The organism is Paraburkholderia unamae (assembly GCF_003268775.1).
Taxonomy (GTDB): domain Bacteria; phylum Pseudomonadota; class Gammaproteobacteria; order Burkholderiales; family Burkholderiaceae; genus Paraburkholderia; species Paraburkholderia unamae.
The window spans coordinates 1-46,470 of sequence record NZ_QLSU01000053.1 but is presented as its reverse complement, the minus strand read 5'-3'; the positions used below and the strand labels follow the sequence as shown (position 1 = coordinate 46,470).

Annotated in this window: 42 protein-coding genes and 1 pseudogene; 25 read left to right on the top strand and 18 right to left on the bottom strand. The window is 64.2% G+C overall.

All coding sequences use genetic code 11. The features are described from left to right. The first annotated feature begins 37 nt into the window (after positions 1-37). The 3 genes from C7401_RS43160 to C7401_RS43150 all read left to right on the top strand — a co-directional run bounded on the left by C7401_RS43160 (position 38) and on the right by C7401_RS43150 (position 3,805). Positions 38-970: an electron transfer flavoprotein subunit alpha/FixB family protein gene (locus tag C7401_RS43160; protein WP_112178175.1), complete on the top strand. Its 933-nt coding sequence runs from the start codon at positions 38-40 to the stop codon at positions 968-970. 62 nt (positions 971-1,032) lie between these two features. After that, entirely contained in the window at positions 1,033-1,815 is a 783-nt protein-coding gene (locus C7401_RS43155) for a class II aldolase/adducin family protein (protein WP_112178174.1), read from the top strand. 364 nt (positions 1,816-2,179) lie between these two features. Continuing rightward, positions 2,180-3,805: an APC family permease gene (locus C7401_RS43150; protein WP_112178173.1), complete on the top strand. Its 1,626-nt coding sequence runs from the start codon at positions 2,180-2,182 to the stop codon at positions 3,803-3,805. A gap of 44 nt (positions 3,806-3,849) precedes the next feature. Here C7401_RS43150 and C7401_RS43145 read toward each other — a convergent pair whose 3' ends face one another. Further along, positions 3,850-4,755, bottom strand: a complete 906-nt coding sequence (locus tag C7401_RS43145) for a LysR family transcriptional regulator (protein ID WP_112178172.1) — start codon at positions 4,753-4,755, stop codon at positions 3,850-3,852. Between the two features lie 138 nt (positions 4,756-4,893). Between C7401_RS43145 and C7401_RS43140 the strand changes: the two genes are divergently transcribed. The 3 genes from C7401_RS43140 to C7401_RS43130 are packed head-to-tail and all read left to right on the top strand — an operon-like array spanning position 4,894 to position 6,685. Continuing rightward, positions 4,894-5,112 (top strand): tautomerase family protein, encoded by a 219-nt coding sequence (locus C7401_RS43140; RefSeq protein WP_112178171.1) that lies wholly within the window; start codon positions 4,894-4,896, stop codon positions 5,110-5,112. A 2-nt stretch (positions 5,113-5,114) separates the two neighbouring features. Further along, positions 5,115-5,921, top strand: coding sequence for a 2-keto-4-pentenoate hydratase (locus tag C7401_RS43135; RefSeq protein WP_112178170.1), 807 nt, complete (start codon positions 5,115-5,117; stop codon positions 5,919-5,921). Continuing rightward, positions 5,918-6,685 carry a 2-keto-4-pentenoate hydratase gene (locus C7401_RS43130; protein WP_112178169.1) on the top strand — a complete coding sequence of 256 codons (768 nt, stop codon included), beginning with the start codon at positions 5,918-5,920 and terminating at the stop codon, positions 6,683-6,685. The genes C7401_RS43135 and C7401_RS43130 overlap by 4 nt, the downstream gene beginning before the upstream one ends. A 43-nt stretch (positions 6,686-6,728) precedes the next feature. Here C7401_RS43130 and C7401_RS43125 read toward each other — a convergent pair whose 3' ends face one another. From C7401_RS43125 to C7401_RS43090, 8 genes are all read right to left on the bottom strand, one after another. Further along, entirely contained in the window at positions 6,729-7,298 is a 570-nt protein-coding gene (locus tag C7401_RS43125) for a DsbA family protein (protein WP_112178168.1), read from the bottom strand. Between the two features lie 124 nt (positions 7,299-7,422). Further along, positions 7,423-8,505 (bottom strand): hypothetical protein, encoded by a 1,083-nt coding sequence (locus C7401_RS43120; protein ID WP_146758101.1) that lies wholly within the window; start codon positions 8,503-8,505, stop codon positions 7,423-7,425. Between the two features lie 160 nt (positions 8,506-8,665). Continuing rightward, on the bottom strand, positions 8,666-9,592 hold the full coding sequence (locus C7401_RS43115; RefSeq protein WP_112178166.1) for a catechol 2,3-dioxygenase: 927 nt from the start codon (positions 9,590-9,592) through the stop codon (positions 8,666-8,668). Between the two features lie 165 nt (positions 9,593-9,757). Further along, the gene (locus C7401_RS43110) at positions 9,758-10,813 is read right to left on the bottom strand and encodes a glycosyltransferase family 4 protein (RefSeq protein WP_112178165.1); all 1,056 of its coding nucleotides are present in this window, start codon (positions 10,811-10,813) and stop codon (positions 9,758-9,760) included. 93 nt (positions 10,814-10,906) lie between these two features. Then, complete coding sequence (locus tag C7401_RS43105; RefSeq protein ID WP_112178164.1) at positions 10,907-11,779, bottom strand: glycosyltransferase family 9 protein; 873 nt, start codon at positions 11,777-11,779, stop codon at positions 10,907-10,909. 61 nt (positions 11,780-11,840) lie between these two features. Further along, the gene (locus tag C7401_RS43100) at positions 11,841-12,845 is read right to left on the bottom strand and encodes a glycosyltransferase family 9 protein (protein ID WP_258397474.1); all 1,005 of its coding nucleotides are present in this window, start codon (positions 12,843-12,845) and stop codon (positions 11,841-11,843) included. An 81-nt stretch (positions 12,846-12,926) separates the two neighbouring features. Next, on the bottom strand, positions 12,927-13,121 hold the full coding sequence (locus tag C7401_RS43095; protein WP_112178163.1) for a hypothetical protein: 195 nt from the start codon (positions 13,119-13,121) through the stop codon (positions 12,927-12,929). An 84-nt stretch (positions 13,122-13,205) separates the two neighbouring features. Further along, positions 13,206-13,985, bottom strand: coding sequence for a response regulator (locus tag C7401_RS43090; protein ID WP_181565836.1), 780 nt, complete (start codon positions 13,983-13,985; stop codon positions 13,206-13,208). Between the two features lie 283 nt (positions 13,986-14,268). On the opposite strand from C7401_RS43090, the gene C7401_RS43085 reads away from it, so the two are divergent. From C7401_RS43085 to C7401_RS43030, 12 genes and pseudogenes are all read left to right on the top strand, one after another. After that, positions 14,269-15,723 (top strand): ATP-binding protein, encoded by a 1,455-nt coding sequence (locus C7401_RS43085; protein ID WP_112178161.1) that lies wholly within the window; start codon positions 14,269-14,271, stop codon positions 15,721-15,723. Further along, positions 15,716-16,435, top strand: coding sequence for a response regulator (locus C7401_RS43080; protein ID WP_112178160.1), 720 nt, complete (start codon positions 15,716-15,718; stop codon positions 16,433-16,435). The genes C7401_RS43085 and C7401_RS43080 overlap by 8 nt, the downstream gene beginning before the upstream one ends. A 669-nt stretch (positions 16,436-17,104) precedes the next feature. Beyond that, positions 17,105-17,209: pseudogene (locus tag C7401_RS43075) on the top strand (benzoate 1,2-dioxygenase small subunit); the annotation flags it as partial. 403 nt (positions 17,210-17,612) lie between these two features. Further along, the gene (locus C7401_RS43070) at positions 17,613-19,184 is read left to right on the top strand and encodes a methyl-accepting chemotaxis protein (protein ID WP_112178159.1); all 1,572 of its coding nucleotides are present in this window, start codon (positions 17,613-17,615) and stop codon (positions 19,182-19,184) included. Between the two features lie 102 nt (positions 19,185-19,286). Continuing rightward, the gene (locus C7401_RS43065) at positions 19,287-20,195 is read left to right on the top strand and encodes a helix-turn-helix domain-containing protein (RefSeq protein ID WP_181565835.1); all 909 of its coding nucleotides are present in this window, start codon (positions 19,287-19,289) and stop codon (positions 20,193-20,195) included. Positions 20,196-20,370: 175 nt separating this feature from the next. Beyond that, on the top strand, positions 20,371-21,834 hold the full coding sequence (locus C7401_RS43060) for a benzaldehyde dehydrogenase (RefSeq protein WP_112178157.1): 1,464 nt from the start codon (positions 20,371-20,373) through the stop codon (positions 21,832-21,834). 85 nt (positions 21,835-21,919) lie between these two features. Continuing rightward, entirely contained in the window at positions 21,920-23,650 is a 1,731-nt protein-coding gene (locus tag C7401_RS43055) for a GMC family oxidoreductase (RefSeq protein ID WP_112178156.1), read from the top strand. 91 nt (positions 23,651-23,741) lie between these two features. Continuing rightward, on the top strand, positions 23,742-24,818 hold the full coding sequence (locus C7401_RS43050; protein WP_112178155.1) for a porin: 1,077 nt from the start codon (positions 23,742-23,744) through the stop codon (positions 24,816-24,818). Between the two features lie 15 nt (positions 24,819-24,833). Next, positions 24,834-26,612, top strand: a complete 1,779-nt coding sequence (locus tag C7401_RS43045) for a carboxylesterase/lipase family protein (protein ID WP_112178154.1) — start codon at positions 24,834-24,836, stop codon at positions 26,610-26,612. A 308-nt stretch (positions 26,613-26,920) separates the two neighbouring features. Continuing rightward, entirely contained in the window at positions 26,921-27,409 is a 489-nt protein-coding gene (locus C7401_RS43040; RefSeq protein ID WP_112178153.1) for a hypothetical protein, read from the top strand. Positions 27,410-27,675: 266 nt separating this feature from the next. After that, a complete protein-coding gene (locus tag C7401_RS43035; protein ID WP_181565834.1) occupies positions 27,676-29,418 on the top strand; it encodes an O-linked N-acetylglucosamine transferase, SPINDLY family protein in 1,743 nt (580 codons plus the stop codon). Positions 29,419-29,606: 188 nt separating this feature from the next. Continuing rightward, positions 29,607-30,626 (top strand): DNA-binding protein, encoded by a 1,020-nt coding sequence (locus C7401_RS43030; RefSeq protein ID WP_112178151.1) that lies wholly within the window; start codon positions 29,607-29,609, stop codon positions 30,624-30,626. Between the two features lie 60 nt (positions 30,627-30,686). Here C7401_RS43030 and C7401_RS43025 read toward each other — a convergent pair whose 3' ends face one another. Further along, complete coding sequence (locus tag C7401_RS43025) at positions 30,687-31,160, bottom strand: Lrp/AsnC family transcriptional regulator (protein WP_112178150.1); 474 nt, start codon at positions 31,158-31,160, stop codon at positions 30,687-30,689. A gap of 143 nt (positions 31,161-31,303) precedes the next feature. On the opposite strand from C7401_RS43025, the gene C7401_RS43020 reads away from it, so the two are divergent. The 5 genes from C7401_RS43020 to C7401_RS43000 all read left to right on the top strand — a co-directional run bounded on the left by C7401_RS43020 (position 31,304) and on the right by C7401_RS43000 (position 38,648). After that, positions 31,304-34,837 (top strand): indolepyruvate ferredoxin oxidoreductase family protein, encoded by a 3,534-nt coding sequence (locus C7401_RS43020; protein WP_258397473.1) that lies wholly within the window; start codon positions 31,304-31,306, stop codon positions 34,835-34,837. 39 nt (positions 34,838-34,876) lie between these two features. Next, positions 34,877-35,644 (top strand): SDR family NAD(P)-dependent oxidoreductase, encoded by a 768-nt coding sequence (locus C7401_RS43015; RefSeq protein ID WP_112178149.1) that lies wholly within the window; start codon positions 34,877-34,879, stop codon positions 35,642-35,644. 60 nt (positions 35,645-35,704) lie between these two features. Further along, positions 35,705-36,610, top strand: a complete 906-nt coding sequence (locus tag C7401_RS43010) for a LysR family transcriptional regulator (protein WP_112178148.1) — start codon at positions 35,705-35,707, stop codon at positions 36,608-36,610. A gap of 145 nt (positions 36,611-36,755) precedes the next feature. After that, positions 36,756-36,989 (top strand): hypothetical protein, encoded by a 234-nt coding sequence (locus tag C7401_RS43005; RefSeq protein WP_112178147.1) that lies wholly within the window; start codon positions 36,756-36,758, stop codon positions 36,987-36,989. 72 nt (positions 36,990-37,061) lie between these two features. Continuing rightward, a complete protein-coding gene (locus C7401_RS43000; RefSeq protein ID WP_112178146.1) occupies positions 37,062-38,648 on the top strand; it encodes a Na+/H+ antiporter in 1,587 nt (528 codons plus the stop codon). 10 nt (positions 38,649-38,658) lie between these two features. On the opposite strand, the gene hmpA is transcribed toward C7401_RS43000, so the two are convergent. The 8 genes from hmpA to C7401_RS42960 form a co-directional block, all read right to left on the bottom strand. Next, positions 38,659-39,870, bottom strand: a complete 1,212-nt coding sequence (gene hmpA / locus C7401_RS42995) for an NO-inducible flavohemoprotein (RefSeq protein WP_112178145.1) — start codon at positions 39,868-39,870, stop codon at positions 38,659-38,661. A gap of 127 nt (positions 39,871-39,997) precedes the next feature. Next, positions 39,998-40,225 (bottom strand): YXWGXW repeat-containing protein, encoded by a 228-nt coding sequence (locus C7401_RS42990; protein ID WP_181565833.1) that lies wholly within the window; start codon positions 40,223-40,225, stop codon positions 39,998-40,000. A 111-nt stretch (positions 40,226-40,336) separates the two neighbouring features. Continuing rightward, positions 40,337-41,485 (bottom strand): DUF1501 domain-containing protein, encoded by a 1,149-nt coding sequence (locus tag C7401_RS42985; RefSeq protein WP_112178144.1) that lies wholly within the window; start codon positions 41,483-41,485, stop codon positions 40,337-40,339. A gap of 5 nt (positions 41,486-41,490) precedes the next feature. After that, positions 41,491-42,939, bottom strand: coding sequence for a DUF1800 domain-containing protein (locus C7401_RS42980; RefSeq protein ID WP_112178143.1), 1,449 nt, complete (start codon positions 42,937-42,939; stop codon positions 41,491-41,493). 89 nt (positions 42,940-43,028) lie between these two features. Then, the gene (locus C7401_RS42975) at positions 43,029-43,529 is read right to left on the bottom strand and encodes a periplasmic heavy metal sensor (protein ID WP_112178142.1); all 501 of its coding nucleotides are present in this window, start codon (positions 43,527-43,529) and stop codon (positions 43,029-43,031) included. Then, positions 43,526-43,978 (bottom strand): hypothetical protein, encoded by a 453-nt coding sequence (locus C7401_RS42970; RefSeq protein ID WP_112178141.1) that lies wholly within the window; start codon positions 43,976-43,978, stop codon positions 43,526-43,528. The genes C7401_RS42975 and C7401_RS42970 overlap by 4 nt, the downstream gene beginning before the upstream one ends. Then, on the bottom strand, positions 43,975-44,634 hold the full coding sequence (locus tag C7401_RS42965; protein ID WP_112178140.1) for an RNA polymerase sigma factor: 660 nt from the start codon (positions 44,632-44,634) through the stop codon (positions 43,975-43,977). The genes C7401_RS42970 and C7401_RS42965 overlap by 4 nt, the downstream gene beginning before the upstream one ends. A 19-nt stretch (positions 44,635-44,653) precedes the next feature. Continuing rightward, complete coding sequence (locus tag C7401_RS42960; RefSeq protein ID WP_112178139.1) at positions 44,654-44,953, bottom strand: YXWGXW repeat-containing protein; 300 nt, start codon at positions 44,951-44,953, stop codon at positions 44,654-44,656. 368 nt (positions 44,954-45,321) lie between these two features. Between C7401_RS42960 and phaP the strand changes: the two genes are divergently transcribed. Together phaP and C7401_RS42950 are read left to right on the top strand one after the other, a co-directional pair. Further along, a complete protein-coding gene (gene phaP / locus C7401_RS42955) occupies positions 45,322-45,888 on the top strand; it encodes a TIGR01841 family phasin (RefSeq protein ID WP_181565832.1) in 567 nt (188 codons plus the stop codon). A gap of 139 nt (positions 45,889-46,027) precedes the next feature. Next, positions 46,028-46,470 (top strand): thiolase family protein (locus tag C7401_RS42950; protein WP_309252029.1); only part of this gene is annotated, 443 nt, incomplete at its 3' end.

Genomic DNA, 46,470 nt, shown 5'->3' with positions numbered 1-46,470 from the left:
AACCGAAGCCAAGGTGCTGTAAGGGAGCGATTTGAAAATGACGATTCTGGTTATTGCCGAACACGACAACGCGAGCGTCAAGGCCGCGACGCTGACCACTGTGGCTGCCGCGCAGAAGATGGGTGGCGATGTTCACGTGCTGGTTGCTGGCCACAACGCCCAAACCGCAGCCGATGCCGCAGCGAAGATCGCAGGCGTTGCGAAGGTGCTGCTGGCGGATGCACCGCAACTCGAACAAGGCCTCGCTGAAAACGTCGAAGCGACGGTCCTGAGCATCGCAAAGAATTATTCGCACATCCTCGCGCCCGCAACGGCCGCGGGCAAGAACGTCACGCCGCGCATTGCCGCGAAACTCGACGTTGCACAGATCAGCGACATCACCGCCGTCGAATCGCCCGATACCTTCGAGCGTCCGATATACGCGGGCAATGCGATCGCCACGGTTCAATCGGCCGATCCGATTAAAGTCATCACGGTCCGCACGACCGCATTCGACGCAGCCTCAGCCGAAGGTGGCAACGCCGCAATCGAAAAGCTCGAAGCCGCAGCGGACAGCGGCCTTTCGCAGTTCGTGAGCCGGGAAGTCACGAAACTCGATCGCCCGGAACTCACGAGCGCGTCGATCATCGTCTCAGGCGGTCGCGGCCTTGGCAGCGGCGAGAACTATACGAAGGTGCTGGAGCCGCTGGCGGACAAGCTCAACGCAGCACTGGGCGCATCGCGCGCGGCCGTGGACGCGGGCTATGTGCCGAACGACTATCAGGTCGGTCAGACCGGCAAGATCGTCGCGCCGCAACTGTACGTGGCGGTCGGCATCTCCGGCGCGATCCAGCATCTGGCGGGCATGAAGGACTCGAAGGTCATCGTCGCGATCAACAAGGACGAAGAAGCGCCGATTTTCAGCGTGGCCGATTACGGTCTCGTAGGCGATCTTTTCGATGCCGTCCCTGAATTCTCGGCCGCCGTTTAACGCGCCTGCGCGCGAAGCCACCATTTGTCTCGACTTACCCATAAATTCGGAGAAAGCCGGAAATGATTTCGACCACCGACCCGCACATCAACCGTAAGCCACGCAATATTTCGCAGACCGAATGGGATGCCCGCGTTCAGGTTGCCGCCGCATACCGCCTTGCCGCCCGGTTTGGCCTGACCGACCTGATTTACACGCACATTTCGGCACGCGTTCCGGGGACGAACGACCAGTTCCTCATCAACCCGCATGGCTGGTTTTTCGATGAAATCACGGCGTCGTCGCTGGTGAAGATCGACGTCAACGGCAAGCCCATCGGCGACGACCGCTTCGAAGTCAATGCAGCGGGCTTCACGATCCATAGCGCACTGCACACGGCGCGTCACGACGTGGAATGCGTGGTGCACCTTCATACGACGCCCGGCATGGCGGTCGCGGCGATGGAGCGCGGCCTGCTACCGCTGAACCAGATCAGCATGCAGTTCTACAATCGCGTCGCCTATCACGAGTACGAAGGGATCTCTCTCGAACTCGACGAACGCGAGCGCATCGTGCAGTCGATCGGCAAGAAGGACTATCTGATTCTGCGCAACCACGGACTGCTGACGACGGGCCGCTCGGTTGCGGAGGCATTCACGCGCATGTTCTACCTGAACAAGGCGTGCGAAATCCAGGTTGCAACGCTTTCGGCCGGGCAGAAGGTGCGCATTCCGTCGCCGGAAGTCTGCGAACACGCCGCCAGGCAGCACGACGACTACGCGTACCTCGACACGGTCCACCTCGACCGGGAATGGACCGCGCTACTGCGTCTGCTGGAACGCGACGGCGCGGATTACCGTACCTGAGCGGCGCAGCGCCGTTCGATCCCCCGCGACGGCAGTGAGCCGGGGCGCGGTAACAACAGAAAAATCCCACAGGCACACAAAGCGCCGGTGAGCGCTGGCCACGCCTTCATTGCCGGCAAGCAAGAAGGCGATTTCATGGAGGAGCGACAACCATCTATGCATGCCTTCGCGATGCAGGCCGCAGCGAGCGATTCGCTGTCCCGTCCTGCCCGACCGCTGGTAGCGGCGGCCTTCCACGATCTCTCTCGCCAACCCGCAAAGCGCCTGGCCTGAAGCGGCCGCGGGCAATGGCCGTGGATTCGTATTTCGTAGATTCACTATGCTCGATGTTCGAGCGGATCAAGTTTATGGAGGATACCTGAACATGTCGGATTCCAGACATTTCAAGAAGAGTCTTTCGGCGTTCGACCTGGCGTTGATCGGCTTTGGGACCGTATTCGGTTCCGGATGGTTGTTTGCTTCCAGCAACGTGGCGTCGATCGCCGGACCCGCGGGGATATTCTCGTGGCTCATCGCGGGCATTGCGGTCCTTGCGCTAGGCATCGTTTATTGCGAGCTGGGCGCGGCGATTCCAAGCCCCGGGGGCGCAATCAGCTACCTCGATCTGTCCCACGGACCGATGGTGACGTACCTCATGGGTCTCATGACGGTGATCTATATGTCGAGCATTGTCGGCCTCGAGGTGGTGGCGGCGCGGCAATACGCGGCGGCGTGGTGGCCCGCTCTCAACGTCGCGGGCACGAGCAACGCCAGCACGCTGGGGTGGTTCGTGCAGCTAGGGTTGATCGTGTTCTTCTTCGGTCTGAACTTCTCCAGCGTACGTACCTTCGCGCTCGCCAACAACATCATTACCACGATCAAGTTCGTGGTGCCCGCGATCATCGTCGTGACGTTGCTGATGCACTTCAAACCGGCGAACTTCCATGTTGCCGGTTTTGCGCCGCATGGCTTCTCCGGAATCGAAGCAGCGGTTTCGACCGGCGGGGTGATCTTCGCTTTCCTCGGACTCACGCCCATTGTTGCCGTGGCGAGCGAGGTGCGCGACCCGCAGCGCTCGATTCCCATTGCGCTCGTTTCTTCGATCATCGCCGCTGGCGTGGTCTATATCCTGTTGCAGGTGGCGTTTCTCGGTGCGGTTCCCACGGCGATGCTCAGTGGCGGCTGGGAATCGGTCGGCAAGAAGCTGGCGCTGCCGTTCCATGACATCGCCATTCAGCTTGGCATTGCGTGGCTTGCCGTTATCGTCGCGATCGATGCGGTGGTGTCGCCTTCAGGATGCGGAAACATCTTCTTCAGTGCAACGCCTCGCGCCCTGTACGCGTGGTCGAATTCCGGCACCTTCTTCAAGGCCTTCGCGAAGGTCGATCCGAAGTCGGGCATCCCGCGCCGTGCGACCTGGCTCACGCTAGCGCTTTCGGTGTTCTGGACGCTTCCGTTCCCTTCCTGGGAAGCCATGATCTCGGTGGTGTCGGCCTCGCTCGTCGTCAGTTATGCGGTCGCACCGGTATCCGTTGCCGCCCTGCGCAAAAGCCACCCGGAAATGGAACGCCCCTTCCGGGTGAAAGCGCTCGGCGTCGTCGGTCCTCTCGCGTTCGTGGTGGCGACGTTCATCGTGTACTGGACCGGCTGGCAGAATCTTTGCTGGCTACTAGGCGTTCAGATTGCGCTTTATGCGGGCTACCTCATCGTGATGAGGAAGAAAACGGTCGGCGTCATGACGTTCGCGCAACAGATCCGAAGCTCGCTATGGGTTGCCGGTTACTACCTGCTCACGCTGATTGCGTCGTACCTCGGCCCGTTTGGCGGCATCGGCCTCGTGCCGCATCCGTACGACTTCTTGATGGTCTGCGCAGTGGCGCTCGCGGTGTATCACTGGGGTGCGCGCACCGGCGCGCCGCGCGAGGTCAAGGCTCATGCGGAGCCATCCCGGTACGGCAAGCGTTCCGAGGAAAATGCGTATGCCGAAGACCTCGGTGAATGCGGCGTGTGACTCGCAGCGTCAGGCCTTGAAGCATGGCGGCCGCGCGCCGGGGATCAGCGCGCGCGGCGCATCGACTGCCTGCGAAATTCGCGCACCACATCGAGAAAGGCGAGCAGGATCGGCGTTGTATCGCCCTTGCGGTAGAGGCAGTTCAGTTCGATATGGCGCAGGCTGCGCGACTTGAGCGGCCGGTAGACGAGCCCCGGCAGCTTGAGGTTGCCCGCTGACGCCGTCGTGATGCAAATGCCGAAGCGGCTTGCCGCCAGCCCGAGCGCCGTGATGACGTCCTCCACTTCCTGTTCCACCACGAGCGCGACATTCTCGTCGGCAAAGGCGTGGGCCACTTCCTGCGCGAGCCCGTGGAGTGCCGCGTTGGGGTAGAGAATCATCGGCTCGCCTTCGAGGTCGCGCAGGCGCACGGCCTCCTTATGACACAGAGGATGATCCTCGTGCAAGGCGACGAGGAAGGGCTCCTCCTGCACGGTCTCCACGACGATATCTTCCTCCTCGGGCACGAGCCGGTTGAAGCCGACGGTGATGCGCCGTTCCCGCAGTGCTTCGATCTGCGCGGCTTTCGAGAGATTGTGCAGACCGATCTTCACGCCGGGGCGCGCGGCGTGAAAGGTGGCGAGCAGTTGCGGGATCGCATGGAGCACGCCGGAGGTGAAGATGCCCACGTCGAGGCGGCCGAGCATGCCTTGCCCCGCGAGCTGCGTTTGCTCGGTGGCGCGCCGGGTAAGCGCAAGAATGTTGGGGACCTCCGCCAGCAAGGTGCGGCCCGCCTCGGTCAGCTCCGCACCTTTAGGAGTCCGCGTGAAAAGCGCGGTGCCCATTTCCTCTTCCAGCGTTTTGATATGCCGCGTGAGCGGGGGTTGCGCCATGTGCAGGCGCTGCGCCGCACGGCCGAAGTTCTGTTCCTCCGCAACAGCGAGGAAATAGCGCATCTGTTTCAGGTCCATGGACGTAGACGCTCCTTCATACTGAATCGGTATGGCATCGCCAAAAATGAGTATTGGACGGTATGCAGCGGGTTTGGGCAACATGGTACTCAACGTGGCGCCGTTTGTGTGCGCTTGTCAACCCGTAAAGGACCATTCATGCCTATCGTCCATATTTCACTCGTAGAGGGCCGCAGTGACGAAGCCGTCAAGGCCTGCGTCAAGGCGGTCGCGCGCACGGTGCACGAGACGCTCGGCGCACCGCTCGAAAGCATTCGCGTCTACGCGACCCAGGTGCCCGGCGCGCACTGGGCAGTCGGAGAGCGCACCAAGGATGAAGGCGCGCCGGGCGCCCCGGCCTCGCCGCAGGAGCGCTGAACATGAACGCCGAACAGATCAGGGAGGCGGCGCTCGCGCTGCGCGCCGCGGCGAGCACGGGCGAATTCCTCGCGCCCTTGCGGGAAACGTACCCCGGTATGAGCACTGACGACGCCTACGCGATCCAGCGCGAGAACACGCTGGCCCGCGTTGCGCAAGGACGCCGCATCACAGGCTGCAAGATCGGCTTGACCTCGGTAGCGGTGCAGCGCCAACTGGGCGTCGATCAGCCCGATTTTGGCGTGCTGTTCGATGACATGGGCTACGGCGACGGCGAGCCGATTCCGGCGCGCGTGCTCACCCAGCCCAAGGTCGAAGCGGAAATCGCTTTCGTGCTGGGCCGCGATCTCGACGCGCCGCATGCGGGACTGGCCGACGTGATCGCTTCGATCGACTACGCGCTGCCGGCGCTCGAGATCGTGGGCAGCCGCATCGCGAACTGGAATATCGGCATTGTCGATACCGTCGCCGACAACGCATCGTCGTCGGCATTCGTGCTTGGCGCTCAGCCTGTCAAGCTGGATGCCTTCGACTTGCGCCTGTGCGGCATGGTGCTCGAGCGCCGTGGCGAGCCCGTTTCGGTGGGGGCGGGCGCGGCCTGTCTTGGCCATCCGCTCAATGCCGTGGTATGGCTCGCGCGTACGATGGCGCTGCGCGGCACGCCGTTGCGCGCGGGCAGCGTGGTGCTTTCGGGCGCGCTCGGGCCGATGGCGGCAGTCACGCCGGGCGACGTTTTCGAAGCGCGCATCAACGGGCTCGGTTCCGTGCGCGCCGTGTTTGAACCCACATCGACCGGGGCCGCACAATGAGCCTGAATCAACAGATCGCCGCGCAACTCGACGACGCGGCGCGCCATGCGCATGAAGTCGAGCAGTTCGATCCCAACGGCGCGCTTTCGCTCGACGACGCCTATGCGATCCAGCGTGCGTCCATCGCGCGCCGCCTGGCGCGTGGCGAGCGGCGCGTGGGCGTGAAAATGGGCTTCACGAGCCGCGCGAAGATGGTGCAGATGGGGCTCTCGGACGTCATCTGGGGCCGCCTGACGTCGGCCATGCAGGTCGAGGAAAACACAGCGATTTCACACGCGAATTACGTGCATCCGCGCGTCGAGCCCGAAATCGCCTTCATCCTCAAGCGCGGCCTGAACGGCGACGAAACGGGCCCCGCCGCGCTCGCCGCCGTGGAGGCCATCGCCCCCGCGCTGGAGATCATCGATTCGCGCTATCGCGACTTCCGCTTCAGCCTGCCCGAAGTGATTGCCGACAACGCCTCGTCGAGCGGCTTCGTGATCGGCGCATGGTGCGATCCGCGTACCGACTTCTCCAACCTCGGGCTCGTGCTGAGTATCGACGGCCGCCCGGTGCAGGTGGGTTCCACGGCGGCGCTGCTCGGTCATCCGTTGCGCTCGCTGGTGGCCGCCGCGCGGCTTGCCGCAGCCGCAGGCGAGCCGTTGCAAGCGGGCGATGTCGTGATGGCCGGTGGTGCGACGTCGGCGGAATGGCTGCGGCCGGGGCAGTATGTCAGCGTGGAAATGGAGCGCCTCGGGCGCGCCGGCTTCTACGTGAAGGACTGAATGCCGGCCGATTGGCATCGCCAATGAATGCCACGCGCTGCTGTTAGCGCAGCAGCGCCGCCCATGCGGACACTTCGTCGCCGCTGCCCACCTTCGGATCGACCAGGCCGTCGATCATGAAGGTGGGCGAGACGTGAATGCCATTCTGGCGCGCGTATTTCGCGTGCCATTTGATTTCGCGGTCGAGTTCGGGATTCGCGAACGCCGCGCGCAGTTCAACGCCGCTGTAGCGCTCCACGCGCGCAATGATGTCGTTGGGCGTGGCGTCCATGTTGGGGCCGCCGCAGTGGCGAGTAAATTCAAATTCCTCGCGGTGCGCAGCCACCGCTGCCATTACGGCTTTCGCGGCCTCCCTGCCGGCGGGCAAGGTCGATGCGGCCAGAATGCAGCGCACGACCACACCGGAATACATATGCCACGGCTGCGATTGCAGCCGGATCTTCACGGTGATGCGATCGCTACCCGCTTCCTCCAGCAAGGCGTCGATCTTGCCGAACGCCCGCACCGAGAACGGGCAGGTCGGTTCGAGAAACATCTCGAACACGCGGGGGCCGTGGCCCCACGTGAGCGGGTCGGCTTTCCAGGCGGGGGCGGGGGTTATGCTTTCGGTCATGTCTTCAGGTCCTCGATCCGGTATGGCGATGGCTTCAAGGCGCGGCGCGCGGGAGGCCGAGCGCCGCACGAACGATTCGCACCATTCTATCGTCGTGAGCTTCTTGAGTGCGCCGGGTGCAGGTTCACGCGGTATCGCAATGCGGTGCCGCTATCGGGTTGCCGCGCGAGGCGAGTGGCCAGAACTGGAAATACTGCGCGAACAGCACCATGGCCGGGAACGTGACCGAGAGCATGCTCGAAGCCAGCCAGAGTTCCAATGCATAGGCCGGTGCGCCAGGCAGCAGATGGAAGGTGCGCTCGGCGACGAGTCCATAAAGCACGAATGCGGCTTGACCGGTCGCGACCGCCACGGCGGTGAGCAAGACGCCGCGCAACGGTTGGGGAACTTGCAACGCCGGTAGGCCTTCGAGCATGACCAGCACGACGAAGATCCCGAAGATCGTGCACACGCAAATACGCGTCATGAACATGACGACGTCCATCGCGAGCAAGTCCACGAATCCATGCCAGAGCAGCGCCGCGCATGCCGCAACGCCGATCGACACGGCGATCCCCGCAGCGGGTTGCCCGCCCATGAGAGGAAAACGCCGCGCGAGCGCCGCGACGGGCCAGAAGTCGAACAGCACGCCAATCAACATGAACACCAGTGCGTCGAGCGCGGCAGCCAGCGGATACCACGCGGCGAATGCACCATGCGGATCGAGCGCACTACGATAGAACGGCGCTTGAGAGGCGAACGAAAAGCTGAACAGCGTGCGGAACAGGAGGTAAGTAACGGCGTATGCAGCCGCGAGAAGGGCTAGACCCAGCAGACCCTCGTTTCTAACGAAGCATCGCAAAGGCCAGGCACCCCACACGGCGACCAGGCAGAACGTGACCGGAACCGAAAGGATCAGAAACATGATGGCGAAAGGGGTGGGCGCGCCGCCTCCCAGTGTGTGAAGCACCGTAAAGGCGACGCAAGCGCCGATCGCGATCGTCATGGCCAGTTGCAGCAAGCCGCGCGCGGGTTGAGGGAGCAGGGCGCTTGCGCGAGGGTAGCCGTTCTTCCAGAGCAGACCGGAAACGACCTGCGTGGGCACCATGGCGACGAGCACGAGCGAGGCCCAGCCGGAGAGCGTGGCCGGAGACATCGTGACCGTGGCGCACAGCGAAAGCGTAATCACGAGCGCGGCGGCCAGCAAGCCGCGCGGCACTGAATTCATGATGGGTTGCATATAGACATTCTCATTGCGCTCTCCTCGATTTATTGAAAAGGAATGCGAAATAAATGGATCGGGGAGAAAATGAATGAAGCGGGCGCTCGGCACGAGAACGCCCGGAGCGTACCCCGAAACCGCCGCCAGGCGGCCGGGGCGCATCGAATCAGGTCACCACGGTCAGGAAGCGTTCGTTGAGTTCGCGCGTGTGATAGAAGATTGCGGAACCAATCTGGTCCCATGTCCACGTATAGGGCTTCATGTCCGGATAGAAGCTGTAGCCGCCGCAGAACGTTTCGAGCCGGTTGCCCGAAGGATCGAAGAAGTAGATGGTCGTCCCACGGGTAATGCCGTGCCGCAGCGGACCGATATCGATCGTCACGCGCCGTTTCGCCAGCAGGTCCGCTGCGTAGAGCAGCTTTTCCCACGTCTCGATGAGGAACGCGGCGTGATGCGAGGTGTCGTTGCGCTCGTCGCGCACGAAGGCAATGTCGTGTGCCTTGTTCGAGCAGGTCAGCCATACGGCCATGTCGGTCTTGCCGTCTTCGGCGAGTATGCGCTCGGTCAGCGTGAAGCCGAGCACGTCCACGAAGAGATTGCGGCTGCCGTCCAGGTCGCCGCCATGAATTTGCCAGTGATCGAGGCGGATGGGCGAAATGCCCTTGCGATCCTCAATGAGAATGTCCGGATTCACGTAGCCCAGACCGTCGCCCACCTCGGTCTTTTCGGCATAGAGTTCGAAAAGATGCCCGGTCGGCGCCTCGAAGCGCACGCGCTCGCCGGTTTCCAGCAGCTCGCCCGCGCCCCATCGTTCCGTGGCGACGCCATAGGCGCGCAGGTCGCTTTCGAGCTTGTCGAGCGTGCGCTTGTCGAGCACCTTGAGGCCGTAGAAGTCGGTGCCCGGCCGCTCGGCCCGGCGCAATATGATGCTGTGATGGTCGCGCTCATCCCACGCTTTCAGGTAGACGCGGCCTGCCTTGTCGCGGCCGGTTTCGACGAGGCCGACGGTGTTCGTATAGAAGTCAACGGACGCTTCGAGATCCAGAACGCGGATCTGTGTGTGACCGGGGCGCAGCACGCCAGTGAGTGCCATGGTATCTCCTCCAGGGGCAATGTTGGTTATTTGGATTCCCGTGGTGAAGCATACGCAGCCGGTGTGGTGCGAGTCCAATACTGTCGATGCGCCTGGCCATACCAAAACGGTATCGCCTGCGTGAACGGCGGCGGACTCGACATTCAACCGCCTCGCACCATTCCTTTATCCGCCGTGAACCAGGTTTGCAAGCGCAAGCAGCGAGTCGATGTGAGCGGCCACGCTGGCGTCGTAAAGCACGGCTTTCTCGCGGTTCGTCGTCGCGGCGCACCGGCTGGCCACTGCGCGCCTGATCGCCGCGCGCAGCGACAGCACGCCGCGGCGCTCGAATACGTATTTCGCGTGCCTGGCAATCACGTCGGCGCAACCCATCGTCGAAGGAATGATCACCGGCGTACCGCACATGACCGACTCGATACCCACCAGCCCGAACGGCTCATAGGCCGAGGCGAGGATGGTGAAGTCGGCTGCGCGGTAGCAGTCCTCGATCTCGCGCTGGAAGCCGATATAACGCACACGCGGCGAGACAGCGCCCACCGGGCGGCCGACGACTGCGACGACGACGGGTTCATCGAGGTCCCGCAAGGCCGCTTCAACGAGAGCAAGACCCTTGCGCACATGACTGCTCGAGGGAAAGAGCAGCACGCATTCGTGGTCCTGGAAGCCCAGTCGCTTGCGCAGCGCCGCCCGCGCAGGCGCATCGACCGGCGTGAAGCGGGCCGTGTCGACGGGTGGGCGCAGGATGCGCACCTTGGCCTCGTGAATGCCATATAGCTCGATCAGTTCGTCGCGCATCAAGGGCGAGTGCGCGAGGATGATCGCGGCGTTGGCGTATTGGCGTTCTTCCAGCGCAATCTGCCAACGATCGAAAAGCGTCGGCTTGCGGCCGCTCGCGCGGAGAAACCCGCGATGGGTTCCTCCGCACACGGCGATATCCGAACTGTCCACGCGATTGCAGCCGACCATGACGTCTACGGCGGCTGCACGCCTCGCATGACGCAGCCGCCATGAGAACCACGCGTCGCGCAGCTTGCCCGGCAGAAACGACACGTTGATGCGATGCGGGTCGATCATCGCGTGCTCCGGCAGCGTCGGGTCGAGGCGCCGCGCGAAATACGCCGGGCGAAAGCCGCGCTCGGCTATGCCGCGTGCGAGGTCTCGCGCGTAACGCTCCATGCCGCCGCTATGTTGCATCACGTTGCAGGAAACACCGATTTTCATGGCGATTCGCTTCTTCGAAGTTGGCCGCTTCGACACGGCCGTGGTTTCGTGACTGCTGCGCTCCCGCTGCGAAGCCGGGCGCGCACGCCCCGCTCAGGAGCGCGATTGCAGCGCCTGAAAGTGCGCCATCACACGGCTTACGCTGAGCAGTTGCTTCCAGAGCCGCTCCTTGAGATTGCCGAACGGTATGACGTTGGGCGGCAAAACGATGTCGCCGGGCCCCCAGCCGGGGCGCCACGTACGCGCGAGGCCGCGCCGCATGAAAAGGGTGAGCGTCGGCACGCCGATCGACGAAGCGAGATGGCCCGGTCCCGAGTCGTTGCCGATGAACCACGCCGATTCGGCGATCCACGCCGCCACGTCTTCGAGCCGCGCCAGGGAATGGACTTCGTGGCCACGCAGCGTCGCTTGCCGCCAGGCGGCAATCTCGCCGGGCGCGACGAGGAAGGTTGGATGCAGGTGTGCGCGCTTGAGTTCGTCGGCGAGCGCGAGAAATTTTTCGCGGCTCCACATTTTTTCCGGGTGGCTGCCGGTCGGATGGATCACGACGCGATTCGCGCACCGTCCGCGCTGCACGCTCGCCGGTACGACGAGGCCGTTCGAATGTGTCACGTGGCGCAGATCGAATACGTTCGCGGCAATATCCGCGATACGGTCGATCATGTGTCTCGATCCGCCATATTCGGGCAGGTCAGCCAGGCACACCGTATTGCCGCTGCGGCTCAGCATCGGGCCGAAGTCGGTCGGACGCAGTTCTATCACCGTGTCGAAGGCGCCCGCGTATGCGCTCGGATAGCCGACCGTCAAGCCGGGAAACCAGGCCTCCAGTTGCTCGGCCACCCAGCCGAACACGACTGGGCGGTAGCCGTTGCGAACGAGGTTGTTGACGAGCACGAGCCCGATGAGGCTGTCGCCAATCGGCGGCGGAAGCGCCACCGCAACGCTGCCCTGGATCTGAATTTTCATGTTGATGTGAAGGGTTGGGCGGCAACCGTTCGCCGCCGGCTTGGGCGTTGAGATTGGCGCGTTACTCCGTTTGCGGCGCGAAGCGCGCCCGCAAGACGCGAAATGCGCGCTGCACGCGCTTCGTCGAGATGCTTTCTCGCCACCACTTTTCCTTGAGACCGGCGCTCGCCAGCCACCACGGCGGCAACACGATCTCGCCGCGCTGGAATCCGGGGCGCCAACGTTGCGCAACGCGTCGGCGGCGAAATACGGTTAGCGTCGGTATGCCGAGCGCCGAGGCCAGATGCCCCACGCCCGAATCGTTGCCGATGAACCAGCCCGATTCGTAGAGCCATGCCGCGAGATCGGACGTAGTCCGAAACGAATGCAATGGCGGCATCTCGCCTGCCAGCGGCAGCCAGTGCGGGCGCTCGCTTTCGGCCACCACGAACTCGGGCGCGAAGCCTTCCCCGCGCAAGCTTCGCGACAGGCCAATGAAGCGGCGCGCGAGCCAGCGCTTGTCGGGCGTGCTCGCCTCCGGGTGAAGCGCCACGCGTTGGGCGTGCCGCCGGTACTGCAACGCTTGCGGCGCGTGTATGCCGTTTGAAATCTCGACGGAGGGCAGCGCGAAATGAGCCGCCGCGAACGCGGCGAAGCGGTGCGCCATGCACCGGTCGCCGGTTTCGTATTCGATGTCGTGCAGATCGATGAAGCCGCGGTGCCATGCCCGCAGATGCTTCAGCGGCCGGTCGCGGTGCATTTGCACCACGACGCCGAACTTCGCCAGCCGCTGGCGTGCGTCTTCCTCGCCGAGCGCGGGATGGATCGACAGATGCGGGAACCAGCGCGCAAGCGACCACGCATGATTACCGAATATTTCCACCTGCCAGCCCGCGCGCACGAGGTTGTGCGCGACGACAAGCAGATTCAGTGAGTCTCCGAGCGCGGGCGACAGGACAAACGCCGCGCTGCGTGGCTGCGCGGGCACATCGGCGCGGCCAGTTGCGGTATTGTCACGCCGGGCGGGCGCCGCGCAGTCGGTCTGAAACATCGGTTGCGAGCCTGACCAGGTGGATGGAATGGACACGAATGTTGCCACTGTGCGGCGGTTTCCTGGTTACGCGATCTTTCTTCATATTTCCGCCAGCGAGCCGCTTTCAGCGCGAAATCAGGCTTGCGCGGACGACTGCGGCACGACGATCGCACCGTGCGGACCGCCGCCGCCACCGCCGCCGGGTCCTCCCGGACCACCAGGGCCGCCTGGGCCGCCCCATTGACCGGGACCGCAATACGGCCACCAGCAGCAACCGCCGAGCGCCGAAATCAATGCAAGCAGGCCAAAGAGGGAAACGGTTTTCTTCATGTCGTATCTATTCGTGAAAATGGGTAGGACTACGATAAAAAGTAGCTTGTGCAATATTCATTCGCACCTGCGGCACGATGCGCGTTAATGGCTCGCCATTGAAGCTTGCTCGCAAGTGCCCTCGCCAACGCGAGTTCTTGTCATGCGATCGCGGTCCAGATACGAAAGGGCGTCGTCGGGGGAAAAGACATAGCCATCCCGATAGCGGGTCTGAATATACTGGCGGCCGCAAGGCGACAGACCAAGCAGCCTGCGCAGACGAAAAACGATCACGTCGATGCTGCGCGCGTGAATTTTCGATTTGCGATCGAGCAGGCTCACAATGCGCTCGCGCGACAGCGGGCGCAGCCGGTTCGCGGCGAACACCGTGAGCACGGCGAGGTCGAGTGGCGGCGCGTGCAGCTTGAGCCCGTCCTTGAACAACAGATTGTCCATGGCGTCGAGTTCGAATCCGTCGAAGGCATACCTCGGCGCCCGGTGCGGTGACGCGGGAAAATCCATCTTGCAGCGCAGCGCGTGATACAGGCGCGCGAGCAGTTCACGGTGATCGAACGGCTCGACCATATAGTCGTTGGCGCCGAATTCGAAGGCGAGCACCTTGTCGGCCACGTCAGCGGACTGGCTCACGATGATCACGGGCGTGAGCCACCCTCGTTCGCGCAGGGTGCGCAGGGTCGCGATGCCGTCCATCGTGGGCGCCTCGTGCCGCAGAATGATGAGCGACGGCGTTTCCCGCTCGAGGCGTTGGTCCAGCCGTTCGGCGCCATGCAGCACCGACACTGCGATCTGCTGACGTTGCAGATAGGTCCGCAGTTCGTCGCGGCGCGCCTGGTCGGGTTCGACTAGCAGCACGTGAATGTTCATCGATCTGTCCCTTGCCATGTCATGCACGTCGTCCCATCCGATCCCCGCGTAACGGCGGCCTGGATGGGAATGGATTGCAGCGGATCATACGGAACAACGGTGCAGGAAAAAGAAGGGAAATCTGGAGAAAGTGTGAATTTGGGCGGACGGCGCACACGTAACGGTCCGCTTCGGGTGAAAATAGTGCCTTATAGCTACGCTTGCATTTTCATTACTCTTGTCGTTTCTTTTGGCCGCTTTTCGTTCTTTCATTCGCGTTCTATCGCTACCGGCCCGGCCCGTCATGAAAGCCAGCGTCACTTCCAAACTCTTTCTCGCGATCCTTTCGGCTTGTTTGCTCGCCACCGTGGCCATGGGCGTGGCGATCCGCACGAGTTTCGAATTTGCTTTCGTGGATTTTCTGGACGAGCAAAGCGCGACGGAACTGGCGGCGCTTCAGCGGGAACTGGAAGCCTCGTACGCCCAGCATGGCAATTGGGATTTCGTTCTCGACGAGACGCAGGGGCCACCGCCCTTCGACGAAGGGCCGCCGCCAGGCGGGCCGCCGGGTGACGGCCACCCGCCCGATGCGCCCGCTGGCATGCACGAGGAGGGCGGCAAGGGTGCGCCGTTCGCGCCGGGGTTCGCCGATGGCTCGCGGCCGCATCGTCCGCCCTTTACGCTTTACGACGCGCACATGAACCAGGTCACGCACGCGGGGCCGCCCCCGCCGCCCGACGCCGTGCGCCATCCGCTGCGCGTGAATGGGCAAACGGTCGGCTGGGTCTCGGTGTCGGGACCGGAAGCGCTCATCAATCAGGCCGAGCAGCGCTTCAAGAACCGTCAAATGCAGGCGACGTGGATCATCGTGGGCTTTACCGCACTGCTTTCCGCCGCGATCTCGATCGTTCTCGCCCGCATCCTGCTCACGCCCGTCAAGCGCATCGTCACGGCCACACATCGGCTCGCGGGAGGCGACTACGCCACGCGTGTGCCGGCCAAAGGCAGCGACGAATTGCAGAGGCTCGCGAACGATTTCAACCGCCTCGCGGCGTCGCTCGAAAAAGCCGAGAGCAACCGGCGCGATTTCATCGCCGATATCTCTCACGAACTGCGCACGCCGCTCTCGGTGCTGCGTGGCGAACTGGAGGCGATCGAGGACGGCGTGCGCCGGCCCGATGCGGCAACCATCGCTTCTTTGCAGTCCGAAGTTGCCATGCTGAGCCAGTTGATCGACGACCTCTACGAACTGTCGCTTGCGGACATTGGCCAGCTTTCCTTCGAGAAAGTGCCGCTCGACCTCGTGCCGATCGTGGAAGCCGCATGCGACGCATTTCGCGAGCGTCTCGCCGCCAAGGAGATCACGCTGGAGTTCGACCCGGCCGGTCCTCACGCAACGCTTGCGGGCGACCCCTATCGCCTCACGCAGCTCTGGAAGAATCTGCTGGAAAACGCGCTGCGTTATACCAATGCCGGGGGCCGCGTACGCCTCACCGTCTCGTCGAACGGCGACGATATCCACGTCGACGTTCAGGACTCGTTTCCGCCCGTTCCCGCGCCGTTGCTGCCGCATCTGTTCGACCGGTTTTTCCGTGTCGATCCTTCGCGCAGCCGCCAAAGCGGCGGCGCGGGACTCGGTCTCGCGTTGTGCAAGCACATCGTGGAGCAGCACGGCGGCACCATCGAGGCGTCGCGCTCAGAGTTCGGCGGACTGCGGATCCTGGTTCAACTCCCTCGACTACACACGCATCATGATTGATTCGACCACACGGCCGTCCATACTGGTCGTCGAAGACGAGCCCAAGCTCGCGGCGCTGCTCGCCGATTACCTCGCGAAGGAGGATTTCGTCACGGCGATCCTTTCGGACGGACGCGAGGTCGTGCCCTACGTGCGCGCGCATCAGCCGTCGATGGTGCTGCTGGACCTGATGCTGCCCGGACGCAGCGGCCTCGACGTGTGCCGCGAACTGCGCGCGTTCTCGGCCATTCCCGTGATGATCATCACGGCGCGCGTGGACGAGATTGACCGCTTGCTGGGGCTCGAACTGGGCGCCGACGATTATGTGTGCAAGCCGTTCAGCCCGCGCGAAGTCGTGGCGCGCGTCAAGGCGATCCTGCGGCGCGGCGAACTGCTTGCGCGAGCGCATCATGAAGCCCAGGGTGCGGCGGCGTCTCCGTTTTCGATCGACGTGCCGCATCACGCCGCGCGCCTCGATGGCAAGGACCTGCACCTCACCCCCATCGAATTCCGTTTGCTCGCGCTATTGCACGCGGGCGCGGGCCGCATTTACGCGCGCGACTATCTCCTGCGCGCGCTTTACGACGATCACCGCGTGGTTGCCGACCGCACGATCGACTCGCACGTCAAGAACCTGCGGCGCAAGATCCAGACGATCCGGCCCGAGCAGGACATGGTTCGCTCCATCTACGGTGTGGGTTACCGCCTGGAGATCGCGCCCGCAGGCGAATGACAGTGTGGGCGGCGGAATCCATAGAGGAATGAAACTGTGACCGGATGAGCACGCACATGCTCAGAGGCGCTTTAGCGCTTGTTGACGAAGACGAACTTGAGCGCAGACTCCTCGACGAACCGGCGGCGTTGGTTGGAACGGTGGTGGAGTCGCGGTGCGCCGGCGATATCAAAACGTTGTAGAGGAACGCGGTCGCTGAATCAAAGGGCGAACGCTGGTTCGTGCGCGCGATCCTGGATTGCGTTGTGACGATTGCGATCGCAGTGATGGAATCCTTTGCTAAGGAGTCCAATTATTATCGTGGTGAACCAAATTTTGCTTAGAGCGAAAACGTAAAATGGACTGGTTCCTGAAAGTGCGTTGGCTTGATGCTGCAACTCGCCAGGAACTGCAACGATCACCTCAACTTGTGTATGTGCCGCCGCGTCTGATCGCTTTCGATGACCGCAGAGCCGTGAGGGGAACGCCTGCTCCGATGACAGTACGGCAAGCAGAGACATCTCCATATTGGCAAGGTATGAAATCCGACCTAAATGGTATTGGACGTTGCGCGGGCACGGCGTGTATAAAGCCACGACAGGAGACTAAGTAGCGCAGCATGTCCGTTCTTTCACGGGAGCGACGTCATATTGAGTGTTATAAAAATATAAGGAGACCCTGGTCATGAACTTCGTCACGCTGCGCCAGGCGGGCGACGGCTTCCCGATCGCACACAAGAAGAGCGTATTGACGAACGACTCCATCCGGCAGGTGCTCGACGTCTATCACGTTTGACAACGAGTGCACGCAACACTATGCGAGCGAATGAGGCGCAATCCCTCGGCCACCACAAGTGCCTCCCTGAACGCTTCGCCTTCGCTCAAAAATTAGGGTTCGAAATGCCTTGTGGATGTGAGTCCTCCTGGTGCTCCCGGTACGAGATCAGCATAAATACGCATTTTAATGCATGTTAAAAATGCTATAAAGTGCATTTACCTACATTGCGGCAGCCAGTCACTCACTGCGCCAGCCTCGATGCCGAAGTCGGAACTCATCTAGCTTCTGACGCCAGACGGCAAGAAAAATCGGTCGGCGATGGACGTGGTACCACCGGGGGTATCGGGCGCCTGCTTGATCCAGAGTGTGGCGGTCCATTGTGGACGACGACAAAAACGGGGTGGAGAGGAGACGTCGGAGCATGCAAGAACAAACCAGTCACGATGTGCCGGGCAGCGGCGACGATCCGTTCGATGAACGCGCTTTCCTCATCACGCGTAACGATGCGGAGGCGAAAATCTGCTATGCGAATCCCGCTTTCGCGGAAATCAGCGGATACACGATGGAGGAGTTGCAGGGCGCGCCGAGCAATCTGCTCTATCACCCGGACATGCCGGAGCAGGTTTCGGTCGATCTCTGGAAGACGCTGAAGGCCAACGGCGCCTGGAACGGTGTCATGAAGCACCGCCGTAAGGACGGTAGGTCCTTCTGGGCGGATGTGACCGTGACACCCACGGTCATCGAGGGACGCCACACCGGCTACACGACCGTCAGGTCGAAGCCAGGCGCGCAGAAGGTCGCGCTTGCGGAGAAAGCATACCGGGCACTCAAACGCGGCTCATCGGGCTTTGCCGTGCGCAATGGGCGTATCGTGCGAACCGGCCTGCGTGGCTGCATGCGGTGGATAAGACCGGATTCGGTCGACGCTTACCTCTGGCAATGCTTCGGTATCCTGATCGTCGTGGCGGGGGCGCTGGCGGCGGATCGGTACATGGCATCCGGCGGGGAAAGCGGCGCCGTGGTGAGTGCAATTGGCCTCGCTGGCGTGCTGCTGCTTTTGCGCAATGGCTTGAGCATGCGCAGGCGCGCCGTTGTCGAGGTGCGTGCGCTCGTGGGCATCTGTCAACGGCTTGCCGCAGGCGACCTCGCGTGCGAACTTCCCGATCGGGAGACGCGAGACGAAATCGGCGAGCTGGTTACGACCTTGCGTGCCATGCATCGCAGTCTCATCAGCATGGTGCTCGAAGCGCAGAGCATTACGGAAACCGTGAGCGGAAAATCGGGCGAAATCGTCACGGCGAACCTTGAGCTCTCAGCGAGAACGGACGACCAGGCTTCGGCGCTGGAAGAGACCTCGGCGGCGATGGCGGAGCTGATGGGCGCCGTGCAATCGAACGCGGACAACGCGAGGCAGGCGGCGCAACTCGCTGGCGAGGCGTCCAATGCCGCCGCACAAGGTGCGAAGTCCATCGTCAGCGTGCAGTCGACCATGGGAAGCATCATCGAGGGCGCGGGCCGCGTTTCGGGAATCTCGGCCGTGATCGAAGGCATCGCTTTCCAGACCAATATTCTCGCGTTGAACGCCGCCGTGGAAGCCGCCCGCGCCGGGGCCGAAGGCAGGGGCTTCGCCGTGGTTGCCGCCGAGGTGCGCAATCTCGCGCAGCGCAGCGCGGCGGCGGCAAAGGAAATCAAGGAACTGGTCAATCACTCGGTCGATCAGAGCCGCCGGGGCGCCGACGTCGTGCTGGAAGCGCGGCAAACCATCGAGCGCATCGTGGCGTCTTCGGAAAGCGTTTCGGCGCTCGTTGGAAGGATTTCGGTGGCGTCGGAGGAGCAGGGCCGCGGCATTGTGGAAGTGGGCGGCGCCATTTCGCAGATCGACCGGACGACACAGCAAAACGCGTCGATGGTGGAGGACGCGGCCGCCATTGCCGGCGTATTGAGTCAGCAAAGCATGCGGCTCGGCACGACGATGAGCGCTTTTCATTTCTAGCCTCGCGCGCGGCACTTTCCATCATTTTCAAAAGGCGTGACCGCGATGAACGCTAACCGGGTCGTCCCCTGCGCCAATCCCGCAACGCAGCCGCGATATAGCATGGCGTTCGCGCAATGGCGGGAGGTGCTCGAAAAGGTCTATGGGCTGAATTGCGAGCGTCATCCGGGGCCTTCGTGCGAGGTCGAGATCGACAGGCGGGAGATCGGCGAGGTGTGTGTCGCCGAGGTTCGCATGAGCGCGCAGACGCTGGCTCCGCGCCGCAAGATGGAGCAGACGGAGGATCAGCTTTATCTCAAGCTCGTGGTCAACGGGACCGCGAGGTTTGAGCAGAACGGGGAACAGCGCCGCTTTGCGGCGGGCAGCCTCGTCATTGTCGATCCGGCTGCGCCGTTTCTGGAATACGTCGAAGAGGAAACGCGGCTGGTCGTCGTGACCTGTCCCAAGCCGGCGCTTCGGGAGCGCGGCTACCCGAGCCATTTCAATCACTGGCTCGCTCCGGACGTCCAGTCACCGGACGTTCAGACGGTTCACGACATGGTGCGCGTGATTGCGTCGCGAGGCGGTGGCCTGGCGGAGCAAACGCGCACGCTTTTGGGCGCGCAGCTACTGGACCTGATGGACGTGCTGCTGCACGCCGATTCCCGCCCCGCGAGCCGGACGGGCGAGGCGGCGCGATACCGGGTCAAGCGCTTCATCGCACAGCATATCGGCGACGAAACGCTCGATGCGACGACCATCGCTCACGCGGCGGGGCTTTCGATCAGCTACCTCAATCGCATTTTTCGCGAGGAGGGTACGTCGCCCATGCGCTACCTGTGGAACCAGCGGCTGGAAAGGGCGTATCAGTTCCTCACGTCGGCAAAGGCGGACGGTTTGCGCATCGAGGAGATCGCCTGGCGCTGCGGCTTCGCGAGCGCCGCGCACTTTAGCCGTCTATTCAAGCAGCGCTACGGCGCTACGCCCAAGGAATTGCGCGAAGGCGGCAAGGCGGCTGCGGCTGCGCAGTAAGCCGGGAGAAAGGCACGACGCTGCGCGCAGGCTGCGCGAATCCGGTGGCGCCATGGACAAGGAGTTGGCGCGTGCTGGACAACTTCTGCGGCTCCGAATCACTCATCATTATCACGCTGGCGCCCGTTCGAATCATGCGGGGCAGCGGCGCTAACGATGACATTCGGAGACACACATGACGGGTACAGGCAGCGAAGGGCAGTGGACCGGGAAAATCTTCCTCGGTGAATGGGTCAAGGGAACGGGCGCCACCGCACCGGTGATGGAACCCGCAACGGACAATCAGATCGGCACAATCGCCCTCGCGTCGCGAGAAGATGTCGACACCGCCATTGAGCGCGCTGTCGTCGCGCAACGCGCGTGGGCCGAAACGACGTTCGACAAGCGCGCAGCGGTCCTGCACGAAGCGGCCCGATTGATCAAGGCCCGCGCGGAGCGCTTCAATTACTGGAACGTGCGCGAGTGCGGCTCGATCGTTCCCAAGGCCCAGTGGGAGCTCGATGCGAGCTACGAGCAGTTGCTCATGGCGGCCGCACTGCCGATGCACCCCACCGGCACGCTGTTTCCCTCTTCCATGCCCGGGCGGACCAACACCTGGCGCCGGTTGCCGATCGGCGTGGTCGGCGTCATCGCGCCGTGGAATTTCCCGCTGCTGCTCGCCTTGCGCTCCGTTGCGCCGGCCATTGCGCTCGGCAATGCCGTCGTCCTCAAGCCCGATCAGCAAAGCGCCGTAACGGGCGGCGCTTTGATTGCGGAATTGTTCGAGGACGCCGGCTTGCCGCGCGGTGTGCTGCAAGTGCTGCCAGGCGGCGCGCAAACGGGCGATGCCGTGGTGCGCCACCCGGCCGTCGGCATGATTTCCTTTACGGGCTCGACTGCGGTTGGCCGGCAGATTGGCGAAACCTGCGGGCGCATGTTGAAGAAGACCTCGCTCGAACTGGGCGGCAATAATCCGATCATCGTATTGCCCGACGCCGATCTCGACAAAGCCGCTTCGTGCGCGGCATGGGGCGCGTTCCTGCACCAGGGGCAAATCTGCATGCAGGCGGGTCGTCATCTGGTTCACCGCAGTGTGGCCGAGAGCTACGTCGCGAAGCTCGCCGCGCGCGCGAGAAAGCTGGCAGTGGGCAATCCCGCCACGGAGCCCGTGCATATCGGTCCGCTCATCAATGCCCGCCAGGCGGAGCGCGTCGAGCGCATCGTGCGCGACAGCGTGGAGATGGGCGCGGTGATTGCCGCCGGCGGCCAGCGCCGTGGCCGGTTCTTCGAGCCCACCGTGCTGGCTGACGTCACGCCGCACATGCCTGCTTTCAAGGACGAAATCTTCGGCCCCGTCGCGCCGGTCACGCTGTTCGATTCCGTCGACGAGGCGATCGAACTGGTTCACGCGAGCGAATACGGTCTTGCCGCTGCGGTTCATTCCGGGTCGATGTCGGCGGCGATGAGCGTGGCCAGACGCTTGAAGAGCGGCATGATCCACATAAACGATCAAACCGTGAACAGCGAGTTCCAGGTGCCGTTTGGGGGCATGGGCGCCTCTGGAAATGGCGGCCGCTTCGGCGGGCCGGCCAATGTCGAGGAATTCACGCAGACGCAATGGATCAGCGCCATGGACGCTCCGATCGAATATCCGTTCTGACCGGATAACACGCTGAAAACAAGCAGAGCTAAATAATGAAAGCCCGCTCCCGGGACGGCGGCGGGCAGTATCACAGGAGACGACCATGGCTTCCCAGAAGCATCCTTATACCGCTGCCGGAGAGCAGCTTTCCCTCGCGGAAGATGCGCTGATGCGCGGGAAAATGTCCCGCCGCGACTTCATGCGCTTTGCCGCGGCTGCGGGCATGTCGGCGGTCTCGGCGGTGAGTTTCGCCAACGAAGCCGAAAAAGCGGTGAGCACCCAACAGCGCAACGTCAAGAATCTGAAGGCCCGCTACGACTATGTCGTCGTGGGGGCGGGCTCGTCGGGTTGTGTCGTGGCTTCGCGCCTTTCGGAGAATCCGCATGTGAGCGTTCTCTTGGTGGAAGAGGGCGGCTGGAACGAAGAAAAAAGCGTGCTGGACCCGAGTTTGTGGCCCACCAACATCGGCACGCCTCGCAGTTTCGTCTACGAGTACGCCGACGCGGCCCACTGCAATGGGCGCACGATACCGCTGCCGATGGGGCGCGGAATTGGCGGTGGCAGCGCGATCAACGTGATGGTCTGGGCGCGCGGCCACAAGGCGAACTATGACGAGTGGGCCGGGATCACGGGCGACGCCGCGTGGAATTACGATTCGGTTTTGTCGATTTATCGCCGTATCGAAGACTGGCAAGGCGCACCTTCGCCGTGGCGCGGCAAGGGCGGCGAAGTCTTCGTCGAGCGGTTGCGCGACCCGAATCCGGTGGCGCCAGCGCTCGTCGCGGCGGCGGCAAAGGCCGGCATTCCCGCTTCGGACGACCTGAACGGAAAGACGATGGAAGAGGCCGGCGGGTGCGGGATTGCCCAGGCGCTCATCAAGGATGGGCGTCGTCATACCATCGCCGCGGCCTACCTGCATCCTGCCTTGCAGCGCCCGAACCTCACGGTGCTCACGGGCGCGACGGTCGTGAAACTGGAACTGGCCGGCGACGAGGCGAAAGCGATCCGGCTCGTGTATGAAGGCCGGGAAAAACGTATTGAAAGCGGCAAGGAAATCGTTCTTTCCGCCGGCACGGTGGGCACGCCGAAAATCCTGATGCTCTCCGGCATTGGCAATGCCAGCGATCTCGCGGCGCTTGACATCAAGGCCACCGTGAATTCGCCGAATGTCGGCCGGAATTTGCGCGACCACATTCTGCTCGGTGGCTGCGTTTGGGAATACAAGAAGGTGACGCCGCCAAAAAACAATCTGGCGGAGTGTACGTTCTTCACCAAAAGCGACGACCGCCTGAAGGCGCCCGACCTCCAGCCGTTTCAGATCGAAGTGCCGTTCGTCACCGACACGAACGCAAAGCGCTTCGACGTGCCAAAGAATGCGTGGACGCTCTCGCCGGGTCTCGTGCAGCCCAAAAGCCGCGGGCAGGTCACGCTCGTATCGAACGATTACCGCAAGATGGCGAAGGTCGATCCGAATTATCTGGCTGAGCCGGAAGACCTGGCCGCACTGGTCCGTTGTGTCGATTTGTGCCGTGAAATCGGCAACTCGGCCGAAATGTCGGAATACGTGAAGCGCGAAGTCATGCCCGGCGCGCTCACCGGCGCCGCGATGCAGGACTTCGTGCGCAACGCCACGGGCACCTACTTCCATCTTGTCGGTAGTTGCGCGATGGGCAGCGATCAAGCCAGCGTTGTCGACTCGAAGCTGCGGGTGAGAGGCGTGCGCGGGCTGCGCATTGCGGACGCTTCGGTCATGCCCAACCTCACAACGGGCAACACGATGGCGCCGAGCGTGATCATTGGCGAACGCCTTGTCCAGATCGTCAATGCCGGTTAGCCAGGGATGAGTGGATCGTAGGTGCAGGAAGGGATGAAGCTATCCCTTCGAAAAATAAAATTAGTATAACTATATGGTTGGAGACAAAAAAATGGGCGAAGTCAGGAAGGTCGTGAGCATGAGTCTTCTTGCGACCGGGTTTCTTCTTGCGAACGAAGTACACGCGCAAAGCAGCGTCACGCTTTATGGCATTGCCGATACGGCTTTGCTGTATACGAGCAAGTCGCTGAATCCGCAAACCGGAGCCAATGCGGGCTCGCAGTATTCGCTGCTCAATAGCGGAAGCTATCCGAGTTTGTTCGGTCTTTCCGGAACCGAAGATCTGGGCGGAGGATTCCAGACGAAATTCAAACTGGAAAGCGGGATCGACCTCACCAACGGCGGCTTTGGCAATTCCAACGGCAATCTGTTCGGGCGGCAGGCCTGGGTGTCGCTGGCGAGCCCTTATGGGGAACTGAAGGCCGGGGTGCAGTTCTCGCCGCTCTTCAACGCAGGCTACGCCACTGACGCGCGCGGCTATTCGATGTTCGGCAGCGGGCTGGTCACGTATATCGACAATGTGCTCGGCACCAGCATTTTCAATTCGAACGCGATCTCGTACACGAGCCCGAACTTGTGGGGCCTTCAGGGCAGCGTGATGCTCGCGATGGGCGGTCAGGCGGGCGACTTCCAGGCGGGGCGCCAGTACGGCGCCAGCCTGATTTACCAGAATGGCTCGCTGACCGCCGCCGCCGCCTTCTATGACGGCAATGCAGGGGGGACCGTGTCGACCGTTCCTCCCACCAACGTGGCCTTTATTGGGCGCTTGTTGGGGATTTCCTACCACTTCGGCTCACTCACGACCTCGGCCTCCGTGGTCAATTACAAGGTAGCCGGATCGTTCAATAATTACGTCGTGAGTGGCGGCATGCAGTATTTCGTCTTGCCGCAGCTTATTGTTGACGGCGGCGTTTACTGGACGAGCGATCGCAACGAGACGACGAACCATTCCATTCTCGCCGCTGTCGGCGCGCAGTATCTCCTGTCGAAGCGCAGCGCCGTGTATACGCAAGTGGGCTTCGTGAACAATCACGGCAAGATGAATACGGGGCTTGCCGTGAATAACGCGCTTTACGGCGTTACCGGGAATACGGTCGGCGTGACGATCGGCCTTCGCCACATGTTCTGAAAAGGGGCGAAGTCCATGGTATTCGAACAAGAATCTCGCCGCCGGATCGATGCGGGCGAAGTCGTCGGTGTGCGCGAACGGCCGGGCATTCATGCCTGGCGCGGCATCCCCTACGCGCAGCCGCCGGTCGGCCCGCTACGCTGGAAGGCCCCGCGCCCGCCGCTGCCCTGGCAAGGGACCTTCGCGGCGGGCTCGCATGGCGCCATGCCGCCGCAATACGCCGATCTGCTGGCTGGCATCAAGGAGACCCAATCGCGTGGCCAGATCGTTGGCGACGAAGACTGCCTGACGCTGAACGTGTTCGCGCCGGCCATGGCGGGCGACGAAGCGCGCGAGCGGCGCCTGCCGGTGATGGTCTGGATTTATGGTGGAGGCATGGCGGTCGGTAGTTCCGCGCCATACGATATCGCGCGGAACTATGCCATTCACGATAATGCGGTTGTCGTGACGTTCAACTATCGGCTGGGCGTGCTGGGCTGGTTTCGTCATCCCGCCTTGTTCGACGAATCATCGAGCGGGGAAGACAGATCGGGGAACTTCGGCACGCTGGATGTGATTGCCGCGCTTCGCTGGGTACAGAGCAATATCGCCGTGTTTGGCGGCGATCCGGATTGCGTGACGATATTCGGAGAATCGGCCGGCGGGTTGCAGGTTTTGAACATGCTTGCGTCGCCGCTCGCCGCCGGTCTTTTTCATCGCGCCATTGCGCAGTCGCCCGCCATGCTGGACGCTACGCCCGAGGCGGCTACGCACTGGACCGACGACCCCGAGCCGGGCGATGCCAATAGCGCATGGGAGGTGACGGCGCGCCTCTTGATCGCCGCAGGTCAAGCAAAGGACCGCGCGGGCGCGAAGAAGCGCGTCGAGGAGATGGGCGACGAGGGGCTGCGAGCGTTTCTCCTGGAGCGCACAACTCGTCAGTTGCTGGAGGTTTGCACGCCGGGGAGCGCGGGCATTTACCTCGGGCCGCGGCCAATACGCGACGGCCAGGTGCTCCCCAAGGCGAAGGTCGTCGACATGCTGCGCACGGGCTGCTGGAATCGCGTGCCGCTCATCGTTGGCGCGAATCGCGACGAATACAAGACCTTCATGGCCACGGCGCCTGAACATGCCAGGATGTTCTGTGGCGTGCCCGTGCTGCGCAAGCGTTCGGCCTACCTCAAGGAAGCGCACTACATGTCGCGTGCCTGGAGGATTCAAGGGGTGGACGAGGTCGCGGATGCCGTCCTGGCGGGTGGGCACGCCGATGTCTGGACGTATCGCTTCGATTGGGATGAGTATCCGAGAATTCCGGTGATACGGCCCGATCTGATGCTCGGCGCGAATCACGGGCTGGAGATCGCGTTTGCGATGCGTGATTCGGTTGGAGAGTTCGATTTGTTCCGCAGTGCAACGAAGGGCAATCGCGCGGGACGGGAGCGTGTGGCCGAGGCGATGGGCGACTTCTGGGCACGGTTCTCAGCGATTGGCGAACCCGGTCGAGCCGGCGACAGTGGCCCGGTATGGTCGCGACGCGACGCAGGATGCGAGGCGCAGTCAATGGTGTTTGATAGTCCATCGGATGGCGGCATGCGGATGGAGTCAACGCATGACAGTTTCGATAGACTCAAGTCCGACCTCTTTCGCGATTCCGACATCAGGAGTGGGCGATTTCGTTGCCAGATTTATGGTCGTCTATTCATGTGGAGTCCCATATTCAAGGGGCGCGGAGGGCGTGAAGAGTATAGGCGGTGGTGTACCGAGTTCGGCTGCACAGAGTCCGCGGAGCGTTTTCGGCCGGCGCGCGAGATCTGAATATCAGGAAGAGGTGTGTGCGCGTGCTGCCTGGGCGCCCGGTCAAGGTGAGGACATGGGCACCGACTTGGAGCAACCCGCCACAGCGACAACAAGTCTTCGACGCGATGATCGCCGCATCACGAGGAGATTCGCCTGAACTGCGCGGGCAGATCAGCCAGCTCTTTCATGACGGTACGCCACCAGTGGCAATGCCACGCGCGGGTTGAGTAGGTCAGCGCGGGGATCGATATCGGAAAATCCATCGGTTACGACGAGCACGGGTAGTGTGACGACTGACCGGTAGCGCGGATACGAAGTCCGTCACGTTGATCGATAGTGCTGCGACCGTGCAACTCGGTAACGGTAACGTGGTGACGATCGGCGGCGTTGGCTCCGGCGAATCGCTAACGTACGTCGACGCGTTGGGTAATCAAACATCGGTAACATTGTTGGATTCAGACTTGACGCACGCAGCGGGCAATCTCCACCCGGTGGCGGTGGTGCCGTACGGAACGATTGTCAACATGAACAATGCCATCTTTAACGTCGCGTCGGCCGCAATGCTTACAATGACGGGTACGTCTAACCGTGCGATTCTGGTTGGGGGGGCCAACAGATCCTCATTCGACGGAAACGCTGTTACCATTTCCAACGTTACCGCAGCGGCGGACGGTAGTTTGATGGCGCAGAGCTCCTTGAATCAGATGGTTTCCGCCATGGCCGCCTACGCGGGGGCTTCGGGTGCAGGCGTTTCAACGGCGCCTCTGGCACAGACCGCTACACAGCCGACGTTGTTTGCCTCGTCATACCACTGATGCGTGCATTATCGTGAACTACGGATAGAGACATAGGTCACGATAGAGAATGAACGCGAAGTATGCTGCGCGCTTTCGCGAGTTTCAGGTTTGCAAAGGTGTTTCATGCATATGAGCCTGATGGCAGGAACGGGGGAAATTTGCCAGCACAACAAGCTGGCGCCCGATCCCCGGTTCCAGGAACCGCGCAGCATCCGGCACGACACGACAGCCATGGAATTCAGCTACCGTCGATGTGCTGTCGTTGTCAAAGCAAAGCAATCGATATGCTGACGGAAGAAAGCAATTCTCTGGCTCTTGAATCGGCGCTTCGCAGTGCGTTGGAGGCGAATCCATTTGACGCACAGGCGCATCATGAACTCGGAAATTTTCTGCGCAGCCGTGGCCGCATGGTTGAAGCCGAGTCCTCATTACGTCAGGCGTTCAAACTCGCGCCACGATCGGAAGACGCCCTCGTAAGCCTCATCAACGTGATTACAGCCGATGGCCGCCTTGATGAAGCGGTCAGCGTGCTTCAGCGCGCGTTAGCCGAACACGGTGACGACTATCGGGCGTACATGCTGCTTGGCGGCTTGCTCGGTTTCCTCGAACGCATTGACGAAGCACAGGTCGCGTTCGGTCGAGCTTTGCGCATCAAGCCGGAGTCCGTTGAAGCGCACCTGGGACTAAGCGATGTCCTGCTGGCAGTGGGCGCAGTGGAAGAAGGCGTTCAAATGCTGCGGCTGGCGAAGACGTTGGCGCCGTATGACGCAGCAGTCCATCAAAGTCTGATTGTCGCACTGTGTCTTTGCGCGGAAGACCCTGGCATCATTCTGAAAGAGTGTCTGGCGTTTGCGTCCCTCCACGAAGCGCCGTTGATCACGCATGCCGTGCCTCATCGCAATGAGCGCTCGCCAGGACGGCGATTGAGGCTGGGCTATGTATCGCCCGACTTCAGAGGGCACGCACTTGCGCAGTTCCTCATGCCCGTTCTTGTCCATCGCGATCGCGCGGCATTCGAAGTCGTATGCTACTCCGTGGTCACGACGCCTGACGAAACCACGCGGCAAATGATGAAGCTCGTCGACGTGTGGCGCGATGTCCGCCATCTGCCAGACGCTCAACTGGCCGACCTGATCCGCGCAGATGAAATCGACATCCTCATCGACTTGAACCTTCATTTGAAGGGTAGTCGTCTCCTCGCATTCGCTTGTCGCCCGGCGCCGATCCAGATACAGTGGCTCGGATATATGGGAACGACGGGATTGCAATCGATCCAGTATCGATTGACGGACCCCTTTCTCGACTTACCCGACGCGACCTGCACGCTCGATCGCTACAGCGAGACGCTTGTCCGTCTCCCGCAGACATTTGCCTGCTTCGATCCTCGTCTGGGCCTGGGAAAGACGATTCCGACCATTGGGCCTTTGCCGGCTAGAAAGAACGGCAACATTACCTTTGGATGCCTGGCAACGCCCCGCAAGCTAACCGATCACACGCTAACGCTATGGGCGCGTGTGCTTGCCGCCATTCCCTCGGCGCGACTCATTCAGTTCGCCCCCACGGGCTGGCGTGAGCCGTTGAAACGTCGTATCGCTTTGCATGGCATTGACGTTTCGCGTATCGAGTTCGTCGAGCGTCAGGCAAGATCCGTCTATCTTTCTACATACAATCGTATCGATATCGGACTCGAAACCTATCCCTACCATGGCTATACGACAAGTCTCGATGCGGCATGGATGGGCGTGCCGACACCCACGCGCGTGGGGGGCGGGACTTGTTCCAGGGCGGGACGCAGTATTCTCGAGAATCTCGGGCTGGGCGAGCTGATTGCGCAGGACGACATGCAGTATGTGCAGATCGTTACGCGGCTGGCGGGTGATCTCGAACGTCTTGCGAATCTGCGTGCAAACCTGCGTCGCACGGTCGAAAGGTCGCCTCTTGTCGATGGCGTGCGGTTTACGCGGCATCTGGAGAATGCCTTGCGCGAGCTGTGGCGGAAGTGGTGTGCGTCGCAAGTCGCGTGCTGAATGGCATCGGTCAGCGAGCAATCAACTGGCTGCCGGTATCGAGGGATAGGGGCGCTCACTTCGCGTTACGTATCCTGCTGGAAGCACTGAACCGAGTGCGCCAGCGTGCTTGGGGAGGGCGGGTGAAAGCGGTAGGATTCCAACGCTTTACGTTGTAATATCGACGGATTCCATACCCGCATGCCTCCATGACCGACGTCGCCCCCGACGAAGTGCGCCTGAACGCCGAGATCGAGCGCCTCAAGGCCGAATTTCCCAAGACGCGCGAGCTTTACCGCGAAGTGTGCGCGCTGATGTTCTTCCGCTTCGGCATCACCCCCACAGCCAACCGGCTCTATCAACTCGTGCGGCGCGGCAGCATGAGCACCCCCACCGCCGTGCTTTCGGAGTTCTGGGCCGACCTGCGCGAGAAAAGCCGCGTGCGCATCGAGCACGCCGATCTGCCCGAGGAACTGCAAGGCGCGGCGGGCGAACTCGTGGCCGCGCTCTGGACGCGCGCGGCCGCGGCGGCCCAGGCCTCGCTCGAAGCGCTGCGCCTCGAAGTGGAGGAGGTGCGCCGCGCGGCCGAGGCGGCGGTGGCCGCCACGCGCGGCGATCTCGAACGCACCGAGGCCGCGCTCGAACAGCGCACGGCCGCGCTGCTCACGGCGCAGGTGCGCATACAGGAACTGGAGCAGGCGCAGGCCGCGGCCGTCGCCACGCGCGGCGCGCTTGAAGGCGAACTGGAACGCGCCCGCGAGGCGAGCCGCGAACGCGATGCCGCGCTGACCCAGGCGCGCGCCGACTTCGCCGCCGAACTCGACAAGCTGCGAGCAGGCGCCGAACTCGCGCAAACGCGTCTGGAAGCGGCGGAAAAACGCGCACTGCTGGAGATCGAACGGGAGCGCACGGCCAACGTGCGCTTGCAGCGCGACGCCGAGGCGGCCGCACAGCGCGCGACGCGCACCGAGGAAAGCGCGCGCGCCGAGATCCAGTCCCTGCAAAAGCAGTTGGGCGACCTGCGCCATCAGGCGGGCCTGGCCGAAGGCCGGCTCGACGCATTGCGCGCGAGCCATGATGCGCAGGCGCGCGAACTGGAAGCGGCGCGGGAAAAGGGCGCGGGCACGGCCGCACCGGGGGCGCGGCGAACCCCACGGCGTGCAGGGCGTCCTGGCGCCGATGCCGCCAAGCCATTGCGCGCGGCGCGCAAAACCGCGCAGAAGGCTTGATGGCTTGATGGCGGCGCGTCAATTCATTCGATATCCTGAGTAACTCGCGCGCATCACTCGTCACTCATCGCGCACGCGTACCGGCAGCCGGGTTTTATATTCCACGCGGCGCAGCGCGACTGAGGTGTGAATGTCGCGCACGCCTTCAATCTTCGTGAGCCGCGTCATCACGAATCGCTCGATGCCCGCGATATCGCTCGCCACCACGCGCAACATGTAGTCGAACGCGCCCGTCATCAAATAGCACTCCATGACCTCTTCGCAGTTCGAGATCGCGCGCTCGAACGCGGCGAGGCGCGTCTCGTTCTTCTTCTCGATCGCCACCGACACATAGGCATTGACGGGAAAGCCCGCCTTCTCCTGGTCGAGCAGCGTCACGTACTGCGTGATGACCCCCCGTTCCTCCAGCATGCGGATGCGCCGGTAGAACGGCGAGAGCGAAAGCCCGAGCGATTCCGCGAGGTCGGCGGACTTCACATGCGCGTCGCTTTGCAGGGCGCGCAGGATGGCGACATCCACGCGGTCGAATTTCATTGGCAAACCTTACCGGAAAAGGGAGGAATTGGGGCGAATGTGGCTAATCTGAGGCGGTAGCGTGGCTTAGTTTGGCACGAATCGCCCCTATTGGCTATCTAGAATCCGCTAGTACCCACAAGTCGAATAGCGGAGACAACACCATGAACATGCGAGCCGTCGAGGCCGGGCGCCAGATCGACACGGACTATCGACTCGAAGACCGCTACTTGCGCGAAGACGGCGCGGTCTTTCTCACCGGCACCCAGGCGCTCGTGCGCATCCTTATCGAACAGGCGCGCGCGGACCGCCTCGCGGGCCTGCACACGGCGGGCCTCGTGTCCGGCTATCGCGGCTCGCCGCTCGGCGGCTTCGACCAGGAACTGTGGCGCCAGAAAGCGCTGCTCGCGGGCTTCGACGTGCGCTTCGAGCCCGGCCTGAACGAAGACTTGGGGGCGACCATGCTGTGGGGCGCGCAGCAACTCGACGCCTTTCCCGGCAAGCGCGTGGAAGGCGTGTTTTCGATGTGGTACGGCAAGGGGCCGGGCGTGGACCGCACCGGCGACGTGTTCCGCAACGCCAACATGCTCGGCACGGCGCGCCACGGCGGCGTGCTGGCCGTGGCGGGCGACGACCACGCGGCGCAGTCGTCGATGTTTCCACATCAGACCGACCACGTGTTCGAAGGCGCGATGATGCCGATCCTCTTTCCGGCCTCGGTGGAGGAGTACATCGAGTTCGGTCTCGCGGGTTACGCGCTCTCGCGTTTCAGCGGCCTCTGGGTGGGCTTCAAGGCGATCACGGAAACGGTGGAGAGCGGCCGCTCCATGCGCGTGGCGCGCGGCGCGCCGCTGCGTTTGCCGGAAGACATCGAGATTCCCGCGCAGCGACGCTTCAACTATGACCCGCAACTGCGCTGGCCCGCCGAGCGCGCGGAACTGGAGCGCCGCGTGCTCGACGAGCGCCTGCCCGCCGCGCTCGCCTTCATGCGGGCGAATCCGCTCGACCGTGCGCTGCTGCGGCCCGCGCAAGCGCGCGTGGGCATCGTGACGGTCGGCAAGGCGCATGGCGACGTGCTCGCCGCATTCGACGCGCTGGGGCTCACGCCGGAGCGCCTCGCGCAACTCGGCATCGGCATTTACAAGGTCGGCATGATCTGGCCGCTCGAAACCGAAGGCGTCAAGACGTTCGCGCGCGGCATGCAGGCGCTGTTCGTGGTGGAGGAAAAGCGCTCGTTCGTCGAGCGGCAGATCAAGGAGGCGCTGTTCAACCTGCGCGCCGACGAGCGGCCCACCGTGCACGGCAAGACGCTGGGCGAGCGCGAGCCGCTTTTGCCCGCCGCGATGGAGTTCGCCCCCGAGCAACTGGAGCGCGCGCTGCAACGCTTCTTCGAACATACGGCCGTTGAACTGCCGCCGGTGGTTGCGACCGCAACGAGTACGCGTGGGGCCACGCCGCGCGTGATCGCGCTCGCTTCGGCGCCGCAGGGCGAACCGCTCACGCGCAAGCCGTTCTTCTGCGCGGGCTGCCCGCACAATACGTCCACGCGCCTGCCGGACGGCTCGCACGCGGCAGCGGGCATCGGCTGCCACATCATGGCGCTCGGCGAGGCGGGCAATACGGCGACGTTCTGCCAGATGGGCGGCGAGGGCGTGCAGTGGGTCGGCATGTCGACGTTCACGGACATGCCGCATCTGTTCGTGAATCTCGGCGACGGCACCTACCAGCACTCGGGCAGCCTCGCGATTCGCCAGGCCGTGGCCGCGCGCGCGAACATCACCTACAAGATCCTCTTCAACGACGCGGTGGCGATGACCGGCGGCCAGCCCGCCGAGGGCGGCTTGACCGTGCATCGCGTGGTCGCGCAGGTGCAGGCGGAAGGCGTGAACGAAGTCGTAGTGGTGAGCGACCGCACTGAGCAATACGTGAATGCGCACGCGTTGCCGCGCGGCGTGACGCTGCTGCACCGCGACGCGCTCGACGCCGTGCAGCGCCGCCTGCGCGAGCAGAAGGGCGTTTCGGTGATCGTCTACGACCAGACCTGCGCCGCCGAAAAGCGTCGCCGCCGCAAGCGCGGCAAGCTGATCGATCCGGCCACGCGCGTGGTCATCAATCCGGCCGTGTGCGAAGGCTGCGGCGACTGTTCCGTGCAGTCGAACTGCATCGCCATCGAACCGCTGGAAACGGAGCTGGGGCGCAAGCGCGCCGTCAATCAATCGAGCTGCAACAAGGACACGTCGTGCGTGAAGGGCTTCTGCCCGAGCTTCGTGACCGTGGAGGGCATGGAGCTGAAGCGCCCCGACGCCGCGCGCATCCAGCGCATCGAAGCCGAACTGCGCGCCACGCTCGCGCCGCCCGAGAAGGTGGCGCAGGCGTTGGAGCAGCATCTGCGCATGGTCGTGACGGGCGTGGGCGGTACGGGCGTGGTGACGATCGGCGCGATTCTCGCGATGGCGGCGCACCTCGAAGGACGCGGAGCCTCGACGCTCGACTTCACAGGGCTTGCGCAGAAGAACGGCGCGGTCATCAGCCACGTGCAGATCGCGCAGAGCCGCGGGCTCGTCACGACCTCGCGCATCGGCGCGCAGGCGGCCAACGTCCTGCTCGGCTGCGACGCCGTGGTGGCCGCTTCGTCGGGCGCGCTCTCGCGCATCGCGTCGAGCGGCGCGCGCGCGATTGTCAACGAGCGCATCACCGCGACCGCCGACTTCGTGCGCAACGGCGACCTGCCCGTCAGCAAGGCTGTGCATCAGGCCGCGATCGAAAGCGCGATGGGCGCCGGGCGCGCGACCTTCTGGGACTGCACGGCGGCGGCCGAAGCCATTTTTGGCGACGCTATCGCCTCGAACATGATGATGGTGGGCTATGCGTACCAGTTGGGCCTCGTGCCGCTTGCCGAAGCCTCGATTCTTCGCGCGATCGAACTCAACGGCGCGGCCGTGAAGATGAACGAGCGCGCGTTCCTGTGGGGCCGGTTGATCGCGCAGGACACGCGTGCGCTGGAGCGCGTTGAGGGTGCGGCCGCCGACGAAAACGCGCCAGGCACATTCGATTTCACGCGTTTCGTGGCGGCGCGCGAGCGCGATCTCACGCAGTACCAGAACGCGGCCTATGCGGCGCGCTATCGCGCGCTCGTCGACGCCGTGGCGCAGGCCGAGCGCGGCGTGGCGGGCGCTCACGGCGCGCTCGCCGAAGCGGTGGCGCGCCATTACTTCAAGGTGCTCGCCTACAAGGACGAATACGAAGTCGCGCGCCTGCATACGGACGGCAGCTTTGGCGCGTATCTGCGCGGCCTCTTCGACGGCGCGGCGGACAAGAAGACCTTTCACATGGCGCCGCCGCTCCTCACGCGCCGCGACCCGCAAACCGGCCGCCGCAACAAGATCGCGCTGCGCGGCGCGTGGGCCGAACCGCTGCTGCGCGTGCTCAAGCACGGCAAGGCGCTGCGCGGCACGCCGCTCGATCCGTTCGGCCGCCAGCGCGACCGCGTGATCGAGCGCGCCATGATCCGCGAATTCGAGGACGACGTGCGCCTCGTGCTCGGCAAGCTCACGCCGCAAACGCTCGCGGCCGCCGTCGGCCTGCTCGGCGTGCCAGGCGCGGTGCGCGGCTTCGGCATCGTGAAGGAACGCAACTACGAAAACTCGCGCGGCACGCGTGCGCGGTATCGCGCGGAACTGGCGGGCAACGCCGCCTGAATCGACAGATAATTCGGATAACTGATGGAGGAGAAAGACATGATCGTGCAGGACAAAACCTTTTTCGTGACGGGCGGTGGGTCGGGACTGGGCGCCGCGGTGGGGCGTCATCTGCTCGCGCGCGGCGCGAACGTCGTATTCGCCGATATCGACATGGCCCGTGCGCGCGACGAAGCCGCCGCTGGCGGCGAACGCGCGCTTGCCGTGCAGGTGGACGTGACCCAGGCCGGGAGCGTCGAAGCGGCGCTCGCGCAGGTTGTCGAGCGCTTTGGCGCGCTGCACGGCGTGGTCAATTGCGCGGGCATCGCGCCGGCGCAGCGCATTGTGGGCAAAGAGGGCGCGCACCCGCTCGACCTGTTCGCGAAGGTCGTGTCGGTCAACCTGATCGGCACCTTCAACGTGATGCGCCTCGCGGCCGTGGCGATGGCGAACAACCCGCCCGACGAGGGCGGCGAGCGCGGTGTGATCGTCAATACGGCGTCGGTCGCCGCCTACGACGGCCAGATCGGGCAGTCGGCCTATGCGGCCTCGAAGGGCGGGGTCGTCTCGCTCACGCTGCCGGCCGCGCGCGAACTCGCGCGCAATGCGATTCGCGTGGTGACGATCGCACCGGGTATTTTCGAAACGCCGATGTTGCTCGCCATGCCCGCCGAGGTGCAGCAAGCGCTGGGCGCGGGCGTGCCGTTCCCGCCGCGCCTTGGGCAGCCGGCGGAGTTCGCGGCGCTCGTCGAACATATCGTCGGCAATCGCTATCTGAATGGCGAGGTGATCCGCCTGGATGGCGCATTGCGCATGGCGCCGCGTTGAGGGGATGTTGATCAGGTATCGTAGAATCGGAAACACGGACTCACGATATTCGAAACGCACATGGCCAAGGACGTGACATTGCGGCAGTTCCGCTACTTCGTGGCGGCGGCGCAGAACGGGCAGTTTTCGATGGCGGCGACGGCCGAGCATGTCTCGCAGTCGGCGATCACCAATGCGGTGCTCGCACTCGAAGAGGCGCTCGGCACACGGCTGTTCGTGCGCCTGCCCCAGGGCGTGGAGTTGACGCCCGACGGACAGGACTTCCTGAATCACGCGCGCCATGTGCTGGAGTCGGTGCGCGACGCGTTGCACAAGGCGCCGTTTCGCGCGCACAGCCTGCGCGGCACGGTGCGTCTGGCGGCCTCGTATACGCTGCTCGGGTATTTTCTGCCTGAACTGCTTGCGCGGTTTCGGGCGACTTACCCCGAGATCGAGATCGATTTGCACGACCTCGACCGGCCGGCCATCGAGGCGGCGGTGCTGGCGCAAAAGGTGGATCTGGGCGTGGCCCTGCTTTCGAACGTGGAGCGTCGCGCGCGTTTCGGCCACCACGTGCTGATGCGTTCGCGCCGGCAATTATGGGCCGCGCCGACGCACCCGCTTGCGCAGTTGGGCGCCGTCACGCTGCGCGACATTGCGCGCTACCCGTATATCCAGCTAACGGTGGACGAGGGCGAAGCCTCGACGTTGCGCTACTGGAAGAAGCGGCGAGTCGAACCGAATATCGCGTTTCGCACGAGTTCGATGGAGGCATTGCGCGGGCTCGTGGCGCATGGCTTTGGCGTGACGATTCTCTCGGATATGGTGTTCCGGCCGTGGTCGCTGGAGGGCAAGCGCATCGATGCCTGCGCGGTGGAGGATGCGATTCCGCAGATGGAGGCGGGCATGCTCTGGCATCCGGGTGCGGCGTTGAGCGATCCGGCGAGGGCGATGCAGCAGTTTTTGATTCATGCTTGCGGGAATTGAGCGAGGTTTTCGCAACGACTCTCGCACTGTCGCTCACCTCACGCGCCACCTCCTCACGCCCAAATCGAATTCCTTCGATATTCCCTGCGCGCCCGCCCATCTAACCTCAAGCCTTCACCGAACCGATTCGCGCTGGAGGCTGAAGATGGGTCCGCAAGGGCTGTTCGACACGTCGCATCTGATGAAACACGTCGATGCACTCGGTAAATCCATAGCGCACGGCGCTCACGCGCCACCCGTCGCGCGCCCGGAGCGCGTTGTGGTTGAGTTCATTCAACGCCAGAGCGCGCAATGCATCGATCTTGGCGTCGCGCTGGGGTGCGCCGCATTCGTCATGGGCGTCGTCACCGGCATGTATCTCCTTCTCGACAGAAGCTGAAACGCCCGCTGCCAATCGCCGTGGCAAGATACGCTTTCCCGCACCCCCGCCGGGTCACCACAAGGAAGCGTCATGTCGGCCGTATCGGCGTTCAAGCTCGTGCTCCTTTCGCTCGTCGCCATCATCGCGCTCGAGCTGCTCGCCAAACGCTTGCGCCTGCCGCCCGCAGCTGCGCTGCTGGTAGGCGGCGCGGCGCTGGCGTTCGTGCCCGGCCTGCCGCCGGTCGTGATCGATCCCGATCTCGTCCTCATCGTCTTCCTGCCGCCCTTGCTGATGGACGGCGCCTACTTCTTCGTCTGGTCCGACTTCAAGCGCCATCTCGCGCCCATTCTGCTGTTCGCCATCGGCGCGGTCGCGTTCACGACCTGGGCGGTCGGCGTGGTCGCGCACTGGGTCGTGCCCGCACTGCCCTGGGCCGCGTGCTTCGCGCTGGGCGCGGTGGTGTCGCCGCCCGATGCGGTCGCCGCCAAGGCGGTGCTGGAGCGCCTCGCGCTGCCACGCCGCTTGATGGTCCTGCTCGAAGGCGAGAGTCTGCTCAACGACGCCGCCGGCCTCGTGCTGTTCCGCTTCGCCGTGGCGGCGGCGTTGACGGGCGCGTTCAGCGAGCCGAACGCGGTGCTCACTTTCGTCGGGCTCGCGCTGGGCGGCGTGGTGGTAGGCGCGGTGGTGGGCTACGTCGTGGTGTGGCTGCTGCGCCAGCTCGAAGACGAATATCTGATCATCACGGGGTCCGTGCTCGCCGGTTGGATCGCGTATATCGCGGGCGACATGCTGGGCGTTTCGAGCGTCATCGCCACCGTGGCCTGCGGCATGCAGCTAGGCTGGCATCAGCACGAGATCTTTTCGGCCACGGTGCGCAGCCGCGGCACGGCGTTCTGGCAGGTCATGGTCTTCGTGCTGGAAGCGCTGGTGTTCGTGCTGATCGGTCTGTCGCTGCGCGGCGTCATGCTGCGCCTGGGCGGCACGGGCAATGCCGTGGCCTTGCTCGGCCCCGCCGCGATGGCCGTGGTGCTTGCGGTGGTGTTGTCGCGTTGCGTGTGGACCTATGGCATCGAGTCGGTCCGCACCATGCTGCACTGGATGCTGCCGCGCCGCGTGAGCGCGCCGGATTTTCGCGGCGCGACGGTGGTGAGCTGGGCGGGCATGCGCGGCGTGGTGACGCTGGCCATCGCGCTGGCGTTGCCCGAGGCGATGCCGGGCCGCGATCTCATCCTGTTCGCCGCGTTTGCCGTTATCCTTTTCACGGTGTTGCTGCAAGGCACGACCATTGGACCGCTGATCCGGCTGATCAGGCCTGCCAACGATGCGCCGGACGAAGCGGCACACCTCAACGAGCCCCAGGCATGGGCGCGTCTCGAAGCGGCCCAGCTCGCGGCGATCACCCCGCTCGTGCACGGACCGGACGGCAGCGTGATCCATCCGCGCCTGCTGGAGCAGTACACCTATCGCGCCAACATGACGCGCACGTATGAAAACGCCGTGAGCTATCCGCTCGAAATGCGCAACGCGCATTACGACGTCGTACTGGCCGCGGTGGAAGCGGGCCGCGCGGAGCTATTGAAGCTGCACCGCGCCGGCCTCATTCACGACGAACTGTTGCGCGTGCTCGAACGCGACCTCGATCTGGAGGAGCTTTCGGCGCGGCACGGAAGGGGCTGAGTGTCGGCGCTCATTCCGCGAACAGATCGGGCCCGAAGACTTCGTAGTGAATCTTCGTCTCGTGTATGCCGAGATTCCTTAGCGCGTCGTGCTGCATGCGCATGAACGGAATCGGCCCGCAGAGGTAGTAATCGGCGTCGGGTTGCAGAATGGCCGGCTTGATCTGGCCGATATCCACGAGTCCGGCGTGGTCGTAATCGCGTCCTTGCACGTCGCCGGGCAGCGGCTCGTTATAGAAAACCACGAGGTGGAAGCTGGAATTCGTGGCGGCGGTTTCGCGCAGCCGGTCGCGCATCGCGTGCACGCCGCTGTTGCGCGCGCCGTGCACGAACACGACCTTGCGTTTCGGGTCCTGAAGCGCTTTCTTGAGCATGCTGATCATCGGCGTGAGGCCCACGCCGCCGCTGATCAGCACGATGGGCGTGCTCGCCTTCACGTCGATATGGAAGCTGCCATAAGGCGCGGCCAGCTTCACCTCGTCGCCTACGTTCACGTGGTCGTGCAGCAGGTTCGACACATAGCCCGCCGGTTGCGGGCCGCCGCTCTCGCGCTTCACCGAAATGCGGTAGCTGCGGCCATTGGGCATGTCGGACAGGCTGTACTGGCGAATCTGCTGCAAGCCGAGTGCGGGCACGTTCACGCCGATGCTGATGTACTGGCCCGGTTCGAAGTTCGCGACCGGGCCGCCGTCGGCCGGTTCGAGCACGAACGAGGTGATGACGCTGCTTTCGGACCGCTTCTCGCGCACGACGAACTTGCGCCAGCCGGTCCAGCCGCCGAGCTTGTCGGCCGAACCTTCATACAGTTCGCTTTCCATGCCCATGAGCACGTCGGCGAGATTGCCGTAGGCCAGCGCCCATGCGGAGATGATGTCCTCCGTCGCCGCCTCGCCAAGCACGTCCTTGATCGCGCCCAGCAGATGTTCGCCAACGATCGGGTAGTGCTCGGGCAGCACGCCGAGGCTTGCGTGCTTGTTGGCAATGTTCTTGAGCACGGCCGAGAGGCTGGAGGGGTCTTCGATGTTTTCTGCATACGCATAGACGGCGCGCGCGAGCGCCTGCTGTTGCTGCCCCTGTTCCTGGTGCGCCATGTTGAAGACATTCTTCAGTTCAGGATGAGCCTCGAAGAGCCGCGTATAGAAGCGCTTGATGATGGCGTAACCGTGGTCCGCGAGCACGGGCGCGGTGGCCTTCACGATGTCCTTGGTTCGTTGCGTCAGCATTGCCGGTTCTCCTTTCGCGAGTGGGGAAGCGTGCGTACTCGTTCCAGTCTAGACAATGTCGGGGGCAATCGCAGGGGTGAGGCGTGCGGGGCGCGGGCGCTCTTTGCGCACGCCGCCGCAAGCCCGCTCAATACCCCGCCACCCAGTGCCCCGGCTCCCACACCCACTCGTTACGTTCCCAGCGGTAGTGTCCCTTGACCCAGGTATAGCCCTGTTGGGGCGGCGCGGGCGGCACGGCTTCCACTCGCGGCGGCGGTTCCGGCGGACGCGCCGGGCGTGCGGGTTCGACGATGCACCCGCCAAGCAGCGTGGCGCCCGCGAGCAGGGTAACGGGGTATAGCAGTCTTGTCTTCACGATGAATATCCTCCACTGATTGAAGTTATTTCGTTATCCGAATAGATGAATGGCCTCTTCGCGTGGGTTTGTTCGTTGCTGGTTCGTGCGCTGGTTCGTGTCTCGTCCGGCTCACGCCCTTATCAAACCGCTGGCCGCATGTCGCGTACCCGCTTCGGCGAAGAGCGTCGCAGCCGTGCGCTGCGGATCGAGCCCCAGGCTTTCCGCCGCCGCGCCTGCGATCAGCGCGTCGAGCGAGGCCGTGGGTTTGAGGTCGCGCGCCTCGTACAGATCCGCGGCGCGCAGCCCCGGCCAATCGGCCTGAACGTGTCCGCCCGCCACCGCGCCGCCCACGAGCATCGCCACCGAAGCCTGGCCGTGGTCGGTGCCGCCGGTGCCGTTGGCCGCCGCCGTGCGGCCGAACTCCGTCGCGACGAGCACCGTGGTCTTGTCCCATGCCGGGCCCAACCCGTCGCGCAGCGAGGCGAGCATCGTGTCGAGCGCCTTGAGCTGATTCGCGAGGCGCGCGTTCTGCGCGCTATGCGTGTCCCAGCCGCCGGTCTCGATCATCGCGATTCGGGGGCCGTCGGGGCGCGCGAGGAAACTCGCCGCGAGCTTGCCGAGGCTCGCCGGGTCCTGGCGGGCGCTCGTGTCGCCCGCAAGCCCGCGTGCGCTCATCGCCGAGGCCCACAGCCCGCGCAACTGCGGGTCGCCTTCATAGAGTGCCGAGACGCGCGTGAGCAGATCGTCGGAGGCGCTGGGCAGGGCCGAGGGCGCGTACGAGCTCACCTGCACCGCGCCGCGCAGCGCGAGCGGCACGGTGGGCGCGAGCGCGATGGCGTTTTCGCGCGTGGCCGGCAGCATGGCGACGAGCCGGTTGAGCCAGCCGTCCTTCACCTGGTACGGCGCGCGGCCGCCCGTTTCGAGCACGTTCTGCCCGTCGAAGTGCGAGCGGTCGCGATAGGGCGAGGCGATCGCGTGCACGAATAGCGCCTGGCCCGCGCGATACATCTGCGCCGTCTGCACGAGCGAGGGATGCAGCGCGAAGGTGCCGTCGAGCTTCGCGGTCTTGTCGATGTCGATGGCGAGCGGGCCGCGCAGCGTCGCATACGCGGGCTCCGCATAGGGCACGACGATGTTCAGGCCGTCGGCCGCGCCGCGCTGGATGACGAACACGAAGCGGCGTTCGGTCTCCACGCTGGCGAACACGATGTGCGGCGCGACGAGCATCGCGCCCGCGCCGGCTGCGGCAACGCGCAGAAAATGGCGGCGGGAAAGCATGCCGGTTACCTCCTCAGGAAATCGGGCGAGACGAGCAGCAGTGCAATGGCCGTCGAGGCGCTTTCGGCGTGCGCGACGGCTGTGGCCGTGGGCGCGCCGAGCGCGGGGCCCATGAGCGTGCTGCCGAGCGTGCGGGCATCGAGCCGGTCGCCCACGCGCGCCGCGAAGCGCTGCGCGACTTCCACGCGGCGCACGAGCGCGTCGGGCGCGGCCCAGCTCGCGGCGATATCGTCATAACCGGCGGGCGAGCCCGGCCGCCAAACCGGCTGACCTAGTTGCGTGAGCAACGGTGCGGCGTTGATGTCGCCCGGCTCGCGCCAGCCGAGGCCACGCATCGACGAAACGGTCCATTCCCACGGCGTCTTGAACTTCGCATCGATGGGCGCCCATGACTGCGGCGCTTCCACCAGCGCGCGATAGACCGTGGGCAGGTCGCCGCCGCTTTGCTCGAAGGCGCGCGCGAGGCGCTCCGTGAGATCGGGCGGCGGGTTGTCGGCAACGAAGTGGCGTGCGAGCTGGAATGCGATATGGCGGCTCGTGGCGTTGGCTTGCGCGAGGTCGTGCAGGATGGCGAGCGCCTGTTGTTCGCCGGGTTCGTCGTAGCGCTTGCCCATCACCGTGCGCGTGCCGGGTTCGTGCAGCGCGGGGCGAAACACGAACGCGCCGGGCGCCGCATTGCCCGGCTGCGGGCCGCGCACCCCGGCCACGCTCCAGCCGGTGAGGGCGCGCGCGAACTCGGTCACGTCGTCCTGCGTGTAGCCCGTGCGTACGCCGAGCGTGTGCAGCTCCATGATCTCGCGCGCGAGGTTCTCGTTGAGGCCGCGCCTGTGCGCCGGGTCGCGTTGATCGGCGCGCAGCGCGGCGCGGCTTTGCGGGCCGACCGAGCGTGTCTGGTCGAGAAACAGCTGCATGGCCGGATGCTGCTCCACGGCGACCAGCATGTCCGCGAAGTTGCCGAGCACATGCGGGCGGATCGCTTCCATTTCGAACGCGCCCGCTATGCCCGCGATCAGCGCCTTGTCGACCGATACGGCGAAGTGATTCGACCAGAAATGCACGAGGCGTTCGACGAAGGGCGTGTCGGTCTGCAAGGCGCTCGCGAGCCGCGCGTTGACCGCGCTGCGGTAGATGCCGACGCTCTCGCGGCGGATGGCCTGGTTGACGGCTTGGCGTGCGACTTGCTGCGCATTATCGGCGGAGCTACCGCTCGCATTCGTTGCCGCGGCGCTCGCGGCTTCGCTCGTCATGCCCTGCTGGCGTTCCTCGCCAAAGCGCGCGGCGAGCGCCATCGCGCCCGGCTCGTTGCGCCATGCGGCGGGCAGCGGCTCGTACGCGGCGAACTGGTCGAGCAACCAGCCTCGCGCATCGGCGGGTGGCGCTTCGTCGGCGCGCGTGCCCAGGCCGAAGCGGTTCATGGCGATCGCGCCGGCACGGGCGGTCGTCGGGCTTTCCATGCGCGCTCCTCGTGGCTTGGCGTATTTCCGTTAAACGTTCGGTGCGCGCGTTATCCGTCGCTCATCCACGAAATTTTTTCGATGCACGCTCAATGCACGCCGCTCGCCTCGTTCACGGTCTTTTGCTGTTGCGGCGGCAGGCGCCACTGGCCGCGTTTTTCGAGCCCTTCGACGAACGTCACGCGTTCCGCGGGCGTGAGCGTGGCGGCGAAGTCGACCACGCCGCTTTCCACCTGGGCGCGCAGCGCAGTATCGGCGGTGCGCGTGCGCGCGAGCGCGGCGTCGATGGCGGCGCGGTCGAGTTGCGGCGCGGCGAGCAGTTCGAGCAGGTCGCGGCGGCCGTCACGCCCTTCACGCGCGAACTGGCGCCCTTCGCGCCGCGAGGACTTGAGCGCCTCGACAAACTGCTGCTGCCGCTCCGGTGAAAGCGCCTCAGTGGCGAATCGCAAGGCCACGTGCTGTGCGGGCTGCGCCTGCGGCTCGCCGTGGGCGGCGAACCAGCGCCACGCGCCGCCCGCGATCGCGCCGAGCAGAAAGACGTTGAGCAGCACCGAGCCGACGAGGAGGGGCTTCCATGAGCGGCCGTTCATTCTTCGCTCCAGTCGGTGGCTGCGGTGTTCGAATCGGCGTTCCAGTCGGCGCTGGACCCGCCGAAGCTCGTGCCCAGATAACTGCTCTCGTGCGGCGCGCTAGCCGCGCCGCCAAGGAGCAGCAGCGACATGACGAGCGCGCCTGCGAGCGCCCCGGCGAGACCCGCGCCCGCGAAGGCCGCGCCGGACCACCAGAACTCGCGGCGTTTCGCGGCTTGCTTGCGACCCGGTGCGTGCGCAACGATCTGCTCGACCAGCGCGCGCGCGGGTGGCGCGATCATGTCGCGAGCGAGCCAGTCGTCGAGTTCCAGGGCTTCGTCAAGCGCCGCGTCGGCTTCGGCGCGATGCGCGCGCGCCCATTCGAGCGCGTCGGCGCGCTCGTGCCGCGGCCAGCGCTGCGGGTCTGCGCCGTAGGCTTCGACGAGTGTGTGAAAACGTTCGGGTGTCATACGGAGTCCTTACCGGCTACGCCGCCGGCCAGTTGTGCGCGCAGGGTGCGCCGGGCGCGCGCCAGCAGACTTTCGAGCGCATCGACCGAGATGCCCATCAGGCCGGCCGCTTCGAGGTTCGAAAGCTCTTGATAGTAGGTGAGCACGAGCGCTTCGCGCTGGCGCACCGGCAACGCGGCGAGCGCCGCGCGCACGCGTTGGTCGCGCGCCCGCGCTTCGAGTTGCTGCTCGGGCGCGGCGGCGGGATCGGGGATCGGCTCGGCCACTGCGCGCAGGTCGTCGACGGTTTCTTCGCGGCGTCCGCGCAAGCGGTCGTAACAGAGATTGAGCGCCACGCGGTGCAGCCAGGTATCGAATTTCGCTTCGCCCGTGCGCCAGAGCGGCGCCTGCTTCCAGATGCGCACGAAGGCCTCCTGCGCCACGTCTTCGGCTTCGCTGCGGTCTCCCAGCATGCGGGTGGCGAGCGCGAGCAGGCGCGGCAGCTTGGTCGCGACGAGCGCGCGCACGGCGAGCGGGTCGCGCGCGCCCACACGCGCGACCAGGTCGGCGTCGGGGTCGGCGTCGGGTTCGCGTTCGTCGGGGGCGTTCAAGGCGCGGCGCGCCGGTGTGTCCACAGCCGGGCCATCATGGTCGTCCTTCGGTTCGACGTCGGGCATGCACGCTTCACGCCCGATTTCAAGCCCAATGGCCCTGCACCCAGCGCCAGTTCGGGCCGTGGTCCACCCAGTGCCCCGGCACCCAGCGATAACCCACGCGCACCGTTTGCCAGTGGCCCGGTGCCCACACATACGCGCCGCGCTCCCAGCGCCAGTGACCGGGGTCCCAGGCGTAGCCCGCGCGCGGCGGCGGCACGGTTTCCACGCGCGGTGCAGGCGGCGCGTGCGGCGCAATGATCACGGTTTGTGCGAACGCCGCCGAGGCGGTGACGCTGAGCAGGGCGGCAACGAGCAGCGAGCGCAGCGAATGACGAATCATGATGTCTCTCCCTTGATGCGGAAAGGGGGCTGGCGGCCCCCATAAAGACTTCAACGGCGCGGCGGCGAAAATCCGTCGCTATTTTGTGTATTCGCTGCGCAAGCAGGTCATGTGCGAACGCCTGTCGTACAGTTAAATGCAATTGAAGGCTGGTTGCCTGACAACTGCAAGTTCCGAACCCGAATGCGTACGCTAAGGGTTTTCACTTAATTTCACGTCCATAAAATTGTTAAATTTCTGTCTTAGAATGGTCACTCTAAATCGACTGCGGCGATGCAGCAAAAGTTTTCAAACATGAGACTCAGCCGCGAGTCGGGCCTTCGGGGGTTGGCGCTTTCTTTAGTATGACTAATCAAGGAGCATATCTGATGTCCGTAACCGCACCCGAACAATTCCGCGCAAACTATCAGGCCGGCGTCACGGCGTTCTTCGCGCTCACGAAGCCCATGCTGGACAGCATGCAGGCCGTGATCGACCTCAATGTCCAGGCTGGCCGGGCCGCCATGGCCGAAAGCGAAGCGACGCTCAAGGGTGCTCTGCAAAGCAGCAATCCGGTGGAGTTCTTCACGCAGCAACTCGGTGCGTCGCAGCAGGCCGCCGCGAAGGCCGCCTCCTATAGCCGCCATCTGTTCGACATCGCTTCGCATGCCCACAACGAATGGATGCAGGCGGCGCAGGCCCATTCCGGCGAGCACGAGCAGCGCTTCAAGGCGTTCTCCGAAGGCCTCACGCAGCACGCACCCGCAGGGTCGGGAGCTTTCATCGCGGCCATGAACTCGACGTTCGCCGCCGTCAACAACGCCGCCGAGACCATGCGCGGCGTGACCCGCCAGGCCATCGAAACGGCCCAGAGCAATCTTCAGAACGTTGCGGCTTCGGTCCCCGAAGTCGCGCAACCGGCCGCCGCCAAGGCAGCCGGTACGGCCAAGGCCTGATTTCGCGTTCCTGCCAGACCGCGGCACCGCGCCGCTTTCGTCGCTCCATCGTGATCGTGGGGCGGCGAGGGCGCCGTGCTGTCCGGATCAGCTTTAAAGACTTCGATATTCCAGCGTAATTGCAGAGCAGGAGCTCAACATGACTGACATTGTGATCGTTTCGGCCGCACGTACGGCGGTAGGCAAATTCGGCGGCTCGCTTGCGAAGGTGGCGGCACCCGATCTCGGCGCCATCGTGATCAAGGCGGCGCTGGAGCGCGCGGGTGTTGCGCCCGAGCACGTGAGCGACGTGATCATGGGTCAGGTGCTCACGGCCGCCTCGGGCCAGAACGTGGCGCGCCAGGCGTCGATCAAGGCGGGTCTGCCCACGGCCGTGCCCGCCATGACGATCAACAAGGTGTGCGGCTCGGGTCTCAAGGCGGTGATGCTGGCCGCGAACGCGATCATCGCCGGCGACTCGGACATCGTGGTCGCGGGCGGCCAGGAGAACATGAGCGCCGCGCCGCATGTGCTGCCGGGCTCGCGCGACGGCTTCCGCATGGGCGATGCGAAGCTCATCGACAGCATGATCGTCGACGGCCT

What these genes read in the sequence shown, in the direction of transcription:
- C7401_RS43160 (WP_112178175.1), top strand. Translation starts at nt 38, where the DNA reads ATGACGATTCTGGTTATTGCCGAACACGACAACGCGAGCGTCAAGGCC.
- C7401_RS43155 (WP_112178174.1), top strand. Translation starts at nt 1,033, where the DNA reads ATGATTTCGACCACCGACCCGCACATCAACCGTAAGCCACGCAATATT.
- C7401_RS43150 (WP_112178173.1), top strand. Translation starts at nt 2,180, where the DNA reads ATGTCGGATTCCAGACATTTCAAGAAGAGTCTTTCGGCGTTCGACCTG.
- C7401_RS43145 (WP_112178172.1), bottom strand. Translation starts at nt 4,755, where the DNA reads ATGGACCTGAAACAGATGCGCTATTTCCTCGCTGTTGCGGAGGAACAG.
- C7401_RS43140 (WP_112178171.1), top strand. Translation starts at nt 4,894, where the DNA reads ATGCCTATCGTCCATATTTCACTCGTAGAGGGCCGCAGTGACGAAGCC.
- C7401_RS43135 (WP_112178170.1), top strand. Translation starts at nt 5,115, where the DNA reads ATGAACGCCGAACAGATCAGGGAGGCGGCGCTCGCGCTGCGCGCCGCG.
- C7401_RS43130 (WP_112178169.1), top strand. Translation starts at nt 5,918, where the DNA reads ATGAGCCTGAATCAACAGATCGCCGCGCAACTCGACGACGCGGCGCGC.
- C7401_RS43125 (WP_112178168.1), bottom strand. Translation starts at nt 7,298, where the DNA reads ATGACCGAAAGCATAACCCCCGCCCCCGCCTGGAAAGCCGACCCGCTC.
- C7401_RS43120 (WP_146758101.1), bottom strand. Translation starts at nt 8,505, where the DNA reads ATGAATTCAGTGCCGCGCGGCTTGCTGGCCGCCGCGCTCGTGATTACG.
- C7401_RS43115 (WP_112178166.1), bottom strand. Translation starts at nt 9,592, where the DNA reads ATGGCACTCACTGGCGTGCTGCGCCCCGGTCACACACAGATCCGCGTT.
- C7401_RS43110 (WP_112178165.1), bottom strand. Translation starts at nt 10,813, where the DNA reads ATGAAAATCGGTGTTTCCTGCAACGTGATGCAACATAGCGGCGGCATG.
- C7401_RS43105 (WP_112178164.1), bottom strand. Translation starts at nt 11,779, where the DNA reads ATGAAAATTCAGATCCAGGGCAGCGTTGCGGTGGCGCTTCCGCCGCCG.
- C7401_RS43095 (WP_112178163.1), bottom strand. Translation starts at nt 13,121, where the DNA reads ATGAAGAAAACCGTTTCCCTCTTTGGCCTGCTTGCATTGATTTCGGCG.
- C7401_RS43090 (WP_181565836.1), bottom strand. Translation starts at nt 13,985, where the DNA reads ATGAACATTCACGTGCTGCTAGTCGAACCCGACCAGGCGCGCCGCGAC.
- C7401_RS43085 (WP_112178161.1), top strand. Translation starts at nt 14,269, where the DNA reads ATGAAAGCCAGCGTCACTTCCAAACTCTTTCTCGCGATCCTTTCGGCT.
- C7401_RS43080 (WP_112178160.1), top strand. Translation starts at nt 15,716, where the DNA reads ATGATTGATTCGACCACACGGCCGTCCATACTGGTCGTCGAAGACGAG.
- C7401_RS43070 (WP_112178159.1), top strand. Translation starts at nt 17,613, where the DNA reads ATGCAAGAACAAACCAGTCACGATGTGCCGGGCAGCGGCGACGATCCG.
- C7401_RS43065 (WP_181565835.1), top strand. Translation starts at nt 19,287, where the DNA reads ATGGCGTTCGCGCAATGGCGGGAGGTGCTCGAAAAGGTCTATGGGCTG.
- C7401_RS43060 (WP_112178157.1), top strand. Translation starts at nt 20,371, where the DNA reads ATGACGGGTACAGGCAGCGAAGGGCAGTGGACCGGGAAAATCTTCCTC.
- C7401_RS43055 (WP_112178156.1), top strand. Translation starts at nt 21,920, where the DNA reads ATGGCTTCCCAGAAGCATCCTTATACCGCTGCCGGAGAGCAGCTTTCC.
- C7401_RS43050 (WP_112178155.1), top strand. Translation starts at nt 23,742, where the DNA reads ATGGGCGAAGTCAGGAAGGTCGTGAGCATGAGTCTTCTTGCGACCGGG.
- C7401_RS43045 (WP_112178154.1), top strand. Translation starts at nt 24,834, where the DNA reads ATGGTATTCGAACAAGAATCTCGCCGCCGGATCGATGCGGGCGAAGTC.
- C7401_RS43035 (WP_181565834.1), top strand. Translation starts at nt 27,676, where the DNA reads ATGCTGACGGAAGAAAGCAATTCTCTGGCTCTTGAATCGGCGCTTCGC.
- C7401_RS43030 (WP_112178151.1), top strand. Translation starts at nt 29,607, where the DNA reads ATGACCGACGTCGCCCCCGACGAAGTGCGCCTGAACGCCGAGATCGAG.
- C7401_RS43025 (WP_112178150.1), bottom strand. Translation starts at nt 31,160, where the DNA reads ATGAAATTCGACCGCGTGGATGTCGCCATCCTGCGCGCCCTGCAAAGC.
- C7401_RS43020 (WP_258397473.1), top strand. Translation starts at nt 31,304, where the DNA reads ATGAACATGCGAGCCGTCGAGGCCGGGCGCCAGATCGACACGGACTAT.
- C7401_RS43015 (WP_112178149.1), top strand. Translation starts at nt 34,877, where the DNA reads ATGATCGTGCAGGACAAAACCTTTTTCGTGACGGGCGGTGGGTCGGGA.
- C7401_RS43010 (WP_112178148.1), top strand. Translation starts at nt 35,705, where the DNA reads ATGGCCAAGGACGTGACATTGCGGCAGTTCCGCTACTTCGTGGCGGCG.
- C7401_RS43005 (WP_112178147.1), top strand. Translation starts at nt 36,756, where the DNA reads ATGGGTCCGCAAGGGCTGTTCGACACGTCGCATCTGATGAAACACGTC.
- C7401_RS43000 (WP_112178146.1), top strand. Translation starts at nt 37,062, where the DNA reads ATGTCGGCCGTATCGGCGTTCAAGCTCGTGCTCCTTTCGCTCGTCGCC.
- hmpA (WP_112178145.1), bottom strand. Translation starts at nt 39,870, where the DNA reads ATGCTGACGCAACGAACCAAGGACATCGTGAAGGCCACCGCGCCCGTG.
- C7401_RS42985 (WP_112178144.1), bottom strand. Translation starts at nt 41,485, where the DNA reads ATGCTTTCCCGCCGCCATTTTCTGCGCGTTGCCGCAGCCGGCGCGGGC.
- C7401_RS42980 (WP_112178143.1), bottom strand. Translation starts at nt 42,939, where the DNA reads ATGGAAAGCCCGACGACCGCCCGTGCCGGCGCGATCGCCATGAACCGC.
- C7401_RS42975 (WP_112178142.1), bottom strand. Translation starts at nt 43,529, where the DNA reads ATGAACGGCCGCTCATGGAAGCCCCTCCTCGTCGGCTCGGTGCTGCTC.
- C7401_RS42970 (WP_112178141.1), bottom strand. Translation starts at nt 43,978, where the DNA reads ATGACACCCGAACGTTTTCACACACTCGTCGAAGCCTACGGCGCAGAC.
- C7401_RS42965 (WP_112178140.1), bottom strand. Translation starts at nt 44,634, where the DNA reads ATGCCCGACGTCGAACCGAAGGACGACCATGATGGCCCGGCTGTGGAC.
- C7401_RS42960 (WP_112178139.1), bottom strand. Translation starts at nt 44,953, where the DNA reads ATGATTCGTCATTCGCTGCGCTCGCTGCTCGTTGCCGCCCTGCTCAGC.
- phaP (WP_181565832.1), top strand. Translation starts at nt 45,322, where the DNA reads ATGTCCGTAACCGCACCCGAACAATTCCGCGCAAACTATCAGGCCGGC.